Below are 54,966 nucleotides of genomic sequence, written 5' to 3' on the forward strand. Positions count from 1 at the left end.
GTCCCGTCCCAGGCCCGCGTCGAGCTGATCGAGGCAGCCCGGGCCGAAGGGGCCTGGCTCGACCTGCTCGTCGGTATGGGCCCCCTGACAGTCTTCGCCGAGATCGCCCAGAGCGCTGACCGCGTCCTGCGGCGCGATCCCCTCTACCAGTCCGAGCTGACGGCGTGGTCGCACACCGACGGGGGCCCCGACGGCGTACCCGTGACGGCGGGGGCACCCGCCGCTGAGCCGCACGATCTGCTCCCGCAGCGCGACTTCGGCGAGCACCGCCGTGCGCCGGGGCGCGACTTCGAGCCGGAGCCGCTGGTCGGGGTCCTCGGCACCATGGGCGACCTGCCGGTGGACCAGGTCGTCGCGGGACAGGCCCTGCAGCGGGTCCTGCTGACGGTTGTCGACCAGGGGCTGGCGTGTTCGATGATCTCGCAACCCATCGAGGTGCCGGCGGCCCGCGACCAGCTGCGCCGTTCCCTGCGTCGCTCAGGCTCGCCGCAGATGACTCTGCGGATCGGCTACGGCCACCCGGGCCGCCCCAGCCCCCGCCGTGACCTCGCGGACATCCTGGCCACCGACGATCCGACCGGCCGGTGACGTCATGCGACTCGGACTCCGGGACCTCGTCGCCGCGCTGCTGGTCGCCGGAATCATCGCCCCGTACGCCGGGCTGCTGCTGCTCGGGCGGGCGCCCTACGTCGAGAACGTGCGGACGATGGCCGCGGTCGCCCTGGTGATGGCGGTCGCCGCGTTCACGATCGCCGACCGGGTCTCACTTGCCACGGCGCTCGGCCGGGTCGAGATCTGCCTCGCTGTGCTCAGCCTCGCGCTGGGGATCACGACCATGGCGCTGGGCGCGAGCGCCGTCGGGCAGCCGCTGCTCGGCGCCTTCGTGACCGGCATCGTGGTCACCTGGGGCGTGCAGCTGCTGGATCACGCCGGCTATGCCCCGCGGTCCTCCCGCACTTTCCCGCGCCGGAACAGCTGAGCCCGGCGATCGGCGCCGCGCCACCCGGCGGGCGAACTCGTCGGCTCCCCAGACCACGACCGGGAACGGGGCGATGAGCGCGAGCTGGGACCAGCCGAGCGCGGCCGTGCCGAACACGTCCTGCAGCCACGGGACGTAGACGACCGCGGCGGTGAACGCGAGCTCGAAGGCGATGCCCCACAACAGGAGCGGGTTGCTGCGCAGCCCGATCGTCCGGAGCGCGGCCCGGTCGGTTCGCGCGGCGACAGCGGTGCCGATCTGGCAGGCGACGATCCCGGCGAAGGTCACCGTGGTGGCCTGCCGGTAGATGTGGTGCAGGGCGGTGCCGGGCCCGGTGGGGTCACCGGGATGCCAGCCCGCGGCCCCCAGCGTGGCGAAGTAGGCACCCATCACCAGGACCGCGGAGACGCCGCCCAGCAGCAGCCAGGCGCGCAGCAGCAGGCGGCGGTCGATGACGCCGGCGGTCCTCGGCCGGGGCCGGCGACTCATCAGCCCGGGCTCGGCGGGCTCACGCCCGAGCGCCAGCGCCGGCAGAGTCTCCGTGCCGAGGTCGATGGCCAGGATCTGCAACACGGTCAGCGGCAGCGGTACCGCACCGCCGGAGAGCGCGAAGATCAGGAACGGCACGACCTCGGGCACGGCGTGCGCGAAGATGTACAGCACGAACTTGCGGACGTTGTCGAACACCCGCCGGCCGGCGTGGACGGCGGTGACGATGGTGGCGAAGTGGTCGTCGGTCAGCACCATCGTGGCGGCCTCGCGGGCCACGTCGGTGCCGGAGCGGCCCATGGCGACACCGATGTCGGCGTGGCGCAGCGCGGGCGCGTCGTTGACGCCGTCCCCGGTCATCGCCACCACGTGGCCGTCGGCCCGCAACGCCTCGCAGATCCGTAGTTTGGCCTCGGGCGAGGACCGGGCGAAGATGATCTCTTCCGGTCCGGCCAGCAGCTTGTCCAGGGCGGCGTCGTCGAGCCGGTCGAGCTCGTCGCCGCCGACGATCCGGCCACCGGCGGCACCGATGCCGACCCGACCGGCGATGGCCGCGGCGGTGGGCCCGTAGTCGCCGGTGATCACGTGGACGCGGATGCCGGCCCGGTGGGCGTCGCGGACCGCCTCCGCGACGCCCGGACGCGGCGGGTCGACCATGGCTGTCAGGCCGAGCAGGATCAGGTTCGACTCGGCGTCTTCGCGCGTGGCCGGCGGGACGGACCCGGCCACCAGGGGCCGGTGCGCGACGGCGAGGACGCGCAGACCGTCGGCGGCATAGCGGTCCAGGATCCGCCGGATCGCGGCTCGCCACGTCGCATCGAGGTCATCGATGCCGCCGTCGGCCCGGCGGATACGGTCGCAGCAGGCCAGGACCGTCTCCGGAGCGCCCTTGGTGTGCACCGTCAGCGCGCCCGCCGCCTCGTCGACGGTGGACATGCGCTTGAGGTGGCCGTCGAAATGGAATACGGCCCGCTGACCGGCGTCGCGGGCCTGCGGGGTGACAGCCGTCCCCAGCTCCGCCGCGAGGCCCAGCAGGGACAGTTCGGTGGGATCCCCGCCGCCCCCGGGATCCGCGGTCGTGCAGGCCGCCGCGGCCACCACGAGCGTCCGGCCACGCGGGTCGACCGCCAGGGTCTCGGCGGCCACATCATCGCCGCCGAGCCACAGCCGGGTCACGCGCATCCGGTTCCCGGTCAGTGTGCCGGTCTTGTCGGTACAGATGACAGTGGTCGATCCGAGGGTCTCCACCGCCGACAGACGTTTGACGACAGCACCCTTGCGGGCGAGCTCGCGGACGCCGACCGCCAGCGCCAGCGTGATGATGGGCAGCAGACCCTCAGGGACGTTGGCGACGATCAGGCCGATGGAGAAGCTGATCGCCGAGCTCCAGCTGAGCCCCGCCCCGATCCCGACGGGCAGGAACGCCACTCCTGCGGCGACCGCGACGGCCGCGATGAGCCAGGTGGCCCGGCGCACCTGGATCTCGAGCGGGCTGCGCCGGGGCCGGGTCCGCTGCGACAGGGCGGCGATACGGCCGAGCTCGGTGTGCATGCCGGTCCGGATCACCACGGCCTGGGCGGTGCCGCTGACGCAGGTGGTGCCGCTGAAGACGAGCTCGGCGGCGTCGAGCAGGGATCCGGTCCCCGGGTCCGGCTCGGCGCAACGAATCACGGCCACCGACTCGCCGGTCAGCGCCGACATGTCCACCGTGACGACACCGTCGATCAGCCGGGCGTCGGCGCAGATCCGGTCGCCCTCGGCGACGTTCACGACATCGCCGGGCACCAGCTCGCCGACGGGGATCTCGGTCCGGGTCCCGTCACGTACGGTCCTCGCGGTCTCGGGAAGGAACGCGGCCAGTGCCTCCACCGCCCGTTCTGCCTGCATCTCCTGCACGAAGGCGAAGCCGGCGTTCAGCAGGATCACCGCCATGACCGCCACCGCCAGCGCCGGGGTGCCGCCCACCCACGCCAGGACGGCGGCGACGGCCAGCAGCACGGCCAGCGGCTGGGTGAACTGGGACAGCAGTTCGCCGGGCCAGCGGCGTCCGGTGCGCCGCGACAACTGGTTCGGGCCGTACACGATCAGGCGATGTGCGGCCTCGCGGGAGCTCAGACCGGCCGGGGAGGTGCGGAGGTCCCGGAACAACGCGGCCAGCGGTTCCCGGGCGTCCGGCTCACTGCGGACGTCGTCAGGACGCTCCCGCAACGATGCCGGGCGACTCATGATTCCTCATCGTCCGCCGGCAGCAGGACCTCGGTGAGCGAACGCCGCGGGGTGGCCGCCGCCGGGCGGCCGTAGCCCACCCGCAGGACCATCTGGGCCCGCGAGCCGGTACGGGAGTCGGTCAGCATCCGGCGGATCGCCGGCATCTCGACCGGCTGGCTGATCGGCGTGGTGGCCAGGTTCAGCCAGGTCGCGGTGAGCAGCACCCGCTGCAGGGCCTGACCGGCGTTGACCCAGTGCGGACGCGTGTCGCCGTCGGTGGCCAGCACCATGATGGTCGGGTACGGCTCGAACTGGGCGACCGCCCGGCCCCGGTGCGGTTGCAGCAGCCCGAAGTCGCGGATCGGCACGATCTCCATGGCGTCCCACGGCCCGATGGCCGTCGACGGCACGCCGTCGCGGCGGCCCCGGTGCGGGCTGGTCCAACGGGCGAGCTCGGCACGGTAGCGGCCCTTGGCCCGCAGGGCGCGGTCGGCCTCCTGGGACAGACTCAGGATCGCGTTGCGGCTGACCGCGCCGGCCACGGTGAGCGTCGCACCCTCGCGCCGGGCGGCGTCCACCAGGCGTTCGACCACGTCGGCCGGCACGACGGACCGGGCGAACGGCCACCGGTTGGTGTGCCGGTGCGGGATGGCGGCGACCAGCGCCTCGGCGGCCGGCGTCGGTGCCATCGCCCGGCGCACGGTGACCCGGGCGACGAGATCCGGATCCGTCGGGTCCGGCAGGAGCGTCGTGTGGCTGAGGTATCCGGCCCCCCGGATGGCCAGACGCAGAGTGAACAGGGCGGCACCGACGCTGATCAGCAGCTCACGACCGGCCGGGTCGAGGACGTCGAGCTGACGCCGGGGATCGGCGTGGACATCGACGCCACGTGGCCCGATCCGGAAGCGCCACGGCTGGCTGTTGTGCAACGAGGGTGCCGCGGTCGCCGCACGTACACACGCGGTCAGGTCCGGGCCGGTCGAGTTCCGCCGTGCTCGCCGCGGCGTCGCGTGTGTGCCGATGTCGTTCATTGCCGGCCTCCTCAGGTGTCGTCTCCGCCCATCACAGCCCGGCCGGTGCCCGTACGGACAGGGCCGATGGTCCCGGGGCGGGCTGCCCCCATCCGCAGGCAGGCCAGGTCGAGGGACCAACGGCCCTGCCTTGCGCGCTGCTCCCGGGTGACGCTCGCCATGCGCCGACCGACGCCGAAGCCAACCGTCCCCGCGGCCAGGGCGCCGTCAGGCGGCTGCCCCGGTAGGGAGAGCCGCCTCGCCCACGACGACGACGGGGCAATGGGCCCGGCGGGACAGGGCGTCGACCACGGCGGCCGCGGCCGGGTCGGCGGGTCGCTGAACGACCAGCAGGCCACAGCCGTGCGAGGAGGCGGCGATGACCACCGCCGGATCCAGGCCGCGGCGGATCGTGGTGGTGACGGGGACCTCGGGGTACTTCTCGGCCCACAGCCGTACCAGCTCGGACTGGTCCACGCTGTCCGGCCACGGCGTCGCGCCGGTCAGCACCACGGTCAGCGGCACGCCACGACGGTCGGCCTCGGCGAAGGCGCAGCGCAGGGCCTCGTCGGCCGTCACTATGCCGTGGATACCGATCAGGACGGGGCCGGCCGGTCCGGCCGGCCCCGGCTCGTCTCGTGACACGGCTCCTCCTCTCCGCTCACGAACCCGCTGTCTCCGGGACCTGCGCCGTCTCCTCGACGGTCACGGCGCTCACCCCCGGCACGGTGCGGGCGAGGACGGTCACAACGGCACGCTGGGTGTCGTTGGCGAACTCACCGGCGACGGTGGCGATGCCGCCGTCGACCGTGGCCGTCCAGACGTGGGCGCCGTCGGCGTACTCGTCGAGGCGGTGCTGCACGTCCTGGGTGAGGACGTCGTCGCTGCGGATCATCGTCCGCAGGATGTCCCGGCGGCTGATGATGCCGACGATCTCGCGGCCCTTGACGACCGGCATGCTGCGCACGTCGCGGCGCAGCATCACCTCGGCCACCTCCGCCACGTCGAGGTCCGGCGTGGCCGTGAACGGATTCCTGGCCATCACCTCCACGACCGTGCCGGGCCGGCGCTGCGGCGCCATGTCCAGGTCGCGGCGAAGGTGCGCGTTCGGATCGACGGGTACCCGGTGCCACAGCAGATCGCCCTCGCTGACCATGCCGACGAGGAATCCCTGCGCGTCGACCACGGGCAGGGCGGTGACGGCCTTGGCGGTCATCAGCTCCGCGGCACTCTCGATCGGCGCGTTCTGCCAGACCACATGGACCGGGCTGGTCATGATGTCCTTCGCGCGCACGGTGCTCACCTCCGCTCGGCCAGCAGCTTGGTCAGGTCGACCAGCCGGTTGGTGTAGCCCCACTCGTTGTCGTACCAGCCGAAGACCTTGATCAGCCGGCCCGCCGCCTGGGTGAGCGAGGCGTCGAAGACGCAGGAGGCGGGGTCGCCGACGATGTCCGTGGAGACGATCGGCGCCTCGGTGTAGCGGATGATGCCGTGCATCGGCGCGCCGGCCGCCGCGGACCGTTCGACAGCCTCGTTGACCTGCTCGACCGTCACGTCGGTGCCGAGTTCGAGGGTCAGGTCGCTGATCGAGCCGTCGACCACCGGGACGCGCAGGGCGACGCCGTCGAGGCGGCCGGCCAGCTGCGGCAGAACCAGGCCCACCGCCTTCGCGGCCCCGGTGCTGGTCGGGATGATGTTCACGCCCGCGGCCCGGGCCCGGCGGGGATCCTTGTGCGGCGCGTCCAGGATGTTCTGGTCATTGGTGTACGCGTGCACGGTCGTCAGGAAACCCCGTTCGAGCCCGAACGCCTCGTGCAGGACCTTCACCAGCGGCGCGACACAGTTGGTCGTGCAGGAGGCCCCGGAGACGATCTGGTGCCGGACCGGGTCATAGGTGTCGGCGTTGACGCCCGGAACCAGGGTCGCGTCGACGCCCTTGCCCGGCGACGAGATCAGCACCCGCGATGCTCCGGCCTTGAGGTGCAGCGCGGCGTCGTCCCGGGTGCGCAGCTTGCCGGTCGACTCGATGACCAGGTCGACCCCGAGGTCGGCCCACGGCAGCTGATCGGGTGAACGCTGCGAGAAGACCGGAATGGTGTGCCAGCCGACGTTCAGGGCGTCGTCGGTGTAGCTCACGCCGTCACCGAGGCGGCCGAACGTCGAGTCGTACTCGAGCAGGTGGGCCAGGGTGCCGGTGTCGTACAGATCGTTGATCGCGACCACCTGGAAGCCCGCGTTCGACAGGTCCTTGTCCAGCAGGGCACGCAGATAGTTGCGGCCGATCCGGCCGAATCCGTTGATGGCGATGCGGTAGCTCATGGTTGCCTCCAGGCTTGTCGTCTGTTTCAGCCTCCCGGCGGGGGGACGCGCAGGGCAGGGTCCAAAGGCCCCAGAGGTGGGGTGTTGCGGCCCGGGCGCACGCGATGGTGGCAGAGCACCCTCGGAGGAGCAGAGAACTTCGAACGAGGAGGAACCATGACGACCCTGGGCCGCAGCAGTGCGGCACACCTGGAGCAGGTCGAGGCACCCGGCTCCATGCTCACCAGGACCGCGGCCCGCGCGCTGGCCGTGCTCCGTATCTCCACGGGCTTCGTGTTCCTGTGGGCGTTCCTGGACAAGACCTTCGGCTGGAACTACGCGACCCCGTCCGCGCGTGCGTGGATCAACGGCGGCTCCCCCACCAAGGGATTCCTGTCGTCCGTCGACGTCGGCCCGTTCCAGGGGACCTTCCACTCCATCGCCGGCGACCCGTGGGCGGACTGGCTGTTCATGCTCGGTCTGCTGGGCATCGGCGTCGCCCTGATCGCCGGAGTCGGCATGCGCATCGCCGCCGGCGCCGCCACGCTCATGCTCGCGATGATGTGGTTCGCCGAGTACCCGCTCGCCCAGCACACCAGCACCGGCGAGCCGAGCGGCTCCAACAACCCGATCACCGACTACCACTTCCTGTACGCAGTCGGCACGATCGTGCTCGCCCTCACCTACGCCGGCCACACCTGGGGCCTGGGACGCAGGTGGGCGAAGCTGCCCTTCGTCCAGCGGCACCGCTGGCTGATCTGACCCCGGGCCGGCCCGCAGGAATGCCGGGACCGGCCCGCACAGCAGCCGCCCGGCCGGGGCCTCCGGCGGTCAACCCGGCCGGGCGGCTTTCCACGCCGAGCCCGGCAACAGAACAGGGAGGCATCATGAACACCGAGGAACTTGTGGTCGTCGGCACGGACGGGTCGGAACACGCACAGGCCGCCGTGCGATGGGCGACCGGGGAAGCCCGACGACGCGGCGCCACCCTCGAAGTGGTGCACGCCTTCCAGCCGGTCTGGGGCACCGAACGGGAGTCGCCGGGCGGGAACCTGCTCGAGGTGTCCCACAGCCGGGCCGCCGAAATCCTGTCCGACGCGGAGCTGGCAGCCCACGACATGGTCGGCGAGCTCCCGGTACGGACCGTGGCCGGCGTGGGACATCCGCTGGACACCATGCTCAAGGCCGCGGCGCACGCCACCGTCGTGGTGGTCGGCAGCCGGGGACTCGGCGGCTTCACGAGCTTGCTGCTCGGTTCCGTCGGCCAGGGCGTCGCCATGCACGCGCCGTGTCCGGTGGTCGTGGTCCGCGGACGCGCGAAGGCTGATCGCGGCCCCGTCGTGGTCGGCGCCGCACAATCGCCGGAGGCTCCGGCCGCCATCGCGCTGGCTTTCGCGGAAGCCGCCACCCGCGGGTGTGCGCTGCTGGCCGTCAGGACGTACCGGACGCCCGTGCCGCCGTGGAGTCCTGACCTGCTGCCGTTGGTGCAGCCGTCCGAGCAGCAGGAGGCGGCCGAGCGTGCGGAGCTACGAGATCTCCTCGTCCCGTGGCGCGAGAAGTATCCCGAGGTGCCGGTCGAAACCCTGGTGGCCCGGGACGACGCGGCTCAGCTGCTGATCGACCTGTCACACACCGCCCAGCTGGTGGTTGTGGGCAACCGCGGCCGGGGAAGCCTCGCCGGCACCCTGCTCGGGTCGGTCGGTCTGCGACTGCTGCACCACGCCGGCTGCCCCGTCATGATCATGCGAAGCTGAGCCGACGAACGAGGGTGACGTCATGGACCCGTCGGAGCGGACGACGGTGCTGGAGACGCACACTGCTGTGCTCTTCTTCATCGCGGACCGGGTCTACAAGCTGAAGAAGCCGGTGAACCTCGGCTTCCTGGACTTCCGCAGCCGCGCCGACCGGGAGGCGGTCTGCCACCGCGAGGTGGAGCTGAACCGCCGCCTGGCCCCGGACGTCTACCTCGGCGTCGCCGACGTCCACGGCCCGGACGGCCATCCGTGCGACCACCTCGTGATCATGCGACGGCTGCCGGATCAGCGCCGGCTGTCCACGCTGATCCGGTCGGGGGCAGCGGTCTCCGACGACCTCCGCCACCTGGCCCGCATGCTGGCGGCGTTCCACGCCACCGCCGGGCGCGGCCCGCTGATCTCCGCGGAGGGCACTCGGGAGGCCCTGCTCGGGCGGTGGGACGCCACGTTCGCCCAGCTGCGGCCGTTCCAGGGCCTGGTGCTGGACCCCGACGGGGCGGCCGAGGTGGAAGACCGCACCCACGAGTTCCTCGCCGGACGTGATCCACTGTTCGCCGACCGCATCGCGCACGGCCACATCGTCGACGGCCACGCCGATCTCATCGCCGACGACATCTTCTGCCTCGACGACGGCCCCCGGGTGATCGACTGCCTGGAGTTCGACGACCGGCTGCGCTATGTGGACGTGCTCGACGACGCCGCATTCCTGGCCATGGACGTCGAACATCTCGGGGCCACCGCACTGTCGCGAGCCTTTCTCGACTGGTACGCCGAATTCAGCGGCGACAGCGCACCGGCCGCCCTACGGCACCACTACATCGCCTACCGTGCCTTCGTCCGGGCGAAGGTGGGCTGCCTGCGGCATGCCCAGGGCGACCCGAGCGCCGCCGATGACGTCCGCGCCTACACCGACCTCACCCTGCGGCACCTGCGCGCCGGCACGGTACGGCTCATCGTCGTCGGCGGCCCACCGGCCACGGGCAAGACCACCCTGGCCGGCCGGATCGCCGACCGGCTCGGCGCCGTGGTGCTCAACAGCGACCACGTCCGCAAGGAGCTCGCCGGACTGGATCCGGTCACGAGCGCGGCCACCACCTATCGGCAGGGCATCTACTCGCCGTCGTGGACGGAGCGCACCTACGCGGAACTGCACCGACGGGCGCGCCGGTTGCTCGAGCGCGGCGAGACGGTCGTGCTCGACGCGTCGTGGACCGACGCCGGCCACCGCCGGGCGGCGCGTGATCTGGCCGGCGAAACGCACAGTGCCGTGGTTGAGCTGCGGTGTGCCGCGGGAGCCGCCACGGTCGTCGACCGGCTCGCCCGGCGTACGGGCGACGCCTCCGACGCGGACGCGTCCATCGCCGCGGCGATGTCGGCCGACGCGGATCCGTGGCCGCAGGCCCGGCAGATCATCACCGACCAGGTTCCGGACCGTTCCGCGGAGCGGGCCCTGGCCGTCATCACCGAGGAACCGGTAGAGCAGATCGACGCAGGAGGAAGGCAATGAACAGGAAGTCGTGGAGCGAACTGTCACCGTGGCAGCAGGTGGCGACGGCGGTGCTGGCACCCGTCGAGGTGGCGCTGACCACCGCGGCGGCGATCGACCTGATCCGCCGTCCGGCCGGGCAGATCCACGGGCCGAAGGCCGCGTGGTGGCCGTTGCTCCTGGTCCAGCCGATAGGCCCGGTGGCCTACCTGAGCTGGGCGCGGCACCGCCGGCCGTGACGCGCGGGCGCTCGTCTCAGGCGTACCGCCGGGCGAGTGCGGCACCGATCGAGGCCAGATGGTCCCGCACGCCCGGCGGACCGGTCACCTCGATCCACTCGATCAGCCCGGCCAGCTCGCAGGCGAGCGCGTACTCGTTGTGGCCGCGGATGACGACCTCGACGCGGCCGTCGGTCGTGGACCCGCCCACCTCGAGCCGGCCGCCGAGCATCGCCCGGAGCAGGCCTGTTCCGTCGGGCGCGCATACCGCGTGCAGCTCGGCGGGCGTCAGCCGGCGGTCGACCTCGTCGGCGATCTCGCGCCAGCTCCCGGCCAGGTCGAAGTCCTCGGGCCGGTGCACGGGATCGCCGGTCGGCTCGGCGGACGACACCCGGTCGATCCGAAAGGTCCGCCGACCGGCCTCGGTGGTGGCGACGAGATACCACGACGGACCTTTGGCGACGATGCCCAGCGGGTGGACGGTCCGCACGGTCCGGGCACCCTGGCCGTCGACGTAGCCGAGCCGCACCTGGACCCCGCGGATCACCGCGTCCTGGAGGTCGTCGAGGAAGCGGGAGGGCCGGGGCTCGACCGGGCTCGACCCCCATCGTTGCGGGTCCATGACCAACGACGACGCGGCCGCCTCGGCCTGCTCCCGGAAGGGCTCCGGCAGAGCCCGGACGAGCTTGCGCAGGGCCGCTTTCGCGGCCGGCGTCGCCGCCGCGGCCGGGCCGGCCACCAGGAAAAGAGCCCGTGCCTCACCCGCGGTCAGCCCGGACAGGTCGGTGCGGGCACCGCCGACGAGACGCCAGCCGCCGCCTCGGCCCTGCACGGAGTACACGGGCACCCCGGCGATGGCCAGGGCATCGAGGTCGCGGCGGGCGGTGCGCTCGGAGACCTCCAGCTCTCGGGCGACCTCGGCTGCTGTCACCTGCTCGCGCTGTTGCAGCAGGAAGAGGATGGCCATCAGCCGGTCAGCTCGCATCCGGCAACACTGTCACCAAAACCGGTCAGGAGATGACCGGTTACGGTCGGCAGGATGGCGCCATGACCTCACCGACGAGTCCTCTTGACTTTCCCGAGCCCACCCTCATTCCGGTCAACGGCGTGGAGCTCGAAGTGTTCGAAGCCGGCCGGCAGAACGCGGGACGGCCCATCGTTCTCTGTCACGGCTGGCCGGAGCATGCCTTCTCCTGGCGCCACCAGATGCCCGCCCTGGCCGCGGCGGGTTACCACGTCATCGTCCCGAATCAGCGGGGGTACGGGAACTCGTCCCGTCCGGCCGAAGTGACCGACTACGACATCGCCCACCTGACCGGTGATCTCGTCGCCCTTCTGGATCACTACGGGTACGAGGACGCCACCTTCGTCGGTCACGACTGGGGGGCGATGGTCGTCTGGGGACTGGCCCTGTTGCATCCGCACCGGGTCAACTCGGTGATCAACCTGAGCCTGCCCTACCAGGAGCGCGGAGAACGGCCCTGGATCGAGGTCATGGAGGAATTCCTCGGCGGCGACTTCTACTTCGTGCACTTCAATCGCCGGCCGGGCGTCGCGGACGCCGTGCTGGAGAAGAACACGGTGCGGTTCCTGCGCAACCTGTACCGGAAGAACCTGCCGGTCACCCCGCCGGAGCCGGGAATGGTGATGATGGATCTCGCTCTGGCGGAAACGCCGCTGGGTGAGCCTGTCATGAGCGATCGCGACCTTGCCGTTTTCGTCTCCGCGTTCGAGACCTCCGGGTTCACGAGCAGCATCAACTGGTACCGGAACCTCGACCGCGACTGGCGCCTGCTGGCGGACGTGGACCCCGTCGTCCACCAGCCGGCGCTCATGATCTACGGCGACCGGGATGCCATCCGGAAGTCGGAGAGGCTGACGACGTTCGTCCCCGGCGTGGACGTGGTGAGTCTGGACTGCGGTCATTGGATCCAGCAGGAGAAGCCGCAGGAGACGAACGAGGCGATCGTGGGCTGGCTCACGAGGCCCTGACCCGGCGGGCCCTCCGGCCCTACTGCCCGGGACGTGGCGGGCGGTACCAACAGAAAGAGAGGACGAACGCACGAGCGGATGAGGGTGAGCCGGATGGCCAGGTACGTCTACGACTTCGCGGAGGGCAACAAGGACCTCAAGGATCTGCTCGGCGGCAAGGGTGCCAACCTCGCCGAGATGACCCGGATGGGGATGCCGGTGCCACCCGGTTTCACCATCACCACCGAGGCCTGCCGCGCCTATCTCCGGACCGGGGCGGTCCCGGACGGGCTCTTCGCCGAGGTGCAGGAGCATCTACGGCTGGTCGAGGCGCGGATGGGGAAGGACCTGGGTGACCCGCGGAATCCACTGCTGCTGTCGGTCCGCTCGGGCGGCAAGTTCTCGATGCCCGGCATGATGGAGACGATCCTGGACATCGGTCTGACCGATTCCAGTGTGGTCGGCCTGGCCGCGCAGAGCGGCGACGAGCGGTTCGCCTGGGACTCGTACCGGCGGCTCATCCAGATGTTCGGCCGGACCGTGTTCGGCGTGCCCGGTGAGGACTTCGAATCCGAGCTGGCCTCAGCCCGGGCCGGGGCGGGCGCCGTGTCCGACGCCGAGCTCCCGGTCGCGCAGTTGCAGGACCTCGTGCAGGCGTACAAGAAGGTCTTCCAGGCCCACACCGGCCGGGACTTCCCGCAGGCGCCGCACGAGCAGCTGTTCCTGGCCATCACGTCGGTCTTCCAGTCCTGGAACGCCGAACGCGCCGTGCTGTACCGCCGGCAGGAGCGCATCCCGCAGGATCTCGGCACCGCGGTCAACGTGATGGCCATGGTGTTCGGCAACCGGGGGCCGGACTCCGGCACCGGCGTCGCCTTCACCCGGGACCCGGCCACCGGCCGGCGCGGCGCCTACGGCGACTACCTGTCCAACGCCCAGGGTGAGGACGTGGTCGCCGGGATCCGCAACACCGTGGGACTGCACGAGCTCGCCGAGCTCGACCCGCCGAGCTACCGCAAGCTGTTGTCGGTCATGGAACGGCTGGAGCAGCGCTACCGCGACCTGTGCGACATCGAGTTCACCATCGAGCGCGGCCGGCTGTGGATGCTGCAGACCCGGGTGGGCAAGCGGACGGCGGCCGCCGCGTTCGTGATCGCGGCGCAGCTGGTCGACGAGGGCACCATCACGCTCGATGAGGCCCTGCAGCGGGTGTCCGGGGAGCAGCTGGCGCAGCTGATGTTCCCCAGCTTCGACACCTCCGCCGCCCCGGCCCCGCTGACCACCGGTGTTCCGGCCTCGCCCGGCGCGGCTGTCGGCGCGATCGTCTTCGACTCCGCGCACGCGGCCGCCGCGGATCACCCGGTGATCCTGGTGCGCCCGGAGACCAACCCCGACGACCTGCCCGGCATGATCGCCGCTCAGGGCATCCTGACCAGCCGGGGCGGCAAGACCTCGCACGCCGCCGTGGTGGCCCGCGGCATGGGCAAGACCTGCGTCTGCGGCGCCGACGAGCTGCGCATCGACCTGGCGGCGGAGACCGTCACCGTGAACGGCACGGTGCTGCACGCCGGCGATGTGCTGTCGCTGGACGGTACGTCCGGCCGGGTGTACCCGGGTGCCGTGCCGGTGCACCCCTCCCCCGTGGTCCGGTACTTCGAGGGTGAGCTGTCGCCGGCCGACGACCCGCTGCTGGCGGCGGTGCAACGGCTGATGACGCACGCCGACCACGTCCGGCGCCTCGGCGTGCACGCCAACGCCGACACCGGGACGGACGCCGCCCGGGCCCGCAGGTTCGGGGCCACCGGCGTCGGACTGTGCCGCACCGAGCACATGTTCCTCGGCGAGCGGCGTGAGCTGGTGGAACGGCTCATCCTGGCCGGCGACGACATCGAGCGGGACGCGGCCCTGTCCGCCCTGCTGCCGCTGCAACGGGCCGACTTCGTCGAGCTGTTCGAGGCGATGGACGGACTGCCGGTCACCGTACGGCTCATCGACCCGCCGCTGCACGAGTTCCTGCCGGCGCTGGAGGATCTGACCGCCCGTGTCGCCCGCGCCGAGGCGCTGGGCGAGGACCCGGGCCACGACGGTGTGCTGCTGGCCGCCGTGCGCCGGATGCACGAGTCCAACCCGATGCTCGGCCTGCGCGGCGTGCGGCTGGGCCTGGTCATCCCCGGCCTGTTCGCGATGCAGGTACGGGCGATCGCCGAGGCGGCGGCGCTGCGCGTGGCCGCCGGTGGCGACCCACGGCCCGAGATCATGGTGCCGCTGGTCGGCGCCGTGCAGGAGCTCGAGACGGTACGGGCGGAAGCCGAGTCCGTGCTGCACAGCATCGACGGCATCCCGAGGATCCGGATCGGCACGATGATCGAGGTGCCCCGGGCCGCCCTGACCGCCGGCGAGATCGCGCACGCCGCGGAGTTCTTCTCCTTCGGCACCAACGATCTCACCCAGATGACCTGGGGCTTCTCGCGCGACGACGTCGAAGGCGCGTTCTTCGGCCGCTACCTGGCGCTCGGCATCTTCGCCGCGTCCCCGTTCGAGACGATCGACAGCGGCGGAGTCGGCGAGCTGGTCCGCATCGCCGTCGAACGCGGCCGCGCGGCCCGGCCGGACCTGACGGTCGGCGTCTGTGGCGAACACGGCGGCGATCCCGCTTCCGTGCGGTTCTTCCACCGGGCCGGCCTCGACTACGTGTCCTGCTCGCCGTTCCGCGTTCCGGTGGCGCGGCTGGAAGCGGGTCGCGCGGCGTGCACGGCGACAACCTCGGACAGCAGATAAGGAGCATCTGTCATGACCACCACCCTCGACGGCCGGGCCGCTGCCGCACCACCGACCCCGGTGACCGTGCTGCCCGTGGCCGACGGCGAACGACCGGTCGGCGCCTGGATCGTCGGTCCCGACGGTGCCACCTTCCGGCCGGTCGTCGACGTGACGCGGCTGGCCGGCGCGGCCCTCGCGGCCGCCGGCGCCGCGACCATGGCCGTCGCCGTGGTCATCGCGGCCGGCCGCCGGCGGCCGGACATCGGCGCGGTCACCATGGGCCCGGGCGGCTGGGTCAGCATCAAGCGCACCGCGCTGCCGCCGCTGCGCTCCGGCACCCCTCGGCCCTGGTGGGCCCGCCTGCTCAGGGCACGTCGCCTCGTGCCGCAACGCTGACGCAAGCCCCGCCGGGGCAGGGTCCAACGGCCCTGCCACCGACCGGCCGCGCGCGGGCAGACTCAAACCAAGATCAAATGGAAGGGAAAGACGTCATGCGCGCAGCGGTTGTCACCGGCTTCGACCAGCCCCTCGAAGTCAAGGAAGTGCTCACGCCGGAGCCGGCGGCCGGGCAGGTGCTGGTCCGGATCGAGGCCAGCGGGCTCTGCCACACCGACATCCACGCCGCCCGCGGCGACTGGCCGGTCAAGCCCACCCCGCCGTTCATCCCGGGCCACGAGGGCGTCGGCATCGTCGAGCGGCTCGGGGCGGACGTCACCGCGCACGCCGTCGGTGACCGGGTCGCGATCCCGTGGCTGGGCCACGCGTGCGGCACCTGCGAGTACTGCGTCACCGGCTGGGAGACGCTGTGCGAGTCGCAGCTCAACACCGGCTACGCCGTCGACGGCGGGCACGCCGAGTTCGCCGTCGCCGACGCCCGCTACGTCGTGGCGGTGCCGGCTGGTATCGACCCGGCCGAGGCTGCGCCGCTGACCTGTGCCGGCGTGACCACGTACAAGGCGGTCAAGGTCGGAGGGGTGACCCCCGGCGACCGGGTGGCGATCTTCGGCATCGGCGGGCTCGGGCACCTGGCCCAGCAGTACGCGCAGATCTTCGGCGGCGAGACCATCGCCGTGGACGTGACCGAGGAGAAGCTCGCGCTGGCCAAGAGCCTGGGCGCGGCGCACGTGGTCAACGCTGCCAGCACCGACCCGGTCGCGGCCATCGAGGCGCTGGGCGGGGCGGACGTGGCCGTGGTACTAGCCGCCGACCCGCGGGTCATCGAGCAGGCCCACGCGTCGCTGCGCCGCGGCGGCCGGCTGGTGCTGGTGTCGCTGCCCAAGGACAACGCGATGTCGCTGCCGATCTTCCAGACCGTGCTGAAGGGGATCCGGGTGATCGGCTCGATCGTCGGCACCCGGGCCGACCTGGCCGAGGTGTTCCGGCTGCACGCCGCCGGGCGCACCCAGGTCCTGTACGAAGCCCGCCGGCTCGACGACATCAACGCCTCCATCGAGGACGTGCTGGCCAGCCGGGTCCCCGCCCGCCTGGTGCTGCTGCCGTAGCCGGCTCCCCCGCCGGAGGTCCCGGGCGGCCCCACCTCCCGGGACCTCCGGCCCTGCCCGGGCCCGCCGTCACCGGCGAGGCTGAGAGAAGAAGACGAGGAGGAGTCATGGTGCAGGAACGCAGAGATGCCTGGCGTGGATTCACGGGTACGGGCTGGCAGGAGACGATCGATGTCGGCGGTTTCATCCACGACAACGTCACGCCCTACACCGGCGACGCGGAATTCCTGACCGGGCCGACGCCCCGCACCGAACGGCTCTGGCGGGAACTGCAGCGGATGTTCGTCGAGGAACGCAAGCGCGGCATCTACGACGTCGACACGCACACTCCGTCGACCATCACCGCGCACGAGCCCGGCTACATCGACCGCTCCCACGAGCTGATCGTCGGGCTGCAGACCAGCGCGCCGCTGCGGCGGGCCATCATGCCGGCGGGCGGCCTGCGGATGGTCGAGGCCGGGCTCAAGGCCTACGGGTACGCGCTCGACCCGGCGGTGCACGCGATCTACTCCCGCTACCGCAAGACCCACAACGACGGGGTCTTCGACGCGTACCCGGCGGACGTGCTGGCCGCCCGGCGATCGCACATCATCACCGGGTTGCCCGACGCATACGGCCGGGGCCGGATCATCGGTGACTACCGCCGCGTCGCCCTGTACGGCGTCGACCGCCTCATCGCCGAACGCCAGGAGCGCAAAGCAACGCTGGACGGCCGGTTGTCGAGTGAGGACGTCATCCGCGACCGGGAGGAGCTGGCCGAGCAGATCCGCGCCCTGGGCGAGCTCAAGACCATGGCCGCCGCGTACGGCTCCGACATCTCCCGCCCCGCGACGACCGGCCGTGAGGCGATCCAGTGGCTGTACTTCGCCTACCTGGGCGCGACCAAGGAGCAGAACGGCGCGGCCATGTCCCTGGGCCGCACCTCGACGTTCCTGGACGTCTACCTGCAACGCGACCTCGACGAGGGCACGCTGACCGAGTCCGCCGCGCAGGAGCTGATCGACGACTTCGTGATCAAGCTGCGGATCATCCGCTTCCTGCGGACCCCGGACTACGACCAGCTGTTCTCCGGCGACCCGACCTGGGTCACCGAGGCGATCGGCGGAACCGGCGCCGACGGCCGGCCGCTGGTGACCCGCACCAGCTTCCGGTACCTGCAGACGCTGTACAACCTCGGGCCCGCGCCGGAGCCGAACCTGACCGTGCTGTGGTCGCCGGCCCTGCCCGAGGGCTTCAAGAGGTTCTGCGCCCAGGTCTCGATCGACACCAGCTCCATCCAGTACGAGAACGACGACCTGCTGCGCCCCGACTACAGTGACGACACCGCGATCGCGTGCTGCGTGTCGGCCATGCGGGTCGGCAAGGACATGCAGTTCTTCGGCGCCCGGGCCAACCTGGCCAAGACCCTGCTGTACGCGATCAACGGCGGCCGCGACGAGATCAGCGGCGACCAGGTGGCCCCGCCGAGTCCGCCCGTCACCGGCGACGTGCTCGACTACGACGAGGTGCTCGCCGCCTTCGACCGGACCCTCGACTGGCTGGCCGAGACGTACGTGGACGCCCTCGACGTCATCCACTACATGCACGACAAGTACGCATACGAGCGCCTCGAGATGGCCCTGCACGACTACCCGGTGCACCGTTTCCTGGCCACCGGCATCGCCGGGCTCTCGGTGGCCGCCGACAGCCTCTCCGCGATCAAGTACGCCCAGGTCAAGACCCTGCGGGACACGTCCGGCCTGGTCGTGGACTACGCCGTCGACGGCGATTTCCCGACGTTCGGCAACAACGACGACCGCGCCGATGCCATCGCCGTCGACCTGGTCGAGCGGTTCATGGCCAAGATCCGCCGCCAGCCGGCGTACCGCGGCGCCGAGCCCAGCCTGTCGGTCCTGACGATCACGTCGAACGTCGTCTACGGCAAGCACACCGGCAACACCCCGGACGGGCGGCGTACCGGCGAACCGTTCGCGCCGGGCGCCAACCCGATGAACGGCCGCGACCGGCACGGCCTGGTCGCCGCCGCGCTGTCGGTGGCCAAGCTGCCGTACCGGTGCGCCCGCGACGGCATCTCGCTGACCACCACCGTGACCCCCGACGGCCTGGGGCACAGCCGCGACGAGCGGATCGCCAACCTGGCCGGGGTGCTCGACGGTTACACCGACGCGGGTGGATTCCACCTCAACGTCAACGTGCTGGACCGGGCCACCCTGGAGGACGCCATGGCCCACCCGGAGAAGTACCCGCAGCTGACCATCCGGGTGTCCGGGTACGCGGTCAACTTCGTCCGGCTGACGCGCGAGCAACAGCACGACGTGATCTCCCGGACCTTCCACGGTTCGCTGTGACCACCATGGCCGCGCCGCTGACCGGCTCCGTCCACTCCTTCGACGTCTCGACGGGAGTGGACGGACCCGGCACGCGCTTCGTCGCGTTCCTGGCCGGCTGCCCGCTGCGCTGCCAGTACTGCCACAGCCCCGACACCTGGTTCCAGCGCAACGGCCGGCCGACCACCGTCGACGACCTCGTCACCGAGATCCGCCGCTACGAGCGCTTCATCAAGGTCGCCGGCGGCGGAGTCACGCTCAGCGGCGGCGAACCGTTGCAGCAGCCCGGTTTCGTCCGCTCGGTGCTGACCCGGTGCAAGGAGCTGGGCCTGCACACCGCCCTGGACACCAGCGGCTTCTACGGCGACCGGGCCGACGACGCCCTGCTGGACGCCGTCGACCTGGTGCTGCTCGACATCAAGTCGGGCGACGAGGACACCTACCACGCGGTGACCGGGACCGGCCGGCTCGAACCGACGGTCCGCTTCGCGCATCGACTCGCCGAGCGCGGCATCCCGATCTGGGTCCGCTTCGTGCTGGTGCCGGGGCTCACCGACGACCCGGCGAACGTGGAAGCGGTGGCCGACATCGTGGCCGGCCTGCCGACCGTCGAACGAGTCGAGGTGCTGCCGTTCCACCGCCTCGGCGCGGCCAAGTACGCGGCCCTGGGCATCAACTTCCCGCTGGCCGGCACCGAGCCGCCCGGCTCCGAGCTGATCGACCGGGTCCGCGGCCGGTTCCGGGCCCGCGGACTGGCGGCGTACTGAGGATCAGGCGTGCGGGTGGTCGCCGAGCAGCTTCGTCGCCAGGACCGCGGCCTGCGTACGCCGCTCCAGGCCCAGCTTGGCCAGCAGACTGGAGACGTAGTTCTTGATGGTCTTCTCCGCCAGGAACATCCGGCCCGCGATCTCCCGGTTGGTCAGCCCCTCCGCCACGAACTCGAGGATCCGCCGCTCCTGATCGGTCAGCGCAGCCAGCTCCCGGGGTTGCTCGACCCCGTGCCGGATCCGTTCGAGGACCCGCTGGGTCACCACCGGATCGAGCAGCGACTGGCCGGCCGCGACCCGGCGGATGCCGTCGACCAGGTCCGTGCCACGGATCTGCTTGAGCACATAACCGGCGGCACCGGCCATGATCGCCGCGAACAGCGCCTCGTCGTCCTCGTACGAGGTCAGGATCAGCCCCTTGATCGACGAATCCACCGCCCGCACGTCACGGCACACGTCGATGCCACTGCCGTCGGGCAGCCGGCCGTCGAGGATCGCCACGTCCGGCCGCAGCGCCGGGATCCGCCGGGTCGCCTCCTGCGCGGAGCCCGACTCGCCCACCACCTCGATGTCACCGGTGGCCTGGAGCAGGTCGACGAGGCCACGCCGGACCACCTCGTGGTCGTCGAGCAGGAAGACACGAATCATGCCTCACTTCATACCCACCCGCGCGCCGGGTGCCAAGGCCAGGGTCACCTCTGCCGGCAGACCCGGTCAACCGGGTCCAACGGCCCTGCTGCCGTGGGACTGATCCGCGCAGCCTGGAGGTGCGAGGCCCGACCGAGGCGAAGGAGCCGATCGTGGACAGCAGCACGGCCACCGCGACCCGCGGCCTGACCAGCGCGGAAGCCGCCGCCCGGCTGGCCGGCGACGGCCCCAACACCGTTAGCGCGCCCGCTCCCCGCCCCCTGGTGGCCCGGGTCGGGCGTCAGCTGGCCGATCCGCTCATCGCGCTGCTCCTGGTGGCCGCGGTCGTCACCGCCCTGCTGGACGATCTGCCCGACACCGCGGTGATCCTGCTGGTCGTCACCGTGAACACCCTGATCGGGGTCGTCCAGGAGGTCCGGGCGGACCGGGCCATCGCCGCGCTCGATCAGCTCGCCGCGCCGACGGCCCGGGTGGTCCGCGACGGCGCCGACCAGATCCTTCCCGCGGCGCGGCTGGTGCGCGGCGACCTGGTCCGGTTGGAGGCGGGTGACATCGTGCCCGCTGATCTGGACCTCGCCGACGGGCAACGCGCAAGTTTCGACGAGTCGGCGCTGACCGGCGAGTCGGTCCCGGTGCATCGGCGGGCGGGTGACGAGGCCGGCGCCGGGACAGTGCTGACCTCCGGCCGGGCGACCGGTCTGGTCGTGCGCACCGGGGCGGCGAGTTCGCTGGGCCGGATCTCGGCGCTCGTGGCCCGGACGAGACCCGGTCCGACCCCGCTTCAGCAACGGCTCGCCGCTCTCGGCCGGGTACTGGGTGGCACCGCCGTCGCCGTCTCCGCAGTCGTCTTCGCTCTCGGCGTGCTGGCCGGCGAACCCGTCGCCCGGATGGCCATCACGGCCGTGAGCCTGGTGGTCGCCGCCGTGCCCGAGTCGCTGCCGGCCGTCGTCACGCTGGCCCTGGCCCTGGGCGCCCGGCGGATGGCCCGTACCCGGGCCATCCCGCGCCGGCTGCACGCCGTCGAGACCCTCGGGTCGGTGACGGTGATCGCCTCGGACAAGACCGGCACCTTGACCCAGAACCGGATGTCGGTGCAGCAGGCCGTCACCGCGGACGGCACCCGGTACACCGTCTCGGGCACCGGTTACTCCCCCGACGGCGAGGTCCGGCGCGACGGCGAACCCGTGCCGGCCACCGACGATCTGCGCGACCTCGCGCGAGCGGGCCTGCTCTGCAACGACGCCGAGCTGATCGCGCCGGCCGGCGACCGGACGGACTGGACGGCCGCCGGTGACCCGATGGAAGCCGCTCTCGTCACGCTCGCCGCCCGGTGCCGACTCGACCCCGCATCGGAGCGGACACGCGTCCCGCGCCTCGCGGAGCACCCGTTCGACCAGGCCACCAGGCGGATGACGACCGTGCACGCCCTGAGCGACGGCGCCTTCCTGGTGGTGTCCAAGGGGGCGCCGGAGAGCCTGCTCGACGCCGGCCCGGATTCGATGCTGCTCGACGCGGCAGCGGAACTCGCGACGGACGGCCTGCGGGTGCTCGCGATCAGCGCCGCCACCGTGCCGACGCTGCCCGATCCGGCTGATCCCCCGGCCCTGCGCGTCATGGGACTGGTGGGTATCGGCGACCCTCTGCGGGACACCGCGCGCGACACCGCCGCGGCGTTCGAGGCGGCCGGCGTTCGCCTGGTCCTCATCACCGGTGATCATCCGGCGACCGCTGCCGCGATCGGCGCCCAGCTCGGGATCCTCGCCCCCGGCGATCCGGTCGCCCGCGGCGACCTGGGACCGCTCACCGCGGACGACATCGACCGGGCCCGGGTGTACGCCCGCATCCAGCCGGAACAGAAGCTGGACATCATCGCCGAGTTGCAGCGGCGCGGTGACGTGGTCGCGATGACCGGTGACGGGGTCAACGACGCGCCCGCGCTGCGACGGGCCGACATCGGCGTGGCGATGGGTGGCGGCACCGAGGTGGCCCGGCAGGCGGCCGAACTCGTGCTGGTCGACGACAACCTGGGCACCGTCGCGACCGCGATCGGCGAGGGCCGGCGGATCTACGACAACATCCGCCGGTTCCTGCGCTACGCGCTGTCGGGTGGCATCGCCGAGCTGCTCGTGATGCTGGCCGGGCCGTTCCTCGGCATGCCCCTGCCGCTGTTGCCCGGCCAGTTGCTCTGGGTCAATCTGCTGACGCACGGCATCCCGGGCGTCGCGATGGGGGCCGAGCCCGCCGAGGCCGGGGTACTGCGCCGCCGTCCGCGGTCACCACAGGAGTCCGTCCTCGGCGACGGATTGCTGCGCAGCGTCCTGCTCGGCGGACTGTGCGTCGCGGCGGTCGTGCTGGCCGCCGGCGTGACGGCCCACCAGCTCGACCGGCCGTGGCAGTCCGTCATGTTCGTCGTGCTCGGCCTGGCTCAGCTGGGCGTCGCGCTGGCCGTCCGGGCCACTCCGGGACCCGGCACCAAACGCAACTGGTCACTGCTGGGCGCTGTGGCGGCCTCGGCGGTCCTGCAGATCGCCGGCGTGCTCCTCGCGCCGTTGCAGAGTCTGCTGGGCACCGAGTCGCTGACCCTGGCGGAGCTGTCGGCCTGCGCGGCCGTCTCGCTGGTGCCGGGTGCGGCGTTGCGCCTCACCACCCTCTGGAGCGTCCGGCGGCCCGCCGACACGTGACTTACGGCCCTGACGGGCAGGCATCGACGGAGCCGACGATGAGGGCAGGAACTTTGCAGAGGAGTACCGCCATGACCGCCAACAGAATCATCGTCGGCTACGACCGGTCAGCCGATTCCCGGGCCGCCGCGAGCTGGGCGCTCGACGAGGCCGCCCGTACCGGTGCCCTGGTCGAATTCTTCTACGCCTACGAGTGGCCGGAATGGGCGCCGGCGGCATCGACCATTCCCGCCCCCGCGGTCTGGCCGGACGGCGAGACCGACCGGGCCATCAAGGGTCGTCTGCACGAGGCCGTCACCGCGGCGAAGCAGACCCATCCCGGCGTCCGCACCGAGATCTCCATCGTCCGGGCCAGCACCGCGCTGACGCTGATCGAGCGCTCCGCCGACGCCCGTCTGATCGTCGTGGGCAGCCGCGGAAACAGTGCCGTGGCCGGTCTGCTCGGCTCGGTCAGTGTCGCCGTCAGCGCGCACGCCCACTGCCCGGTGATCGTGGTCCGTGGCGACGCCGCGCCGACCCGGCCGGTGGTGGTCGGCGTGGACGACTCGCCCTCGGCACACCTCGCGCTCGACTTCGCGGTCGAGCAGGCCGCGGCGCGCGGCGTACCGCTGCGGGTGATCCGCACCTGGCGGCCGATCACCGGCATCTGGGAGGACAGCCCGTTGGTCGCCCGCACCGTCACGGCCGAGGAGCGACGTCCTCTGGATGAGCTCGTCGCCGGCTGGCACGACAAGTATCCCCAGCTGGAGATCAGTGCCGAGGCCGTGGTGGACCACCCGGCCAACGCCCTGGCCCTGGCCAGCACGACCGCCCAGCTGCTCGTCGTGGGCACCCGTGGACGCGGCGCCGTCCGCGGCATGCTGCTCGGTTCGGTGAGTCAGCACCTGCTGCACCACTCCGCCTGCACCGTCGCCGTCGTCCGCGAACTGCCCGGCGCCTGATCACGCCGATGGCCGTTAGCATCAGCTCATGGCCGCCGACCACCTCACGGACGGACGTCACGATCCACCGTCGCTCGGGCTGGGCCCGCTCTCGCGGGTCCGGCTCGACGAGCTGCTGCAGGAGTTGCTCGATCGCGTCGGCGACGTCGTGACCAGCCGGGAGCGGCTGCGGGCCCTGCTCGACGCCGTGGTCGGCATCAGCACCGACCTCGACCTGCGCAGCACGCTGCAACGGATCGTGGAGTCGGCGTGCGCCCTCGTCGGCGCGCGGTACGGCGCCCTCGGCGTGCTCGGCGACGACCAGCTGCTGTCCGACTTCATCACCTTCGGCATCGACCCGCGCACCCATGCCGAGATCGGCGACCTTCCCCGCGGCCGCGGTGTGCTCGGCCTGCTGATCACCGACCCACGACCGGTGCGGATGCCTGACATCACCCGGCATCCGCGCTCGTTCGGCTTCCCGCCGCACCACCCGCCCATGCACAGCTTCCTCGGCGTACCGGTGCGCACCCGCGACCAGATCTTCGGCAACCTGTATCTCGCCGAGAAGCAGGGCGCCGCCGAGTTCAGCGACGACGACGAGGAGATCGTCGGCGCGCTGGCCGCCGCGGCCGGGGTCGCCATCGACAACGCCCGGCTGTTCGCGCTCGCCCGGCGCCGGGAACGGTGGCTCGCCGCCACCGCGGAGATCACGTCCGTGCTGCTGGGCACGGTGCGGCGCACCGAAGCGCTGCGACTGATCGCCCGCCGGGCCCGGGAGGTGTCCGAGGCCGACCTGGTGCTCGTGCTGCTGTACGACGTGGACGCCCACCGGTACGCCATCGAGGTGGCCGAGAGCAGCGACGCGGCCGCGGCGGAGCTGGTCGGCCGGACGCTGCCGGTGGACGACGAAACGGTGCGGGTCTTCGGCCAGGAGACCTTCCGGTTGGTCGAGAATCTGCGGGCCGCCGCCGAGTGGCCCGGCGCGGTGCCGGACGGTCCGGCCCTGGCGGCGCCGTTGACGGCCGGCGACACCCTGCACGGCGTCCTCATCGTCGCGCACCGGGCCGGGCGCGCCACGCACCCGGCGGACGACGCCACCATGCTGTCCAGTTTCGCCGGTCAGGCCGCCCTCGCGCTGGAACGGGCCCGCGCCCAGGACGAACGGGAACTGCTCGTCGTGCTCGAGGACCGCGAGCGGATCGCCCGGGACCTGCACGACGTGGTCATCCAGCGACTGTTCGCCACCGGGATGCAACTGCAGGCGATCGCCGCGCCGACCGTCCGTCCCGACACCGCCAAGCGGATCAACGCCGCCGTCGACGACCTCGACGCCACGATCCGTGACATCCGACGCTCGATCTTCGAACTTCGCGCTCCGGCCGGCACCACCCTGCGCACCGAGCTGCGCGACGCCGTCGAGGCCGCGGCGGGCACACTCGGCTTCCGCCCGGTGCTCGACGTCTCCGGCCCGGTCGACAGCGCCGTGCCCGACGATGTCGCGCCGGAGATCCTGGCCGTGGTGCGCGAGGCCCTCGCCAACGTCGCCCGGCACGCGGACGCGACCACGGCCCGGGTGTCGGTACGCGCCACCGAGAGCTCCGTCGTGCTGATCGTCGAGGACGACGGCGTCGGCATCGACCCCGGTCGCGCCCGCGGCGGTGTCGTCAACATGGGGGAACGGGCCCACGACCTCGGCGGGACCTTCGAGGTCGGGCCGGGCGTCGCCGGCGGCACGACGGTGCGGTGGCAGGTTCCGATCACCGGCTGACCACGCGCCGGATCTGCGCACTGTCATCTGTGCGGCCCGGGGCGACAACAGGGCGTTCGGCCCCCACGACCGGGCCGGGCCGCCCTGCCAGGAGGCGTCCATCGGGTCGACGCTGAAAGAAAGTGGCAGAGAGGACCCACGATGGGCAACGACGAGATCCTGGTGGGCACCGACGGCTCGGCGGCCGGTCACGCCGCGGTTCGGTGGGCGGCCCAGGAGGCGCAGCGCCGCGAGCTGCCGCTGCGCATCGCTCACGTCTTCGGCTGGCAGTGGTACGCCGCCCGGTTCGGACCCGGCGACGTCCACCTGGCGGAGGCCGAGAACGCCGCCCGGGCCGTCGTCACCGAGGCCGAGAAACAGGCTCGCGCAGTCGCCCCCACCGTGCCGACGCGGCCGTACACCCTCATGGGCAAACCCGCCGCACGCCTGCTCGAGCTGGCCCAGGACGCCCAGCTCACCGTGGTGGGCAACCGAGGCCACGGCGGTTTCGCGGCCCTCCTGCTCGGATCGGTCGGCCAGCGGCTGGTCACCCATGCGCCCGGCCCGGTGGTGGTGGTGCGCGGGCGCAGCGACACCCGACAAGGCCCGGTGGTGGCCGGCGTGGACGACTCTCCGGCAGCAGGCCTCGTCCTGGCGACCGCCTTCGAGGCTGCCGTACTTCGCGACTCCGCCCTCGTCGTCATCCGGACTTTCCTGCCCGCCGTACCCCTGTGGATCGACGGCGTGCCGGCCACCGAGGTCCGCACCCCTGAGGAGGACGCCGCCGAGCATGACCGCCTGAATGGTCTGCTTCAGCCCTGGCGAGAGAAGTATCCGCAGATCACGGTGGAGGCGCTGGTGTCGCACGACAGTGCCGCGGCGGTGCTGACCGGCGTCTCCCACGGCGCTCAGCTGGTCGTGGTCGGCAGCCGCGGTCACGGCACCATCGCGGGTGTGCTGCTCGGCTCGACCGGGATGCAGCTGTCGCACCACGCGGACTGTCCGGTGCTGATCGCCCGGCCGGATCCCGACGGCGGCGACCTGCGATGACCACAGCCGGCACCAGCGACCGGCGGCCGGTCCCAGCCGGCGACGAGGCTGACGTTCTCACCGCCGACGGCGCGGTCGTCACGATCCGCCCGACCCGCGACAGCGACCGCGCCGGGATCACCGCCCTGTTCGGCGAGGCGTCGCCGGAAAGCCTGCGGATGCGGTTCTTCATCGTTCCCGGATCGTCCACCCTCCGCGCTGAGATCGACCGGTTGCTGCGGCCCGGCAGCGAGAGCAACGTCGCCGTCGTCGCGGTACTGGCCGGCACACCCGTCGGTGTCGCCTCGTACGAACGCGTCGACGGCCGGCGGGCGGAGTTCGCGGTCTTCGTCGCGGAGCGCCACCGCGGGCGCGGCATCGGCACCCTGCTGCTGGAGCACCTCGGCGCCCAGGCGCACCGCCACGGCATCACCGAACTGACGGGCGAGGTCCTGCCGGGCAACGTCCGGATGCTCGAGGTCGCCCGGGACCTGACCCCTCACGGGCGGACCCGGTTGGTCGGCGGCGTCGTCGACGTCGGCATCACCACGGACACCGACGAATCGGCGGAGCTCGCCATCGACGTCCGCGATCGTGTCGCGGAACGCGCATCTCTGCGGGCCATCTTCTCCCCCACCGCCGTGGCCGTCGTGGGAGCCGGGCACCGCAGCGGTGGTGTCGGCCGCGAGACACTGCTGGCCCTCCGGGCCTACGGCTTCACCGGCCGCCTGTACGCGGTCAACCGAGCGGGCACACCCGTGGACGACATCCCCGCCCACCGCAGTGTCCGCGAGTTGCCGGCACCGATTGATCTGCTCGTCGTCGCCGTGCCCGCGGACCAGGTCCCGGCCGTCCTGGCCGATGCCGGATCGATCGGTGTACGCGGAGTCGTGGTGCTGAGCGCGGGGTTCGGCGAGGACGGGCCGCAGGGCCGGCAACGTCAGCACGACCTCGTGGTGTCGGCACGCTCCCAGGGCATCCGCGTGGTCGGCCCGAACTGCCTCGGGCTGATCAACACCGATCCGGCGGTACGGCTCAACGCCAGCTTCGCGCCCGTCGCGCCGCGGCCCGGCGGCCTGGCGGTCGCCGCCCAGTCGGGTGCCGTCGCGATCGCGTTGCTCGACAGCGCCACCCGGTACGGGCACGGTGTCTCGACGCTGGTGTCGCTGGGGAACAAGGCCGATGTCAGCGGCAACGACCTCATCGCGTACTGGCACGACGACCCGGCCACCCAGGCGGTGGCGCTGTACCTGGAGTCCTTCGGCAACCCGCGCAAATTCGCCCGTACCGTCCGGGCCCTGGCCCGCCGCAAGCCGGTCCTGGCGCTCAAGAGCGGCCGTTCGCCGGCCGGCCGGCGCGCCGGCGCCTCCCACACGGCCGCGGCGGCGGCTCCCGCGGCCACAGTCGACGCACTGTTCGATCAAGCCGGCGTGGTGCGCACCGACAGCCTCGGTGAGATGCTCGACGCGGCCCGGATGCTGACCGGCCAGCCGTTGCCGGCCGGCGGTCGTCTCGCCGTCGTGGGGAACGCCGGAGGCCTCAATGTGCTGGCGGCGGACGCCGCGGAGGGCAACGGTCTGCGGGTCCCGCGCCTGAGTCCGCCCACCACGGACCTGCTGGCCCGGCTGGCCCCCGAGGCGGCCGCCACGGCCAACCCGGTGGACCTGGGTGCGGGTGCCTCGCCGGCTGCCTTCGCCGCCGCTGCCGCCGCCGTGGCGGACAGTGGCGAGGCCGACGCGCTGTTGCTCGTGGTGATCGGCACCCGCGCCAACGCCCCCGGCGAAATCCTCGCGGCGCTCGGCCCGGTGGCCGACCGGCATCCGCGCCTGCCCGTGGCCGCCGTCCTGGTCGGCGGCGACGGTGCCGCCGTCACGCTCGGGGAACGTCGAGCGCCGATCTTCGACCTGCCGGAACGGGCCGCTGCCGCCCTGGCGCGGGCCAGTTCGTACGCCGCGTGGCGGCGCCGGCCGCTGGGTCGCCGGCCACAACTGAGCGACGTGGACGCGCAACGGGCCTCCGCCCTGGTCCGCGAGGCACTGGCCGAGGGCGGCCACTGGCTGTCCTACGACCGTACGGAGGCGATCCTGGCCGCGTACGGCATCGTGATCCTGCCGGCGACCACCGCTCACACAGCACGCGAAGCGGTCGTGGCCGCCGACCGGGCGGGGTATCCGGTGGTGCTGAAGTCCGCGGATCCGGAGCTGGTCCACAAGAGCGACACGGGAGGAGTCCGGTTGAGCCTGGCCGACGCGGCCGCGGTGGCGCGGGAGTTCGGCGCCGTGGCGGCCGCCGGGCAGCCCGGTCGTGGTGTCCTGGTGCAGCGGCAGGTCTCCGCACCGGTCGAGCTGCTCGCCGGTCTGGTGCACGACCGGCTGTTCGGGTCGGTGGTCCTGCTGGGTCTGGGCGGCGTGCGCACCGAGCTGTTCGACGACCGTGTCCTGCGGCTCGTCCCCCTGACCGATCTCGACGCCGCCCGGATGTGGCGGAGTCTGCACTGCGCGCCGCTCCTGACCGGCTACCGGGGCACGCCATCGGTGGACACCACCGCCCTCGAGGACCTGTTGCTGCGGCTGGGCCGCCTGGCCGAAGATCTGCCCGAGGTCGCCGAACTGGACCTCAACCCGGTGCTCGCCGGCCCGGACGGAGTCGTCGCGGTGGACGCGAAGCTGCGGCTCGCACCGGTCGACGCCGAACCGGATCCCACCATGCGCCGGCTACGGCCCGCGGCCCCGCGGTAACCGCGCCTCCGGGTGCGTTGCGGGTGGTCGGACCAGCCGGTCGGGGGTCGAGACACATCCCGACCGTCACCGTCGTGACCGGGACGCAGCGTGCCGAAGCCGGTCCCGGGGCGGATGGCGTTGGTCGCCGGTTCCGTGGCCACCGGGAGCACTCTGCCCGGGCCACGCTCGGCCAGGCCCGGTGACGGTCCTCGGGTGCGCCTCCGCGGCGAAGGCCGGGGTGACCGGGTCGAAGCTGTCCCGGTCGTACTGGCAGATGGCGGTGAAGCGGCCATCGGCGCACAGACCGGCGGCCGCCGCCTCGATCGCGCGCAGCTCCCGCACCGGGGCGGGCGGGTCGCCCAGCACATGTCAGCGGTCATCCGCAGACCGGTGTAGCCCTGCGGCATGGTCGAGCCCGCCCGCGAGGGCCTCGAGCACGCGCTTTTCAGCCGACCAGGAACACCGGGCAGTCGCCCCGCTGGAGCAGGGCGCGGCTCACCGACCCCATCAGCGCGTCGGTGACGGGACGCTTGCCGTGCCTGCCCACGATGACGGCCGCGGCCCTGCCGGACGCGCCCAGCAGCGCGGTGATCGGATCACCCACGACCGTTCTGTGGTGGACGACGACACCGTCGCGCTCGTCCGCCCGGTCAGCCGGGGCGGGACCATCGGCTGTCGCGTGCATCTCGATCAGCTCACAGCCGCGCAGCTGGGCTTCACGCATCGCGAAAACGATCGTGCGCGACGATGTCGGTGAGGCGTCCACGCCCACCACGATCGGCCGGGTGGCGAAGTGCGGGCCGGGCGGCCAACCGGGCACTCGTACCACCAGGACCGGACCGGGGTGACGGGTCGCCACCCGGTCTCCGACCGTCATGCCGAGGGTGGCGCCGGCGATACCGTGCTGATGCCCGACCACGACCAGGTCCGCGGACCCGGCCTCCGCCAGCAGCATCGTGGCCGGCGCGCCGATCACGAGGTGGCTGGTCACGGCGACGCTCGGGGAGTATCCGTGCACCCGGTCGGTCATCCGCTCGAGCAGCCGCGCACCGAGATCGCGGGCCGGGTACCGGGCGGTGCCGCCGTGCTGCACGTGGACCAGCCGCAGCTCCCAGCCGCGCAGCTCGGCCTCGATCGCGGCGTGGTCCACGGCGGTGTAGCTGATCGGGCTGTCGTCCACCCCGACCAGCACGAGGCCTGCCTCGGTCCGGTCCGGCCGGGACGGTGCCGGCGTCGGCGTGGTGTCGCGGGTCTCGCGGTAGCCGTAGGCGCCGAGATAGCGGTTGACCGCCTCGCTGTAGGGAGTCGCACGACGAATGTCGCCGGCAGCCCGCCGGCCTTCTCGTTGCGTTCTCTGGGTGTCGATGTCACTCATCGCCAGCCTCCTGGTGCCGATCCTTCATATCCAGCACAGCTGATCGACTGTGCTCAGGACAGGGCCGGAGGTCCTGCCCCCGCTGGCCCGGCCGCGGCAGCAGACATCTGCTCTCGCGGTCCGCCGACAGCTCCACCAGTTGCCGGGTGGAGGCCCCCAACCGGCGGGTCAGAACGGCGACGAACCGCGTCGTCAGCTCGAGGCCCAGCGCAGGATCCGCACCGATCAGGTCGCGCACGCCGGCGGCCCGGAACTCCACCGCCCGGATCTTGTCGGCCACCACCGCTCCGACCGTGCACCGGTACGGCGGCACGAGCCAGGTGCAGCCGACCACGCCGTCGACACCGACGAGCTCGATCACGACATCGCCGCGGCCGGGCAGGTAGGTGTCGAGGGCGACGGCACCGGATCGCAGCAGCCAGAAGTTGTCGGCCGGCCCGTTCTGCGAGCACAACCGGTACCCGGCGGGCCGCACGACGCGGCGGCCGTGCACCGCGAGCCGCTGCAACCAGCCCATGGGCAGGTCCCCGAGAAGCGGATGCAGGACCAGCTCGTCGAATACCGTCAGTGGCGACATCTGTGTCTCCTGCCTGGGCGCTAGACCCGGATCGCGGACATGTGTCACTCGCGGTGACTGGACCCGGGGTCAGGAGGTGAGCTGGGTCGGCCGGTGGGTGAGGCGCTCGATGTCGCCGGCGGTCGCATCAAGCAGCTGGTGGGCCAGATCCGCCAGGGCGCGGGCGACCGCGAGCTCGTCACCGATCTCGGGGACCTCGGGATCGGCGGGGCGGCGCCGGGCGAGCCCCTCCGCTCGCAGTGGCTCCGTCGTACCGCTGTACAGCCGCGCGACGGCTCGGGTACGCCGCTCGTCGTCGTGTTCGTTGATGTCGATCTCGATCCGCCAGGTCCGCGTGTGGACCATGACAGCACCTTCTTCGCGGTCGTAGTGACAAGACCTTCTCAGTTCAGCCCCGCGCAGGCCGGTCCGGCAGAGGCTTAGGTCACGTTGTGGCCCGGCATCGCCGGGGAGCCGGCCGTCTCATCGACGGGCCGGGAACGCCAAGCGGGCGGGATCAACAGCACCGGACAAACCGCGGCGCGCATGGCGGCGATGCCGAGTGAGCCGTAGACGAGCTCGGCGAAACGGCCGGTCCGGCCCATCCCGGCGATCAGGAGGCGACTCCGCCCGGCGGCCCGCTGCAGGGTGTAGCCGATATCGGTGTCCTGCACGATCAGGCGCTCGACGACCACATCCGGGTACGTCCAGGCCCAGCCGGCCAGTGCCTCGGCGAGCTGCCGGTCGGCCTGGGCCCGGTCGGCGCCGCGACCGCCCTCGCCCGCGGAGACCTCCGGACCGGTCGAGGAGGCCACCACGTGCAGAGCCACCAGATGCGCCCCGTACCGGACCGCCTCATCGTAAGCGCAGGCCACGGTCGATGTGGACCGCTGCTGACCCGAGGCGGCCAGCACCACCGGCCCGCGCCGCGGTGCGGTCCCGCGGCGCACGAGCAGGGGGCAGGCACTCTGGTGGGCGAGATACGTCGCCGTCGACCCCCAGCTGGGCTGGGTCAGCGCTTCGTCGCGATGACCCAGCACCAGCAGCCGTGCCGAGGCTGATCGTTCGGTCAGCACGGTGGACGCCCTGCCGTTGAGCAGTTCGGTGCTGACTTCCAGCCGGGGCGCCTGATGGCGGGCCCGCCGCGCCGCGAGGTCGAGCAGGTGCCGGCCGTCCGCCTCGGTCGGCAGCGGGCTGCGGACCCGCGTTTCGGTGCTGTGCCGACTCGGCCAGACGTGCACGATGACCAGGGACGCATGCCGTCGCGCCGCCTCCTCGACCCCGAGATCGACGATGGCCAGGTGTTCCCGGGCCTGGTCGATCGCGACCACGACGGGAAGCTGCTGCGGGTCCGACACGACGGTGTGCATACCTTGAACGTAGGCGCGGGGGCGATCCGGCAGAACGGCCGACGGACCGGGATGCCCGGGACTTTGGTCCGTCACTTGCCGTAGTACGCGGCCCGCATGATGTCCTGCATGTCGTCGAGCATCGGCATCCGCGGGTTGGCCGGCGCACACTGATCCTGGTAGGCGTTCAGGGACTGCTGCGGCACCGCGTCCAGGAAAGCCTGCTCGTCGACGCCGATCTGCTGGAACGACTCCTGGATCCCGACGTCACGGCGCAGCTGCTCCACCGCCTGAGCCAACGACTCCACACCCTCCTGGGGCGTGGCGGCGGGCAGCCCGAGCACCCGGGCGATGTCCTGGAAGCGTTCGGGGGCCCGGTAGCTCTCGTACTTGGGCCAGCCGGTCAGTTTCGCCGGCACCGAGCCGTTGTAGCGGATGACGTGCGGCAGCAGCACGGCATTGGTCCGGCCGTGGGCGATGTGGAAAGTCGCGCCCAGGGTGTGTGACAGGGCGTGGACGATGCCCAGGAAGGCGCTGCCGAACGCCATGCCGGCGATGGTGCCGGCGTTGTGCATCTTCTCCCGGGCCTCCGGGTCGTTCGTGCCGTCGGCGACGGAGCGGCCGAGGTAACCGAAGATCATCTTGATCGCCTGCAGCGCGAGCCCGTCGGTGAAGTCGTTGGCGTAGACGGACACGTACGACTCGATCGCGTGGGTCAGCGCGTCGAAACCGCTGTCCGCCGTGATCGCCGGCGGCAGATCGGCGGCCAGCACCGGGTCGACGATCGCGACGCTGGGCGTCAGCGCGTAGTCGGCCAGGGGGTACTTCTTGCCGGTCGTGCTGTCGGTGATGACGGCGAACGGGGTGACCTCCGCCCCGGTGCCCGAGGTGGTCGGGATGCACACCAGCCGGGCCCGCTCGCCCAGGGTGGGGAAGGTGAAGGCCCGCTTGCGCACGTCGAAGAACTTCTCCCGCATGTCGGAGAAGACCACCTCCGGGTGCTCGTAGCGCAGCCACATCACCTTCGCCGCGTCCATGGCCGATCCGCCGCCGAGCGCGATGATGGTGTCCGGCCGGAAGGAACGCATCAGCTCCGCACCGCGGTCCACGGTGGCCAGACTGGGCTCGGGCTCGACGTCGTCGATGATCTGCAGGGCCACCCGCTCCGGCCGGTGCTGCAGCACGGTGATGATCCGGTCCACGTAGCCCAGCCGGGTCATGGTGTGGTCGGTGACGACCGTGACCCGTCGCACGCCGGGCATGTCGGCCAGGTACCGGATCGAGTTGGGCTCGAAGTAGATCTTCGGCGGTACCTTGAACCACTGCAGGTTGTTGCTGCGCCGGCCGATCCGCTTGATGTTGATCAGATCCACCGCCGTGACGTTGTGGGACACCGAGTTGCGCCCGTAACTGCCGCAGCCCAGCGTGAGCGAGGGTAGGAAGGCGTTGTACATGTCGCCGATACCGCCCTGGGAGGCCGGTGCGTTCCAGATGATGCGGACCGCTTTGACCTGCCGGCCGTACGCCTCGGCGACGGCCTCGTTCTCGGTGTGGATGACCGCGCTGTGTCCCAGGCCGTGGAACTCCACCATCTGCGCGGCCAGGTCGAAGCCCTGCTGCGTGGACCCGGCCCGCAGCACCGCCAGCACCGGACACAGCTTCTCGCGGGTCAGTGGCTCGTGCGGTCCCACGCCGTCCACCTCGACCAGGATGATCGAGGTGTCGGGCGGCACGGTGAAGCCGGCCCGCTCGGCGATCCAGTGGGCGCTGCGGCCCACGACCTCCGCGTTGAGCCGGCCCTCGGCGCAGTCGGCGCTGCCCGCCGCCGCCCCGAAGATGAACTGCTCGAGCTTGGCCTTGTCCTGCGCGGTGGCCCGGTAGGCGTGCAGCCTGCTGAACTCGGCCAGCGCGGCGGGATAGATCTCCGCGTCGATGATCGCGGCCTGTTCGGAGGCGCAGATCATCCCGTTGTCGAACGACTTGGAGAGCACGACATCGTGCACGGCGCGGGGGAGCTTCGCGTCACGGTGCACGTACGCGGGCACGTTGCCCGCACCGACGCCCAGAGCCGGCTTCCCGGCCGAATAGGCCGCCCGCACCATGGCATTGCCGCCGGTGGCGAGAATGACCGACACCCCGGGATGGCGCATGAGGGCACCCGTTGCCGCGACGGACGGACTCTCGATCCACTGGACGCAGTGTTCCGGTGCGCCGGCCTCGATCGCCGCGTCGCGGACGATGCGCGCCGCCTCGGCGCTGCACCGTTGAGCGGCCGGGTGGAAGGCGAAGATGACCGGATTGCGGGTCTTGAGGGAGAGCAACGCCTTGAAGATCGTCGTGGAGGTCGGGTTGGTCACGGGAGTGACCGCGCAGACCACGCCGACCGGCTCGGCGATCTCGACGATGCCGTTGATCTCGTCCCGGGAGACGACCCCGACCGTCTTGAGTCCGGCCATGTGATGAGGCACGTGCTCACAGGCGAAGATGTTCTTGACGGCCTTGTCCTCGAACACTCCCCGGCCCGTTTCCTCGACGGCCAGCCGGGCCAGCTCGGTGTGCCGGCTCAGCGCGGCCACCGACGCCTTGGCGACGATGGTGTCGATCTGCTCCTGGGTGAACGCGTCGTACGCGGCCAGCGCCGAGAGACCGTGCTCGACCAGCGCGGTGACCATGCTGTCGATCTCGTCCGGTGCCTCGACGGGCACTGCGGCGACGGTGGCTGTGTCGGCCATGGCGGCATCCTCCTGGTCGGGAGCCGGCGCGTACCGCCCGCTCACCGTCCACTGTTGCCAGCCGGACGTCATCGCACCCGACCGCAACGACCCGACCTGACGGGCCGTTGGTCCCGCACCGGACACATCCGGCGGCCGGGGGTCACCGCTAGGCTTCTGAGCCACCGCGAGCGGCGATCCGCCGCGATACCGACAGGAGCAGCTCCATGAGCCAGGTGCCGGACGGATCCCCGCTTCCGTTCCCCGTGACCGCCTCACCTCCCCAAGTGTGGCGGCACGACCACGCCACCGGGTCGGTCATCGCCGCCGCCCCGGCCCACACCGACCTCTACATCAATCCCGGCGGGGCGGACGCCGCGGACGCCGAGACGATGCTGAACGCCGCGACTCTGCTCGGCCTGCCACCCGCCGGCGACTTCCAGTTCAGTGCTCGGGTCAGCGTCGACTTCCGGGCCCAGTACGACGCCGGGGTCCTGCTGCTGTGGGCCGACGAGCGGCACTGGGGAAAGTTCTGCTTCGAATTCTCCCCGGCCTCGGCGCCCATGGTCGTCTCCGTGGTCACCCGGGGCGTCTCCGACGACGCCAACGCGTTCACCGTCGAAGACCACGTCGTCTGGCTGCGCGTCTCCCGTATCGACCGGAGCTACGCCTACCACGCCTCGGTCGACGGCGCGACCTGGCAACTGGTCCGCGTGTTTCATCTCGGGGACGACATCGCCGGCCACCGGATCGGCTTCGAGGCCCAGTCACCCACCGGCGACGGCTGCACCGTGACCTTCGACCGCGTCAGCTTCGAGCCCCGGCGCCTCGCGGATCTCCGCGACGGCTCATGACGACGGTGCCCGGCCGGTCGTGGCCGGGCCTCGCGCTCACGGCGGAAGGCTCGCCCCGCGGGCCTCGAGAAAGGGGGCAGGTCATCTCGGGCCGCTGCGGCGACGAGCCCTCCTCCCTCGATCATCCCCACGGTGCCCCGGCTCTGTCAGAGTCATCCGACCTGCTCCACGGGACGCCCGGTCCGTGGGGCGGACCCGGCCTTCCGGGTCCGGCCCCTGCGATCAGCGCGTCAGCACGACCTTCAGCGCGCCCGTCTGCGCCGGGCGGGAGAACGCGTCGTACGCCGGCACGATCTCGTCCAGGGCGAAGCGGTGGGTGACCATGTGGCCGGTGTCGAGCTGCCCGGCGACGAGCATGTCGAGCAGCTTGGGCGTCGAGTACGTGTCCACCAGGCCGGTCGTGATGGTGACATTGCGGATCCACAGGTCTTCCAGGTGCAACGTGGCCGGCTTGCCGTGCACGCCGATGTTCGCCACCCGCCCGCCCGGACGGACCAGCGTGGTGCAGAGTTCGAAGGTCTCCGGGGTGCCGACCGCCTCCATGACCACGTCGGCGCCGAGCCCGCCGGTCAGCGACCGGACGACGGCGAGCGGATCGTCGCCGGCCAGGATCGTGGTGTCAGCGCCGAACAGTTTTGCCGCCTGCAGGCGGCTCTCGGCCTTGTCCACCGCGATGACGTGGGCCGGGGAGAAGAGCCGGGCACCGAGGACGGCAGCCAGACCGATGGGTCCGGAGCCGACCACCACGACCGTGTCCCCGGGGCTGACCCGGCCGTTGAGCACGCCCACCTCGTAGGAGGTCGGCAGGATGTCGGCGAGCAGCACGGCGGCCTCGTCGGTCACCGAGGACGGCAGCTTGTAGGTCGACAGGTCGGCGAACGGGATGCGGGCGTACTCGGCCTGCACTCCGTCGACGGTGTGGCCGAGGATCCAGCCACCGCCGCCGAGGCACTGACCGTAGCTGCCTTCCCGGCAGAACCGGCACACGCCGCAGGCCGAGATGCAGGACGCCAGCACGCGGTCGCCGACGGCGAGCGCGCTCACCCCCGCACCGGCCTCGACGACGGTGCCGACCGCCTCGTGCCCCAGGATCCGGCCCGGGGTCACCTCGGGCACGTCGCCGCCGAGGATGTGCAGGTCCGTGCCGCAGATGGTGACCGCGTCGACGCGGATGACCACGTCCTTCGGATCCTGGATGTGTGGATCGGGAACCTCGGTCCAGGAACGCTGTCCCGGCCCGCCGTAGACGAGTGCCTTCATGACGCCTCCTTCGAGTGTTGCGGTGCCCCTGTCGACGGTGCCCCGGCCGACCCGGCCGGCGGCAGGGCCGTCCGGCCTGTCCCCGTGCTCAGATCGAGCCGGACATGCTGTGGGTGGGCCGGCGGCGGATGCGGCGCAGCCGCGAGCGCAGCCGCTCCTGCATGAGGTCCGTGGCCTCCTGCAGGGTCTCCCCCACCGCGTGCACGTGCACGTGGACGCCGCCGATGTTCACGTGGGCGTCGACCCGGTCGCCGGGCGCCGCCGCGTCCAGGGTGATCCAGGAGGCGACCACGGGATCCGGGGCGTGCTGCAGAGCCGCGTCGAGCTTGGCCACCGCGTAGTCCGTCGCCTCCGGCGGAACAGCGCCGTGAGTTCGGACGTGTACGGGAAGAGCGGAACCGATGTACGTCATGGCGTGACCTCCGAGACGGTGAGGATCTGCCTCCACGATCACCATTGCGGAGCCGCGGAACCAGGGACCTTGGACCCGAGTCGGCTGCGGGTCCGGCCGGTGGATCCGCGCCGCGGTCAGGCGTGCGGCGGATCGACGGGGTGCGCCTGCTGGTCCTGGACGGCAAGCGCGGCCATCTCCGCACGGTAGCGTTCGCGGCTGATGGTCCCCGCGGTCAATCGTCGGTACAGGTCGGACTCCACGCACGGCGCCGGCTCCGGTGGCAGCGCCAGCACTTCACCCAGACAGGCATCGACCCGGGCCTGGGGCGCGGCGTCGACCGGCGGACGCGTACGTGCCGGTCCGCGCCGAGGTGGCGGCAGCAGCAGGATCAGCCGGACGGCGATGAGGAACCACACGACGATGGTCAGCGTGTCCACGGCACCTCCCGGAACCGGCCGGAGCGCGAAGGCGAGCACATTCCTTCTTCAGCGTCGTCTCCGGGTGCGGATGACGACAGAGCCGAACGTCCCGCCGGACCCGGCACGGGCCGATCAGCGGCGGCAGCGGGCCGGGAGACCCTGTCGGCCCGCACCGAGCGGCGGTTCGCTGAAGACAGGACTGCCGGCGCGGTGCCGGCCGGCGAGTGGAGGCGAGCCATGTCGGTGGTACGGCTGGAACACTTGACCAAGGTCTTTCCCGGCGGCACCACAGCGGTCGAGGACTTCACCCTGACCGTGGCCGACGGAGAGTTCCTCGTGCTGGTCGGTCCGTCCGGCTGCGGCAAGTCGACGGTGCTGCGAATGATCGCCGGCCTCGAGGACGCCAGTGGCGGCGACATCCTGATCGATGGCGAACCCGTCACCGACTGGGCTCCCAAGGAACGCGACATCGCGATGGTGTTCCAGAACTACGCGCTCTACCCGCACATGACGGTGCGGCAGAACATGGGCTTCGCGTTGCGGCTGCGACGCGTACCCGCGGCCGAGGTGGACCGTCAGGTCCGCGAGATCGCCCGCCTGCTGGGTTTGTCCGAACTGCTGGACCGTAAGCCGGCCGCGCTCTCCGGCGGCCAGCGCCAGCGCGTGGCCATGGGCCGGGCGATGGTACGGCAGCCACGGGTGTTCCTCATGGACGAGCCGCTGTCCAACCTCGACGCGAAACTGCGGGTGTCGATGCGCGCCGAATTGTCCCGGCTGCACCAGCGCTACCGGATCACCACCGTCTACGTGACTCATGATCAGGTGGAGGCGATGACCCTCGGCGACCGGATCGCGGTCATCGACCGGGGGCGGCTGCAGCAGGTCGGCACGCCGGAGGAGCTGTACCAGGCGCCGGCCAACCGGTTTGTCGCCGGCTTCATGGGTTCGCCGAGCATGAACTTCGCGACCGTCACCCTCAGTGGCGAGGATCCGGTCAGCGTGACGCTGGGTGGCGTCACCTTCCCGCTGCCGGAGGTGCTGACCCGTCGGCCCGGGCTGGCGCCGTACCGCGGCCGGCAGATCGTCATCGGCCTCCGGCCCGCCGCCTTCGCCGTCGCCTCCGCGGCGTCCGAGGGACCGGCGCTGCACGTCGTGCCGCTGGGCGTCGAGGCTCTGGGCGACGAGAAGCACCTGCTGTTCGACGCGCCCCGCGTCGCTGACGCCGACGCCGCCGGCGCTGCCGACGAGGTGCCCATCACCGTGGACGAAGCGGCCGCGTCGCAGCTGTGGACCGCCAAGGTCGTCCAGCACGCCGACGTGGCCATCGGTCGCGCCGCGGTGCTGACCGTCGACCTCCGCGAGGCGTACTTCTTCGATCCGCAGACCGGCGAGGCGATCGCTTCGGTCGCTGCCGACCCGGCGCCGGCCACTGCGGGCGCGGCGGCACCATGAGTGTCACGACGACCGGCACACACCGGGATGCGTCGGCCATCGTCGTCGCCGGCCTCACCCGCCGGTACGGGTCCCTGCTGGCGCTGGACCGGATCAGCTTCACCGTGGAGGCGGGACAGACCGTCGCGTTGCTCGGGCCCAACGGAGCCGGCAAGACCACGGCGGTGGAGATCCTCGAGGGCTACCGGTCGCGGGACAGCGGGAAGGTGTCCGTCCTCGGGTTCGATCCGGCTGACGGCGGGCGCTCCTACCGGGAACGGATCGGCATCGTGCTGCAGACGGCCGGGTTCGAGGAGGAGTTCACGGTGGCCGAACTGCTGAAATTGCAGGTGTCGCTGTATCCGCGCCGGCGTGACCCGGACGAACTCGCCGAGCTGGTCGGTCTGGCCGACCGCCGCCGTACCCGGGTGAAGGCGTTGTCCGGTGGGCAACGGCGCCGCCTGGATCTCGCTCTGGGCCTCGCCGGGGCGCCCGACCTGCTGTTCCTCGACGAACCGACCACGGGATTCGACCCCGCGGCCCGCCACCACGCCTGGGAGCTCATCGCCCGGCTGCGTGCTGTCGGTACGACGATCCTGCTCACCACCCACTACATCGAGGAGGCCGAACGGCTCGCCGACCGGGTGGCCGTGCTGCGGGCCGGGCGACTGGTCGCCTGGGGACGGCCGAGCGACCTGCAGGCTCGATGCGGCCTGCCGAGCCGCTTGTCGTTCCGGCTGCCGGCCGGCTTCACCGTGGACCGGCTGCCGCCGATGTCCGGCAGCCTGCGGGCCAAGGACGCGGACATCGTCGTCCTCACGCACCGGGCTCTGGCCGACACCCGCCGGCTGACCGAGTGGGCCGCGGCGAACTGCCTCGATCTGCCGGAGCTGACCCTGACGCCTCCCGTGCTCGAGGATGCCTACCTCAGTCTCACCGGGGAGCCGGCGGATGACGACCGATGAACGCCCGGCCACACCCCCGGCGCAGCCCACCCGCTCGCTGCCGCACCCGGTGCGGGCCCTGACCGCTCACGCTCTGCGCGGTTTCACCCGCTCACCCGGGTCGGCGTTCTTCACGCTGATCTTCCCGCTGGCCTTCCTGAGCATCGTGTCCGCCGTCGTCGGGAACGAGATGACCGGTGCGGGAGTGCCGGTGGCGCAGTTCCTGGTGGCGCCGTTCGCGGTCTTCGGAGTGGCCGAGGCGACATTCGTCGTGCTGGCCACCGACACCGCCGGGCTGCGGGAACGGGGTGTCCTGATGCGGTTGCGCGGCACGCCGGGGCCGGTGTGGACGGTGCTCGCCGCGCGGGTGGCGGCCATGGCCGTGGTGTCCGCCGCGGCTACGGCGTTGCTGACCGGGGTCGGTGCCGGTTTCTACGGCGTGCACCTCGTCTGGCGGAAGACCCCGGCACTGCTGCTGACGCTGGCGGTGGGCATCGGGTGTTTCTCGGCTCTCGGCCTGGCCCTGGTGGCGCTGACCCGCACGGCGCTCATCGCGCAGACGCTGACCCAGGGACTGCTGATCCCGCTGGCCTTCATCTCCGACGTCTTCATCGTCGGGGCCGATCTGCCGGCGTGGCTGGACCGGATCGGCTCGGCGCTGCCGCTGCGGCACTTCGCGCGCGCGATGGCGCAGACCTTCGACCCGGCCGGCGGGTACGGCTTCCGGCCCGCCGATCTGCTGATGATGGCGGCGTGGGGCCTGCTGGGTGCGGTCGTCGCGCTGCGGCGCTTCGGCTGGATGCCGCGCGGGTCGAGGTCGGCCGACGTGGCCACGGCGCCGGTGCGGACCGGGCCGGCACCGGCCGCCCCCGAGCTGCGCCCGGTGCGGACCGGTCGCCGGACCGCTCCGGCACTGCTCCTCGGGCAGATCCGGTACGCCCTGACCAGCCAGTGGCGCGACCCACTGGCCGTCTTCTTCGCGGTGATCTTCCCGGTCCTGCTGCTCGGGCTGTTTCCCACGGTGTTCGGCGCCGGTCCGGTGCACGGGCTGACCGCGGCGCAGTACCTGCTCCCGGGCCTGACGGCGTACGCGATCGCGGTCGCCGGCTACGTGAACATGCCGGAGGACGTCGCCCAGGCCCGCGGCAGCGGCGTCCTCAAACGGCTGCTCGGCACCCCCCTGGCGTTGCGGTGGTACGTCGCCGGGCGCATCTTCGCGGTACTCGTGGTGTCAGTGCTGTCCACGGTGCTGCTCTGCGCGGTCGCCGTGCTGTTCCTCGACGTCCGCATCGACGTCGCGCGGTGGCCGGCGCTGGCGGTCGGTCTCGTGCTGGGGGTCTCGTGCTTCGCCTGCCTCGGGCTGGCCGCCGTCGCCCTGCTGCGCTCGGCCACCTCGCTGGTCGCGGTCACTCTGGGCACGCTCCTGCCGCTGAGTTTCGTGTCCGACGTCTTCATGGTCGGCGACGTGCCGCCGCCCGGCTGGCTGGCCGCCGTCGGAAACCTGTTCCCCCTCAAGCACCTCGCGGCGGCACTGCTGGCCGCCACCTCCCCGGCCGGGCCGGGCACCGGCATCGCCACCGGCCACCTCGCGGTCGTCGCCGCCTGGACTGTCGCCGGCCTGCTCGTCGTCCGTCTCAGAGGTCTGCACCGGGACTGACCACACGGGCCGTCACCGGGCGCTCCACGCCTGCACGATGCGGGACTGCCGCTGGGATGACGTGAGGAGCTGGAAGTACACATTGCGCATGTCCGGGGCGCTCAGGCCCGCAGGCAGCGGCCGCAGGAGCGCGACGGTCTCCCGCAGAGCCACCGCGACCACGTGCAACGCGGTCGCTCGGCCCGACCTGCCGCGCGCCCGTAGCCGCTGGTAGTCGTGTTGCGCCGCGGGGTCGGAGAACAGGCCGGGGCGCAGCTGCGTACCCGGGTCGTCCACGGCGTAGCGTTCGAGCAACAGACGGACAGCGACCAGCTCGCGGGTCTGCGCCGCGACGAGCTCGGCCGGGAACGGCGCGTACTCGTCGGCGAAGGCGACGAGCAGGTCGTGCACCATCTTGATCTGGACCGCCACGGCGCGCAGGTGAGCACGCTGCACCGGATTGATCGATCCGGCCGGCTGGTCGAGGACCTCGACGCCGCAGAATCCGGCTCGATCCCGCCAGGCGGGTTCCAGCACGGACGTGTTTCCCCGATCCGTCATGGCGTCTTCTCCTCAGGACAGCATCCGCATGGGCCGATGGGTGACGTGCTCGATGTCGTCCGCGGCGGCGTCGAGCACCTTGTACGCGAGGTCGGCCAGCGCCCGGGCGGTGGCCAGCTCGTCGCCGATCTCGGGAACTTCCTGGTCCGCCGGCCGCCGGCGGGCGTCGCCGGCTCCGTGCGGCAGCGGGCGGGCGCTGCGCACGACCGCGTCCGCGTGGGTACGGCGCTCGTCGGCGTGCTCAGTGATGGTGATCTCCACCGTCCAGGTACGCGCACGGACCATGACGGCACCTCCTTCGGGCCACAGGACGACCGTGACACCGGGACCCTCGGCGGGCCCGGCCGGAGCCTTCCTTGCCTCTATCCCAGACCCGGAGAGGTGCCGTATGCAGGGCCATTGGTCCCGAGTCGGTACGCCCGGCGGCTCAGGGCTCCGGCGGCACGGTCATCGGATGACGTTCGGCGTCGCGTTCGGCCAGCCGTTGCATGGCCCGGCGGTACTGCGGTCCGCTCAGCTCGGCGTCCAGCAGTTGCCGGACGAGGACGCCTTCCAGCGTCTCCGGCTTCGCCACCTCCCGCGCCTGCCCGGCGCCGCGCCCCGATGCGGCCTCGTCCTCAGCCGTTCCCTCTCTGATCGCCGACCAGGCGGTCACGACGAGGAACACCACCATTGCGACCGTCATGAACGCTACGAGGATCATCCTCATCACCCCCTCGTGCGCCATCATCGATGTCGTCACGGCCGGTGCGGCAGGGCCTGATGTCCCGTCCGCCAGGGCATGTCGGGGCACCCTCCGGCGGGGTGACCCCCGGTCACCAGGAGAGGCAGGTCGCTGACAGACGCCGATGCGGTACGACGATCAACGGGCACCAGGTCCGCCCCAGCAGCATCCGGGTCGTCTCCCCCAGGAGAGCGACCGCGGTGGGCCGATGGCTGGACGCGCCGACCAGGAGCATCGAGGCGCCCTGGCTGAGCGCGATCAGCGCCTCGGCCGGGTCGGCGTCGTGCAGGACGTCCCGCTCCACCCGCAGCGCCGCTTCGACGGAAAGGTTCCCGTCGATGAGGGTGGTGAGAAGCCGGCTCGCCCCGTCCAGGTCACGGTGGCAACACCGATGATGGTCACAGTCGGGCGGACGGCAGTCGGACCAGACGTAGGTGGCGCGCAGCGGCACCCCCAGGGCGACGGCGATCGACCAGCCGTGCCGTAGCAGGGCGCCGGGATTGCCGTCATCGTCGAGCGCGACGAGGACGGGTCCGGTGCGGTCACCGAGCGCCCGACCGGCGACGGTGACTGGGCGGTCGGCGACTCTGAAGGGGGCTTCGGGTGGCGCCGACATGACCGTCGACATCTTCCTGCCTCCTGCCCCGGCCCGGCGCGCTGCCGTCCGGCGTTGTCACCGGGCCCGAGTCCAGGATCCTCCGCCGGCACGCCGGCCGGTCGGGCCGTCGGACACGCGGTGCCGGGACCGAAGTCATGACCAGCGGGGTACCGGCGCCGGCTGCTCAGCCCTTGCCCCGCACGACGACCACCGGGCAGTGCGCATGCTGCGCGCAGTGCTGGCTGACCGAACCCAGCAGGGTGCCGGTGAATGCCCCGTGGCCGCGCGAGCCCACCACGAGCAGCGCCGCGTGCGCCGAAAGGTCGATCAGCACCTGGGCCGGGTGCCCGGCCACCACGGTCTCCAGCACGGGGACGTCGAGCTCGCCGGCTCCGAGAGCCTCCTGGACCGCCTCGCTCAGGATCTTGCCGGCCGTGGCCGCGAAGTCCTCGTACGGGAACACCGCACCCATGCCGTAGTAGGCCGGGAACTCCCACGACGTCACCGCCTGCACCCGGCCGCCGGTGCGCCGGGCCTGGCCGAGAGCCCAGCGCAGGGCAGCCTTCGACGACGGCGAGCCGTCCACGCCCACGACGATGTCGGTGTCGCGGACCTCAGCGGCGTTCTCGTTCTCTCGCAGCATCATGACGTGCCTCCCATCGATCAGGGTGGTCTCGGGCGCCCGGCCCGGTCCCTCCTCGACCGTGGGCCGCCGCGCCGTCCCGGGCCAGAGCCGAAATGCCCGGCCGCGGGCAGAACAGGTCTTCCGGCCCCTGTCCCGGGGCCGGGCCCGGCGGGACCATGAGCGCAGAACCCTGGAAGGGACCGAGGCCATGATGTACGGACACGGCATGGGTGCCGGCTGGACCCTGATGATCTTCGCTGTCGTCCTGCCCGCGCTGCTGCTCATCGCCGGGCTGATTCTCGCCCAGTTGTGGCGGAGACCGGTCGGGTCGCCGCCGGACGCCGACCCGTTGCGTGAGGCCGAGCAGGTCCTCGCCGACCGCTTCGCCCGTGGCGAGATCCAGACCGAGGAGTACGAACAGCGCCTGCACACCTTGCGCGCCGGCCGTCGCTGACGACCCAGGGACTCCTACGGAAGTGGTGAGCCATGGACGGCACTTACCAGACAAGACGCCGACGCCTCGTCGGCGTCCTCATCCGTACTCTGGCGGCGGTGATGCTCGCCGCACCGGTGGTGCTGACGAGTGCGGCGGCGTCCGCTGACCCCGGCAGCCAACCCGGAACCTCGGCGGGATACGGCTTCGACGCCTGCACGGCTCCTCCGAGCGCCACGATGACCGCCTGGCTGGCCTCGCCGTACCGGGCGGTCGGCATCTACTTCGGCGGCAACAACCGCGGCTGCGCTCAGCCCAACCTCACGGCGGAATGGGTCGCCGAGCAACAGGCGGCCGGCTGGCACCTGATCCCGCTCTATGTGGGACCGCAGGCGTCCTGCACCACGTCGAACAAGAAGAACCTCATCGACAACGCACAGGCCACCGCCCAGGGCCGGGCCGCGGCTCAGGACGCGGTCGCGCAGGCCACCGCGCTGGGTCTGGCACCGGAGAGCGTGCTGATCTACGACATGGAGGCCTACCGCACGGGCGACACCGCCTGTACGGCGGGCGTGCTGTCGTTCCTCAGTGCCTGGACGGTACGGCTGCACGACCTCGGCTACCTCTCCGGCTTCTACGGCAGCATGGGATCGGGCGTGGCCGACCAGGTGGCCGCCTTCACCACCACCGGGTACGCGCACCCCGACTACCTCGACTTCGCCCGCTGGGACGGCATCGCCACCGTGACCGACGCCGCCGTCCCGGCCGGCTACTGGCAGCCGCACCGCCGGATGAAGCAGTACCGCGGCGGCCACGACGAGACGTGGGGCGGCGTCACGATCAACATCGACAACGACTACCTCGACATCGCGCCGCTGCCGCCCGCCGGCCTCGCCGACTTCGACGGCAACGGCTGGTCCGACGTGCTCGCCCGGACGACCAGCTCGGGCGACGTGTTCTCGTATCACGGCAACGGCAGCTTCGTCGACACGACAACCCCGGACCGGATCGGCCACCTGTGGCAGAGCATGAACGCGATCGTGCGGATCGGGGACCTCGACCAGGACGGTCACGAGGACGTCATCGCCCGGCAGAGCTCGAACGGGGACCTCTGGTTCTACCCCGGTACCGGCTCCGGCCTCGGCACGCGCACACGGATCGGCACGGGCTGGAGCGGCCTGCGCGAGATCACCGGCATCGGCGACCTCGACCGCGACGGCAAGCCCGACGTGCTGGTGGCCCAGAGCAGCGACGGCAAGCTCTTCCTGTATCCCGGGCGGACGAGTCCGCGGCTCGGCCCGCGGGTCCAGGTGGGCAGCGGCTGGAACTCGATGAGTGAACTCGCCGGCGTCGGGGACTTCGACGGCGACGGCCATCCGGATCTGGTGGCCCGCAACACCTCCACCGGCGTGCTGTACCTCTACCCCGGGCGCACCGGCGGCTTCGGCGCCCGACAGCAGATCGGCACCGGCTGGGGCGGTATGCGCGACATCGTCGGGGTCGGCGACTTCGACCGTGACGGACACACCGATCTGGTGGCCGTGCAGAAGTCCACCGGCCGGCTGCTCCTCTACCGCGGCACCGGCACCGCACTTCGCTCCGGCGTGCAGATCGCGACCGGCTTCGGGGGGCTCGCCCCCGTCGCCTGAGCAGCGTTGCCACCACCGGCCCGGGCTCGTCGGCCCGGGCCGGACCTTCGCCGCCGGCAGACGGGACGTCGGACTCTGCCGCACCGTGCAGCCTGCGCGCTCTGCTGAGGGGGAACCTTGGAGGAGGTGTCATGAACCGCTATCCGCTGCGGGTCGAGGCACGCCGCGACGAGACCTTGAGCCGGTGGCTGTGGCTCGTCAAGTGGGCGTTGCTCATCCCGCACTACCTCGTCCTGGCCGTCCTCTGGTTGGGCTTCATCGTGCTCACCCTGGGCGCCTATCTGGCGGTCCTGTTCACCGGCAGGTACCCGTCCGCCATCCGCTCGTACAACCTCGCGGTGCTGCGCTGGTCCTGGCGGGTGAACTATTACGGCTACCAGGCGCTGGGCACCGATCGGTATCCGCCGTTCACGCTGGCCGACGTCCCGGATTATCCGGCCCGGCTGGAGCTGACGGACACGCCTCCGCCGCCGCGCTGGTTGCCTCTGGTCGCGTGGCTCCTGGCCCTGCCGCACATCCTGTTGCTCGGTGCACTCAGTGGCGCGGCGAGCTGGACCGTCGGCAACGATGCCACCACGACCTCCGTGCCGTTGAGCGTCGTGGGCCTCGGCATCCTCATCGCCGGTCTGAGCCTGCTGTTCACGGCCCGCTACCCGCGCGGCCTCTACGACCTGCTGGTCGGCGTGGCCCGGTGGAACCTGCGGGTCATCGCGTACGTGGCCCTGCTGACGCCCGGCTATCCGCCCTTCCGTCTGGATCAGGGCGACGCGGAACCCGACGACGACCCGGACGGGCCGGCCCGGGCCGCGCTACCGGGTGCCCGGGCCGAGGAGGCGGCCGCGGCGCAACCGGCCCGGCCCGCATCGGGCTCGGTGGCCGGTCCGGTCACCGCCCTGGTGGCCGGCGCGGTCCTGCTGATCCCGGCCGTCGGGCTCGGGGCCGCCGGTACCGCGCTGCTCGTCTTCGACGGGATGCGCGACAGCTCCGGGTACGTCACCAGCCCCGTCGTACGGGCGAGCAGTTCCACGGCCGCCGTCACGGCTGACGGCATCACGATCGAGGGCGGCGACTTCTGGGCTCGCCACCTCTCCGATGTCGGTGGCGTGCGCATCACGGTGGCGAGTACGAGCGGCAAGCCCGTGTTCGTCGGCATCGGCCGCCAGGCGCAGGTGGAGTCCTGGCTGTCCGGGACGGCCCGCGACAGCATCGTCGACGTCTCGGACAACCAGGCGACCTACGACCGGACGGCCGGGGCCGTCCGGGCTGTTCCCGCGCCTACCGAGCAGGACTTCTGGCTGGCGTCCGCCACGGGTACGCAGAACGCGACCCTGAAGTGGCAGGCCACCGACGGTGACTACACGGTGGTGCTGGCCAACGCCGACGGCTCCGTGGACGTGGTGACCCAGGTCCGGGCTTCGGCGCAGATCCCCCGATCTGTCCGCCCTCGGCGGGGGCGTGCTGGGTACGGGCATCCTGCTGGCGATTCTCGGTATCGGCCTGATCGTGCTGGGCGGCGTGAGCCTGGGCCGCCGGCACAGCGGGCCCCCGTCGTCGGCCGAACCACCGGTGGAGCCGCCCCGTACGGGACCGCCACCCCCGCAGTACCTGCCACCGCCCCCCGCGGTCGTCGCATCGCCGTAGCCGACCGTTGAGCAACCCGGAGAGACCCTGGAAAGGTCTCTCCGGCAACGGCGCACTCAACCGATCAGGAACACCGGACACGCGGCTTCCCGGACGAGGGCGCGACCGACCGGGCCGACGAGCGACGTCGTGGCGCCGGCATCGTGCCGGTCGATCACCACGACCGCCGCCCGTTGCGACGCTTCCACCAGGGCGTGGGCCGGCTCGCCGGCGACGTCGCCCGGTGCGTGCAGGACGACCAGCTCGCACCCGCGGAGCATCGCCTCGGTGCGGGCGAAGCCGACGGCCGGCGTGCGGCTCCGCCCGTCGGCGAGGACGACGACGGGCCGGTCGAAGAATCCGGTTCCAGGAGGTCCGGCGGACTCCGGGACGACCAGCGCGGGGCCACGGTGAAGGGCGGCGACCCGCTCTTCGATACGGAGCCCGAACGCGGTGCGGGCCGGACCGCCGTGATGTCCCACGACGACCATGTCCGTGTCGGAGAGCTCCTCGAGCAGCACGGTGGCCGCCGCGCCGACAGCGAGGTGACCGGAGACCGCGACGGCCGGCGCGCACTCGTTCACCCGGCCGGCCATCCGTTCGAGCAGTCGTGCCCCCCGGTCCCCCGCGTACCGGGCCGCACCGGCGGGCTGGACGTGCAGCAGATGCAGATTCCACCGACGCAACTCCGCTTCGACCACGGCATATTCGGCCGCGAGTCGTCCGGCCGGGGAGTCGTCCACGCCGACGACGACCGCGCCGTTCGCCGGCCGTTCGTCGCGCTGGTCCCTGTGCCTCTCGAGCACCCTCATCGCATCCTCCCGATGCTGCCGGATACTCGTCCAGCACAGCGCGTCGACCGGCCGGCGGGCAGGGCCACAGGTCCCGTCCGCCGCAGGCTCAGGTCACCGTCCCGCTCCACCGGGGCCGGGAGCACCGGCGGGGTGGTCCGGGTACGCGTACAGCTCGATCAACCGGTGCCGCGCCGCCTGCAGCCGGCCACCCATGACCGTCAGGAAACGTTCGGTGAGTTCCCGCCCGAGGCCCGGGTCCGCGTTGATGAGCAGGCGCACCTGGGCGGCGTCGAACTCGATCGCGTGGCAGTCCTCCGCGACAGCCGCGCCGAGGGTCCACCGATACGGCGGCAGCAACCAGGACCAGCCGACGACCCCGCCGGCACCGACGCGTTCGATGACGACGTCACCGCGGCCCGGCACGTGGAAGTCGAGAGCGACGACACCCGAGCGCACCAGCCAGAAGTGCCCGGCCGGGCCGTCCTCGCGGAACAGTCGGTAAGCCGTGTGCCGCAGCACCGGGCGGCCGTGGACCGCCAGCCGGCGCAGCCACGCCACCGGGAAGTCGCTGAGGAACGGATGCCGGACGAGCAGATCGAAGACGGACAAGGCTGCCATGACGCTCCTCCTGACGGGACCGACGGCTGAGGTAGTCAAACGACGCCGAACGGGGTTCCGACCCTGGAACCGCTGATCAGGCTGTCGTCGACGTCGAAGCCGAGACCGTCCGCCACGTCGACGACACCGGGGACCTGCCGGATCACCTGCGCGATCAGTTCGGCGGTCGACCGGAACCGCACCCGTCCGGCCAGGATGACGACGCCGCCGACGCATTCCACCCGGACAGTGGCGCCCTTGACCGCCATGACGTGGTGCAGCGCCTGCTCCACGACGTCGTGGCGGATCTCGGCGTCCGTGCGCCGGTGCACCTTGAGCAGGTCGCTCCGGGTGACGATGCCGACCAGGCGCCCGGAGGAGTCGACGACCGGAAGCCTTCTGACGTGCTCACGGTGCATGCGGCGGGCAGCTGCGGCCAGGGTCAGCGACGGTTCGGCGGTCACGACCGGCCAGGTCATCACCTCGACCGCGATGTGTCCGCGGGCCTTCACGCGATCAGTGTGACGGCGCCAGGTATCGAACATCCGGGGCGCCTGCCGGCCCGCGGCCCCGACCTTGTGCAGAAGGTCCGCCTCGGACACCAGACCGGCCAGCCGGCCCCGATCGTCGACGACCGGAAGCGCGCTCACCCGCCGGCTGAGCAACAGACCGACGATGTCACGGTAAGGGGTGCCTTCCCGCACCGTGACGACGTCCTTGGTCATGACGTCGTCCACATGCCACGTCTTCATGGCCGGACCCTCTCTGCTGCGGTGTGTACGGCCGCCGTCACCGGCGTCCGAGGTGTTTCATCTCCCGCTGGATGCGGCTCTCGGCCGGCTCCGCCGGCGCGTAGACGTCCCAGATGTGGAAGGCGACGCCGATGCCCCAGCCGAAGAGCGGGAACATCGGCCAGTAGAAGCCACCGACGTTCGTCAGCAGCCAGATGGCGTTCAGGAACGCGTTCACCAGCAGATACGCGATGAGATGGGCCTGCAGATCGCGCTTCTTGCGCAGTTGCTCGACAGCCAGTTGCCGCAGGTCGGCTTCGTCGTCCTCCGGGGTCACCCCGGCGGGATGGTAGGTGGACATGACTGTGCCTTTCCGTCGTCCGCGCGTTCGGGCGCGGTCTTCATCTCCGGTGGGCGTGGCGAGTCGCCGGATCGGCGTCGGGTGGCCAGATCCGGTCGATCAGGTCCTCCAGTACGGGACCGGCGACGATCAACAGCGCCAGCACCGCGAGGATCACGAGGATGAGCCATGACATGGCGGCACCTCCCAGCCTTCCGTGCCTGAGGGGATCGTCGCGCTGCCGGCCGCGCGCCGGCAGAGTCGTCGGCACCCCCTTCGGGAGCCCTTCGACCCGATGCTGCGGTGAGTCACGTGCCGGCCGGCCCCCGTAGTCGGGACCTGCCGCACTTCCGATGGACCGGGGCCGGGCCGACGATCGGGGAAACTGCCGAAAGGGGACCCGGCCATGAGAACCAAGGAGATCCTGGTGGGCACCGACGGCACAGCGGCTAGCCAGGCCGCGGTGCAGTGGGCGGCCCTGGAGGCGCAACGTCGTCGTCTGCTCCTGCGCATCGTGCACGTCTTCGACTGGGAGTGGCGCGCGGCCAGGTACGACAGCGGCACGGAATACATCGACGTGTCACGTCAGCTCGCTGAGGCCGTCGTCGCCAACGCCTCGGCCCAGGCGCGGGCGGTCGCGCCCGGCGTACCCCTCGAGCTGGACACCCTCATCGGTAACCCGGCTCCTCGGCTGCTGGCCGCGGCCGACGACACCGATCTGGTCGTGCTGGGCAGCCGTGGCCGGGGTGGATTCGCCAGCCTGCTGCTCGGCTCGGTGAGCCAGCGGGTGGCCACCCACGCGCCGTGCCCGGTGGTCGTCGTCCGCGGTCGCGGCAATGTCCTCGACGGGCCCGTCGCCGTCGGGGTGGACGACTCGCCGGCGGCCGACCACGTCCTCGCCACGGCGTTCGAGGCCGCCGCCGGGCGTGACGCCGCGCTCACGGTGATCCGCACGTACCTGCCGCCGCCACCGCTGTGGATGGCGGGGGTGCCGGTGACCGAGTTCTCGACGCCCGAGGAGGACGCCGCCGAACACCGGCGGGTGGAGGATCTGCTGACGCCGTGGCGCCAGAAGTACCCCGGGGTGAAGGTCGACATCACGGTGTCGCACGAAAGTCCCGCCGCGGTGCTGACCGGTGTTTCCTACAGTGCCCAGCTTGTCGTCGTGGGCAGCCACGGTCACGGCAGCATCGCCGGCGCCCTGCTCGGCTCGACCGGGATCCAGCTGCTGCACCACGCGGACTGCCCGGTGCTGATCGCGCGCCCGGCGGGGAGCGAGACCCGCCGTTCCTGACACCGGGAGTCACCCGGTGCCCGGGTCCCGGCGAAGAGGGGCCGAAGGTCCCGGTCCGAACGGTACGCCGCCTCTCCACCAGCCGCCCGCCACGGAGCTGAATGAGCAGTGTCGAACGAGGATCGAGAAAGGACGTGGAAGCCATGACCGCCGCAACCGACCCCAAGCCCGCCACCAGCCACCGGAGCACCCCGGAGACCCCCGCGGCACGTAGCGTCACAAGCACCACGACCGAGACCGCTTCGCAGAAGGCCACCCGCTACGTGCTCGCCGGGCTCCGGCTGGCCCTCGGCTGGGTGTTCCTCTGGGCCTTCCTGGACAAACTGTTCGGGCTCGGCCACGAAACCCCCTCGGCCAACGCCTGGATCGACGGCGGCAGTCCCACCAAGGGATTCCTCGGCAAGGCCGTCAGCGGGCCCTTCGAGGGCTTCTACCACAGCTTCGCCGGCGCGGCCTGGGCCGACGCCCTGTTCATGATCGGTCTCGCCGGCATCGGCATCGCTCTGCTGGCCGGCGTCGGGATGCGCATCGCCGCGGTCGCCGGCTCGCTGATGCTGGTGCTCATGTGGACCGCCGTCCTGCCGCCGGAGAACAACCCGTTCATGGACGATCACCTCATCTACGCGGGTGTCCTGGTGGTGCTCGCGCTCACCGCGGCCGGGAACACCCTCGGCCTCGGCGGGTACTGGAGCCGCCTGCCGATCGTGCGGCGACTCCCCTGGCTCAAGTGAACCCGGCAGCGAGCGTGGGGCGACATCCGGCAGCGGATGTCGCCCCACGCGTCTTCACCCGTACGGAGGAGGGATCATGAGCAGCAGTTATCTGATCGTCGTCGGAGTCGACGGGTCGCCGGGCGGGCGGCGCGCCCTGCAGTGGGCCGCCCGGGAGGCTGCCGGCCGCGGCGGTGCCGTGCAGGCGGTCATCGCCTGGTCCTGGGACGGCCTGGAGTACGGGCCGGTCGCCGCCACCCAGCCGCAGGAGGAGGCCGAACGCGCCGGCCGGCTGCTGGACCGCGAGATCAAGGAACTCGTCGCCCGCAACGGCTCCAGCCTCCCGGTGGCGGGCGAGGTCATCGAGGGACGCCCGGCCGAGGTGCTGAGCGCCGCCGGACGGGCGGCCGACCTGCTGGTGCTGGGCAGTCACGGCCACAGCCGGGTCCGGCACACCGTGCTGGGGTCGGTCAGCGAGGACTGCATCCGCAGAGCCACCTGCCCGGTCGTCGTCATCCCGGTGCCGGTCGAACATCCGGACGCAGCCGCCGAGCCGGTGCTGCGCACCTGACCGCAGCGCGGCGATGCCGGGTCGTCTCCCGTCGGAGACGACCCGGCATCGTGCCGTGATCTCAGAAGGACAGCATCCCGCTGACCAGCGCCTGCCAGGTCATCGGGCCGACGACCCCGTCGACCGCCATCGACGGCACATCGGCGTGGATCGCCGTCTGGAAGGCCCGCACGGCGGCGTCGGTCCGCGGCCCGAAGTCACCGTCGACCTGCAGCCCCCGGCCGGGGTCGCCGGAGAGGTCCCGGAACCGGAACTCCTCCTGGACTCCCCGCACGGCATTGCCCTGGTCACCCTTGCGGACCTCGATGATCAGCGAGCGCCAGGTGTTCGGACCGGCGATCCCGTCGGCCCCGAGGCCCTTCTGCCGCTGCCATTCGCGGACGGCGGCCTCGGTGAGGGGGCCGAAGATGCCGTCCACCGTGACGGTCCTGCCCCGGGCGCGCAGCAGATACTGCAGCGTGACGACCGGGTGTTCCTTGTCGCCCTGGCGCACCATCGGCCAGGGAAGCAACGTGCCTGCCATGTCGACCTGCCTTTCTCGTGCTGGGGATGTGCCTTGACCCGGACGTTAGTGACGCCGGGACCGGGCCGGCAGAGTCGTTGAGCCCATCTCCCCGCCGGTCCGCCCCAGGGCCGGTGATCCCGGCCGGGGCGGGTCCTCGGACCCTGTACCGCCCGCGCCGCCGCGACGAACGTGGACGGTGAAGGGAAAGGAGACTGCCATGACAGCACGGCTGAGGCTCTCGAGCTGCGGGCTCAGCGCGGGCAAGAAGGCCCGGTTGCACCGCATCCTCTACAAGCACGGTCTCGGCAACGGCACCGCACTGTTCCTGCCGTACGACCAGGGTCTGGAGCACGGACCGCGCGACTTCTTCGCCGACCCGATCGCCGCCGACCCGAAGTACATCGTCAAGCTGGCCCTCGAGGGCGGCTTCAACGGCATCGCGATCCAGATCGGGCTGGCCGAGAAGTTCTACTGGGACTACGCCGGTGAGGTCCCGCTCATCCTCAAGCTGAACGGCAAGACCGACATCCCGGCCGACACCCGCGCCCTGTCACCGCTGCACGCCGGTGTCGAGGACGCGGTCAGGCTCGGCGCCGATGCGGTCGGCTACACCCTGTACGTCGGCTCACCGGCCCAGGATGCCGACTTCGCCCAGTACCGCGTCGTCCGCCAGGACGCGCAGCGGCTCGGGATGCCGCTGATCGTGTGGGCGTACCCGCGCGGTGAGGCCATCGAGCACAAGGGCGGCAAGGACTCGTTCTACGCCGT

53 protein-coding genes (2 of these 53 running past the window's edge) are annotated in these 54,966 nt (G+C 71.9%); 27 read left to right on the top strand and 26 right to left on the bottom strand.

Going from position 1 to position 54,966, the window contains the following annotated elements; all coding sequences use genetic code 11:
- Positions 1–588, top strand: the 3' portion of a protein-coding gene (locus AB0C12_RS26600) for a nitroreductase (RefSeq protein ID WP_360552413.1). Its footprint begins 393 nt before the window's first position; only the last 588 of its 981 coding nucleotides appear in the window; the start codon falls outside the window, past its left edge; its stop codon occupies positions 586–588.
- 175 nt (positions 589–763) lie between these two features.
- Here AB0C12_RS26600 and AB0C12_RS26605 read toward each other — a convergent pair whose 3' ends face one another.
- The 5 genes from AB0C12_RS26605 to gap all read right to left on the bottom strand — a co-directional run bounded on the left by AB0C12_RS26605 (position 764) and on the right by gap (position 7,005).
- Complete coding sequence (locus AB0C12_RS26605; protein WP_360552415.1) at positions 764–3,694, bottom strand: cation-transporting P-type ATPase; 2,931 nt, start codon at positions 3,692–3,694, stop codon at positions 764–766.
- Complete coding sequence (locus tag AB0C12_RS26610) at positions 3,691–4,707, bottom strand: nitroreductase family protein (protein WP_360552417.1); 1,017 nt, start codon at positions 4,705–4,707, stop codon at positions 3,691–3,693. Before AB0C12_RS26610 ends, AB0C12_RS26605 begins: the two co-directional genes overlap by 4 nt.
- A 207-nt stretch (positions 4,708–4,914) precedes the next feature.
- Positions 4,915–5,331, bottom strand: coding sequence for a universal stress protein (locus AB0C12_RS26615; protein WP_360552419.1), 417 nt, complete (start codon positions 5,329–5,331; stop codon positions 4,915–4,917).
- 16 nt (positions 5,332–5,347) lie between these two features.
- On the bottom strand, positions 5,348–5,980 hold the full coding sequence (locus AB0C12_RS26620; protein ID WP_360552421.1) for a CBS domain-containing protein: 633 nt from the start codon (positions 5,978–5,980) through the stop codon (positions 5,348–5,350).
- A gap of 5 nt (positions 5,981–5,985) precedes the next feature.
- The gene (gap, locus tag AB0C12_RS26625; RefSeq protein WP_360552423.1) at positions 5,986–7,005 is read right to left on the bottom strand and encodes a type I glyceraldehyde-3-phosphate dehydrogenase; all 1,020 of its coding nucleotides are present in this window, start codon (positions 7,003–7,005) and stop codon (positions 5,986–5,988) included.
- 156 nt (positions 7,006–7,161) lie between these two features.
- Here gap and AB0C12_RS26630 point away from each other — a divergent pair, with 156 nt between their 5' ends.
- The 4 genes from AB0C12_RS26630 to AB0C12_RS26645 all read left to right on the top strand — a co-directional run bounded on the left by AB0C12_RS26630 (position 7,162) and on the right by AB0C12_RS26645 (position 10,463).
- Entirely contained in the window at positions 7,162–7,746 is a 585-nt protein-coding gene (locus AB0C12_RS26630) for a DoxX family protein (protein WP_360552425.1), read from the top strand.
- A gap of 125 nt (positions 7,747–7,871) precedes the next feature.
- Entirely contained in the window at positions 7,872–8,738 is an 867-nt protein-coding gene (locus AB0C12_RS26635; protein ID WP_360552427.1) for a universal stress protein, read from the top strand.
- Between the two features lie 22 nt (positions 8,739–8,760).
- Positions 8,761–10,245 (top strand): AAA family ATPase, encoded by a 1,485-nt coding sequence (locus tag AB0C12_RS26640; RefSeq protein ID WP_360552429.1) that lies wholly within the window; start codon positions 8,761–8,763, stop codon positions 10,243–10,245.
- Positions 10,242–10,463 (top strand): PLDc N-terminal domain-containing protein, encoded by a 222-nt coding sequence (locus AB0C12_RS26645; protein WP_360552430.1) that lies wholly within the window; start codon positions 10,242–10,244, stop codon positions 10,461–10,463. The genes AB0C12_RS26640 and AB0C12_RS26645 overlap by 4 nt, the downstream gene beginning before the upstream one ends.
- A 16-nt stretch (positions 10,464–10,479) precedes the next feature.
- Here AB0C12_RS26645 and AB0C12_RS26650 read toward each other — a convergent pair whose 3' ends face one another.
- Positions 10,480–11,427 (bottom strand): WYL domain-containing protein, encoded by a 948-nt coding sequence (locus AB0C12_RS26650; protein WP_360552432.1) that lies wholly within the window; start codon positions 11,425–11,427, stop codon positions 10,480–10,482.
- Positions 11,428–11,489: 62 nt separating this feature from the next.
- Here AB0C12_RS26650 and AB0C12_RS26655 point away from each other — a divergent pair, with 62 nt between their 5' ends.
- The 6 genes from AB0C12_RS26655 (at position 11,490) to pflA (ending at position 19,769) form a co-directional block, all read left to right on the top strand.
- Positions 11,490–12,434 (top strand): alpha/beta hydrolase, encoded by a 945-nt coding sequence (locus tag AB0C12_RS26655; protein WP_360552434.1) that lies wholly within the window; start codon positions 11,490–11,492, stop codon positions 12,432–12,434.
- A 93-nt stretch (positions 12,435–12,527) separates the two neighbouring features.
- Complete coding sequence (gene ppdK, locus AB0C12_RS26660; protein ID WP_360552436.1) at positions 12,528–15,191, top strand: pyruvate, phosphate dikinase; 2,664 nt, start codon at positions 12,528–12,530, stop codon at positions 15,189–15,191.
- A 12-nt stretch (positions 15,192–15,203) separates the two neighbouring features.
- The gene (locus AB0C12_RS26665; protein WP_360552438.1) at positions 15,204–15,569 is read left to right on the top strand and encodes a hypothetical protein; all 366 of its coding nucleotides are present in this window, start codon (positions 15,204–15,206) and stop codon (positions 15,567–15,569) included.
- Positions 15,570–15,664: 95 nt separating this feature from the next.
- Positions 15,665–16,675, top strand: coding sequence for a zinc-dependent alcohol dehydrogenase (locus AB0C12_RS26670; protein WP_360552440.1), 1,011 nt, complete (start codon positions 15,665–15,667; stop codon positions 16,673–16,675).
- A 107-nt stretch (positions 16,676–16,782) separates the two neighbouring features.
- Entirely contained in the window at positions 16,783–19,023 is a 2,241-nt protein-coding gene (gene pflB, locus AB0C12_RS26675; protein WP_360552442.1) for a formate C-acetyltransferase, read from the top strand.
- A 5-nt stretch (positions 19,024–19,028) separates the two neighbouring features.
- On the top strand, positions 19,029–19,769 hold the full coding sequence (pflA, locus tag AB0C12_RS26680) for a pyruvate formate-lyase-activating protein (protein ID WP_360552853.1): 741 nt from the start codon (positions 19,029–19,031) through the stop codon (positions 19,767–19,769).
- A 3-nt stretch (positions 19,770–19,772) separates the two neighbouring features.
- Here pflA and AB0C12_RS26685 read toward each other — a convergent pair whose 3' ends face one another.
- The gene (locus tag AB0C12_RS26685) at positions 19,773–20,417 is read right to left on the bottom strand and encodes a response regulator transcription factor (RefSeq protein WP_360552444.1); all 645 of its coding nucleotides are present in this window, start codon (positions 20,415–20,417) and stop codon (positions 19,773–19,775) included.
- 152 nt (positions 20,418–20,569) lie between these two features.
- On the opposite strand from AB0C12_RS26685, the gene AB0C12_RS26690 reads away from it, so the two are divergent.
- The 5 genes from AB0C12_RS26690 (at position 20,570) to AB0C12_RS26710 (ending at position 29,535) form a co-directional block, all read left to right on the top strand.
- Entirely contained in the window at positions 20,570–23,098 is a 2,529-nt protein-coding gene (locus AB0C12_RS26690) for a cation-transporting P-type ATPase (protein ID WP_360552446.1), read from the top strand.
- Positions 23,099–23,169: 71 nt separating this feature from the next.
- Entirely contained in the window at positions 23,170–24,039 is an 870-nt protein-coding gene (locus tag AB0C12_RS26695) for a universal stress protein (RefSeq protein ID WP_360552448.1), read from the top strand.
- Between the two features lie 28 nt (positions 24,040–24,067).
- On the top strand, positions 24,068–25,789 hold the full coding sequence (locus AB0C12_RS26700; RefSeq protein WP_360552450.1) for a GAF domain-containing sensor histidine kinase: 1,722 nt from the start codon (positions 24,068–24,070) through the stop codon (positions 25,787–25,789).
- Positions 25,790–25,930: 141 nt separating this feature from the next.
- Positions 25,931–26,818: a universal stress protein gene (locus AB0C12_RS26705; protein ID WP_360552452.1), complete on the top strand. Its 888-nt coding sequence runs from the start codon at positions 25,931–25,933 to the stop codon at positions 26,816–26,818.
- Complete coding sequence (locus tag AB0C12_RS26710) at positions 26,815–29,535, top strand: GNAT family N-acetyltransferase (RefSeq protein WP_360552454.1); 2,721 nt, start codon at positions 26,815–26,817, stop codon at positions 29,533–29,535. Before AB0C12_RS26705 ends, AB0C12_RS26710 begins: the two co-directional genes overlap by 4 nt.
- A gap of 427 nt (positions 29,536–29,962) precedes the next feature.
- On the opposite strand, the gene AB0C12_RS26715 is transcribed toward AB0C12_RS26710, so the two are convergent.
- From AB0C12_RS26715 to adhE, 5 genes are all read right to left on the bottom strand, one after another.
- Positions 29,963–30,892 (bottom strand): universal stress protein, encoded by a 930-nt coding sequence (locus tag AB0C12_RS26715; RefSeq protein ID WP_360552456.1) that lies wholly within the window; start codon positions 30,890–30,892, stop codon positions 29,963–29,965.
- Positions 30,885–31,469: a cyclic nucleotide-binding domain-containing protein gene (locus AB0C12_RS26720; RefSeq protein WP_360552458.1), complete on the bottom strand. Its 585-nt coding sequence runs from the start codon at positions 31,467–31,469 to the stop codon at positions 30,885–30,887. The genes AB0C12_RS26715 and AB0C12_RS26720 overlap by 8 nt, the downstream gene beginning before the upstream one ends.
- A gap of 69 nt (positions 31,470–31,538) precedes the next feature.
- A complete protein-coding gene (locus AB0C12_RS26725) occupies positions 31,539–31,814 on the bottom strand; it encodes a DUF1876 domain-containing protein (protein ID WP_360552460.1) in 276 nt (91 codons plus the stop codon).
- 74 nt (positions 31,815–31,888) lie between these two features.
- On the bottom strand, positions 31,889–32,818 hold the full coding sequence (locus AB0C12_RS26730) for a universal stress protein (RefSeq protein ID WP_360552462.1): 930 nt from the start codon (positions 32,816–32,818) through the stop codon (positions 31,889–31,891).
- A gap of 71 nt (positions 32,819–32,889) precedes the next feature.
- Positions 32,890–35,529, bottom strand: coding sequence for a bifunctional acetaldehyde-CoA/alcohol dehydrogenase (adhE, locus tag AB0C12_RS26735; RefSeq protein WP_360552464.1), 2,640 nt, complete (start codon positions 35,527–35,529; stop codon positions 32,890–32,892).
- A 206-nt stretch (positions 35,530–35,735) separates the two neighbouring features.
- On the opposite strand from adhE, the gene AB0C12_RS26740 reads away from it, so the two are divergent.
- The gene (locus AB0C12_RS26740) at positions 35,736–36,362 is read left to right on the top strand and encodes a DUF1349 domain-containing protein (RefSeq protein ID WP_360552466.1); all 627 of its coding nucleotides are present in this window, start codon (positions 35,736–35,738) and stop codon (positions 36,360–36,362) included.
- A 222-nt stretch (positions 36,363–36,584) separates the two neighbouring features.
- Here the strand turns inward: AB0C12_RS26740 and AB0C12_RS26745 are convergent, their stop codons facing one another.
- The 3 genes from AB0C12_RS26745 to AB0C12_RS26755 all read right to left on the bottom strand — a co-directional run bounded on the left by AB0C12_RS26745 (position 36,585) and on the right by AB0C12_RS26755 (position 38,453).
- Complete coding sequence (locus AB0C12_RS26745) at positions 36,585–37,622, bottom strand: zinc-dependent alcohol dehydrogenase family protein (RefSeq protein WP_360552468.1); 1,038 nt, start codon at positions 37,620–37,622, stop codon at positions 36,585–36,587.
- A gap of 88 nt (positions 37,623–37,710) precedes the next feature.
- The gene (locus tag AB0C12_RS26750; RefSeq protein ID WP_360552470.1) at positions 37,711–38,034 is read right to left on the bottom strand and encodes an HPF/RaiA family ribosome-associated protein; all 324 of its coding nucleotides are present in this window, start codon (positions 38,032–38,034) and stop codon (positions 37,711–37,713) included.
- A gap of 116 nt (positions 38,035–38,150) precedes the next feature.
- Positions 38,151–38,453: a hypothetical protein gene (locus tag AB0C12_RS26755; protein ID WP_360552472.1), complete on the bottom strand. Its 303-nt coding sequence runs from the start codon at positions 38,451–38,453 to the stop codon at positions 38,151–38,153.
- A 219-nt stretch (positions 38,454–38,672) separates the two neighbouring features.
- Here AB0C12_RS26755 and AB0C12_RS26760 point away from each other — a divergent pair, with 219 nt between their 5' ends.
- Genes AB0C12_RS26760 through AB0C12_RS26770 form a run of 3 tightly spaced genes read left to right on the top strand, consistent with a single transcriptional unit; the run spans position 38,673 to position 42,467 of the window.
- Positions 38,673–39,887, top strand: a complete 1,215-nt coding sequence (locus tag AB0C12_RS26760; protein ID WP_360552474.1) for an ATP-binding cassette domain-containing protein — start codon at positions 38,673–38,675, stop codon at positions 39,885–39,887.
- A complete protein-coding gene (locus AB0C12_RS26765) occupies positions 39,884–40,831 on the top strand; it encodes an ABC transporter ATP-binding protein (protein ID WP_360552476.1) in 948 nt (315 codons plus the stop codon). Before AB0C12_RS26760 ends, AB0C12_RS26765 begins: the two co-directional genes overlap by 4 nt.
- Positions 40,818–42,467 carry an ABC transporter permease gene (locus AB0C12_RS26770; RefSeq protein WP_360552478.1) on the top strand — a complete coding sequence of 550 codons (1,650 nt, stop codon included), beginning with the start codon at positions 40,818–40,820 and terminating at the stop codon, positions 42,465–42,467. Before AB0C12_RS26765 ends, AB0C12_RS26770 begins: the two co-directional genes overlap by 14 nt.
- A gap of 12 nt (positions 42,468–42,479) precedes the next feature.
- Here the strand turns inward: AB0C12_RS26770 and AB0C12_RS26775 are convergent, their stop codons facing one another.
- The 5 genes from AB0C12_RS26775 to AB0C12_RS26795 form a co-directional block, all read right to left on the bottom strand.
- Positions 42,480–43,007 carry a DUF2202 domain-containing protein gene (locus AB0C12_RS26775; RefSeq protein ID WP_360552480.1) on the bottom strand — a complete coding sequence of 176 codons (528 nt, stop codon included), beginning with the start codon at positions 43,005–43,007 and terminating at the stop codon, positions 42,480–42,482.
- 12 nt (positions 43,008–43,019) lie between these two features.
- Positions 43,020–43,292: a DUF1876 domain-containing protein gene (locus AB0C12_RS26780; RefSeq protein ID WP_360552482.1), complete on the bottom strand. Its 273-nt coding sequence runs from the start codon at positions 43,290–43,292 to the stop codon at positions 43,020–43,022.
- Between the two features lie 142 nt (positions 43,293–43,434).
- Complete coding sequence (locus AB0C12_RS26785) at positions 43,435–43,710, bottom strand: hypothetical protein (protein WP_360552484.1); 276 nt, start codon at positions 43,708–43,710, stop codon at positions 43,435–43,437.
- A 112-nt stretch (positions 43,711–43,822) separates the two neighbouring features.
- The gene (locus AB0C12_RS26790; protein WP_360552486.1) at positions 43,823–44,359 is read right to left on the bottom strand and encodes a universal stress protein; all 537 of its coding nucleotides are present in this window, start codon (positions 44,357–44,359) and stop codon (positions 43,823–43,825) included.
- A 154-nt stretch (positions 44,360–44,513) separates the two neighbouring features.
- A complete protein-coding gene (locus tag AB0C12_RS26795; RefSeq protein WP_360552488.1) occupies positions 44,514–44,975 on the bottom strand; it encodes a universal stress protein in 462 nt (153 codons plus the stop codon).
- Between the two features lie 187 nt (positions 44,976–45,162).
- Between AB0C12_RS26795 and AB0C12_RS26800 the strand changes: the two genes are divergently transcribed.
- The 3 genes from AB0C12_RS26800 to AB0C12_RS26810 all read left to right on the top strand — a co-directional run bounded on the left by AB0C12_RS26800 (position 45,163) and on the right by AB0C12_RS26810 (position 48,688).
- The gene (locus tag AB0C12_RS26800; RefSeq protein ID WP_360552490.1) at positions 45,163–45,408 is read left to right on the top strand and encodes an SHOCT domain-containing protein; all 246 of its coding nucleotides are present in this window, start codon (positions 45,163–45,165) and stop codon (positions 45,406–45,408) included.
- 101 nt (positions 45,409–45,509) lie between these two features.
- Entirely contained in the window at positions 45,510–47,036 is a 1,527-nt protein-coding gene (locus AB0C12_RS26805) for a glycoside hydrolase domain-containing protein (protein WP_360552854.1), read from the top strand.
- 131 nt (positions 47,037–47,167) lie between these two features.
- Positions 47,168–48,688 (top strand): DUF4389 domain-containing protein, encoded by a 1,521-nt coding sequence (locus tag AB0C12_RS26810; protein ID WP_360552492.1) that lies wholly within the window; start codon positions 47,168–47,170, stop codon positions 48,686–48,688.
- Positions 48,689–48,733: 45 nt separating this feature from the next.
- Here the strand turns inward: AB0C12_RS26810 and AB0C12_RS26815 are convergent, their stop codons facing one another.
- The 5 genes from AB0C12_RS26815 to AB0C12_RS26835 all read right to left on the bottom strand — a co-directional run bounded on the left by AB0C12_RS26815 (position 48,734) and on the right by AB0C12_RS26835 (position 51,314).
- Positions 48,734–49,468, bottom strand: a complete 735-nt coding sequence (locus AB0C12_RS26815; protein WP_360552494.1) for a universal stress protein — start codon at positions 49,466–49,468, stop codon at positions 48,734–48,736.
- A 93-nt stretch (positions 49,469–49,561) separates the two neighbouring features.
- A complete protein-coding gene (locus AB0C12_RS26820; RefSeq protein WP_360552496.1) occupies positions 49,562–50,068 on the bottom strand; it encodes a Crp/Fnr family transcriptional regulator in 507 nt (168 codons plus the stop codon).
- 35 nt (positions 50,069–50,103) lie between these two features.
- Positions 50,104–50,799 (bottom strand): CBS domain-containing protein, encoded by a 696-nt coding sequence (locus tag AB0C12_RS26825; RefSeq protein WP_360552497.1) that lies wholly within the window; start codon positions 50,797–50,799, stop codon positions 50,104–50,106.
- 37 nt (positions 50,800–50,836) lie between these two features.
- Positions 50,837–51,139, bottom strand: a complete 303-nt coding sequence (locus AB0C12_RS26830; protein ID WP_360552499.1) for a 2TM domain-containing protein — start codon at positions 51,137–51,139, stop codon at positions 50,837–50,839.
- Between the two features lie 40 nt (positions 51,140–51,179).
- Complete coding sequence (locus AB0C12_RS26835; RefSeq protein ID WP_360552501.1) at positions 51,180–51,314, bottom strand: hypothetical protein; 135 nt, start codon at positions 51,312–51,314, stop codon at positions 51,180–51,182.
- 210 nt (positions 51,315–51,524) lie between these two features.
- On the opposite strand from AB0C12_RS26835, the gene AB0C12_RS26840 reads away from it, so the two are divergent.
- The 3 genes from AB0C12_RS26840 to AB0C12_RS26850 all read left to right on the top strand — a co-directional run bounded on the left by AB0C12_RS26840 (position 51,525) and on the right by AB0C12_RS26850 (position 53,693).
- On the top strand, positions 51,525–52,412 hold the full coding sequence (locus AB0C12_RS26840; protein WP_360552503.1) for a universal stress protein: 888 nt from the start codon (positions 51,525–51,527) through the stop codon (positions 52,410–52,412).
- A 143-nt stretch (positions 52,413–52,555) separates the two neighbouring features.
- The gene (locus AB0C12_RS26845) at positions 52,556–53,143 is read left to right on the top strand and encodes a DoxX family protein (protein ID WP_360552505.1); all 588 of its coding nucleotides are present in this window, start codon (positions 52,556–52,558) and stop codon (positions 53,141–53,143) included.
- Positions 53,144–53,219: 76 nt separating this feature from the next.
- Positions 53,220–53,693, top strand: a complete 474-nt coding sequence (locus AB0C12_RS26850) for a universal stress protein (RefSeq protein ID WP_360552507.1) — start codon at positions 53,220–53,222, stop codon at positions 53,691–53,693.
- A 61-nt stretch (positions 53,694–53,754) separates the two neighbouring features.
- On the opposite strand, the gene AB0C12_RS26855 is transcribed toward AB0C12_RS26850, so the two are convergent.
- A complete protein-coding gene (locus AB0C12_RS26855; RefSeq protein WP_360552509.1) occupies positions 53,755–54,216 on the bottom strand; it encodes a peptidoglycan-binding protein in 462 nt (153 codons plus the stop codon).
- 199 nt (positions 54,217–54,415) lie between these two features.
- Between AB0C12_RS26855 and AB0C12_RS26860 the strand changes: the two genes are divergently transcribed.
- Positions 54,416–54,966, top strand: the 5' portion of a protein-coding gene (locus tag AB0C12_RS26860; RefSeq protein WP_360552511.1) for a fructose-bisphosphate aldolase. It continues 343 nt past the right edge of the window; only the first 551 of its 894 coding nucleotides appear in the window; its start codon is at positions 54,416–54,418; its stop codon lies beyond the right edge, outside the window.

Origin of the sequence: Actinoplanes sp. NPDC048967 (assembly GCF_040649415.1) — a bacterium.
In the GTDB taxonomy this organism is placed as follows: Bacteria; Actinomycetota; Actinomycetes; order Mycobacteriales; family Micromonosporaceae; genus Actinoplanes.

What these genes read in the sequence shown, in the direction of transcription:
- AB0C12_RS26605 (WP_360552415.1), bottom strand. Translation starts at nt 3,694, where the DNA reads ATGAGTCGCCCGGCATCGTTGCGGGAGCGTCCTGACGACGTCCGCAGT.
- AB0C12_RS26610 (WP_360552417.1), bottom strand. Translation starts at nt 4,707, where the DNA reads ATGAACGACATCGGCACACACGCGACGCCGCGGCGAGCACGGCGGAAC.
- gap (WP_360552423.1), bottom strand. Translation starts at nt 7,005, where the DNA reads ATGAGCTACCGCATCGCCATCAACGGATTCGGCCGGATCGGCCGCAAC.
- AB0C12_RS26630 (WP_360552425.1), top strand. Translation starts at nt 7,162, where the DNA reads ATGACGACCCTGGGCCGCAGCAGTGCGGCACACCTGGAGCAGGTCGAG.
- AB0C12_RS26635 (WP_360552427.1), top strand. Translation starts at nt 7,872, where the DNA reads ATGAACACCGAGGAACTTGTGGTCGTCGGCACGGACGGGTCGGAACAC.
- AB0C12_RS26640 (WP_360552429.1), top strand. Translation starts at nt 8,761, where the DNA reads ATGGACCCGTCGGAGCGGACGACGGTGCTGGAGACGCACACTGCTGTG.
- AB0C12_RS26645 (WP_360552430.1), top strand. Translation starts at nt 10,242, where the DNA reads ATGAACAGGAAGTCGTGGAGCGAACTGTCACCGTGGCAGCAGGTGGCG.
- AB0C12_RS26650 (WP_360552432.1), bottom strand. Translation starts at nt 11,427, where the DNA reads ATGCGAGCTGACCGGCTGATGGCCATCCTCTTCCTGCTGCAACAGCGC.
- AB0C12_RS26655 (WP_360552434.1), top strand. Translation starts at nt 11,490, where the DNA reads ATGACCTCACCGACGAGTCCTCTTGACTTTCCCGAGCCCACCCTCATT.
- ppdK (WP_360552436.1), top strand. Translation starts at nt 12,528, where the DNA reads ATGGCCAGGTACGTCTACGACTTCGCGGAGGGCAACAAGGACCTCAAG.
- AB0C12_RS26665 (WP_360552438.1), top strand. Translation starts at nt 15,204, where the DNA reads ATGACCACCACCCTCGACGGCCGGGCCGCTGCCGCACCACCGACCCCG.
- AB0C12_RS26670 (WP_360552440.1), top strand. Translation starts at nt 15,665, where the DNA reads ATGCGCGCAGCGGTTGTCACCGGCTTCGACCAGCCCCTCGAAGTCAAG.
- pflB (WP_360552442.1), top strand. Translation starts at nt 16,783, where the DNA reads ATGGTGCAGGAACGCAGAGATGCCTGGCGTGGATTCACGGGTACGGGC.
- pflA (WP_360552853.1), top strand. Translation starts at nt 19,029, where the DNA reads ATGGCCGCGCCGCTGACCGGCTCCGTCCACTCCTTCGACGTCTCGACG.
- AB0C12_RS26685 (WP_360552444.1), bottom strand. Translation starts at nt 20,417, where the DNA reads ATGATTCGTGTCTTCCTGCTCGACGACCACGAGGTGGTCCGGCGTGGC.
- AB0C12_RS26695 (WP_360552448.1), top strand. Translation starts at nt 23,170, where the DNA reads ATGACCGCCAACAGAATCATCGTCGGCTACGACCGGTCAGCCGATTCC.
- AB0C12_RS26700 (WP_360552450.1), top strand. Translation starts at nt 24,068, where the DNA reads ATGGCCGCCGACCACCTCACGGACGGACGTCACGATCCACCGTCGCTC.
- AB0C12_RS26705 (WP_360552452.1), top strand. Translation starts at nt 25,931, where the DNA reads ATGGGCAACGACGAGATCCTGGTGGGCACCGACGGCTCGGCGGCCGGT.
- AB0C12_RS26710 (WP_360552454.1), top strand. Translation starts at nt 26,815, where the DNA reads ATGACCACAGCCGGCACCAGCGACCGGCGGCCGGTCCCAGCCGGCGAC.
- AB0C12_RS26715 (WP_360552456.1), bottom strand. Translation starts at nt 30,892, where the DNA reads ATGAGTGACATCGACACCCAGAGAACGCAACGAGAAGGCCGGCGGGCT.
- AB0C12_RS26720 (WP_360552458.1), bottom strand. Translation starts at nt 31,469, where the DNA reads ATGTCGCCACTGACGGTATTCGACGAGCTGGTCCTGCATCCGCTTCTC.
- AB0C12_RS26725 (WP_360552460.1), bottom strand. Translation starts at nt 31,814, where the DNA reads ATGGTCCACACGCGGACCTGGCGGATCGAGATCGACATCAACGAACAC.
- AB0C12_RS26730 (WP_360552462.1), bottom strand. Translation starts at nt 32,818, where the DNA reads ATGCACACCGTCGTGTCGGACCCGCAGCAGCTTCCCGTCGTGGTCGCG.
- adhE (WP_360552464.1), bottom strand. Translation starts at nt 35,529, where the DNA reads ATGGCCGACACAGCCACCGTCGCCGCAGTGCCCGTCGAGGCACCGGAC.
- AB0C12_RS26740 (WP_360552466.1), top strand. Translation starts at nt 35,736, where the DNA reads ATGAGCCAGGTGCCGGACGGATCCCCGCTTCCGTTCCCCGTGACCGCC.
- AB0C12_RS26745 (WP_360552468.1), bottom strand. Translation starts at nt 37,622, where the DNA reads ATGAAGGCACTCGTCTACGGCGGGCCGGGACAGCGTTCCTGGACCGAG.
- AB0C12_RS26750 (WP_360552470.1), bottom strand. Translation starts at nt 38,034, where the DNA reads ATGACGTACATCGGTTCCGCTCTTCCCGTACACGTCCGAACTCACGGC.
- AB0C12_RS26760 (WP_360552474.1), top strand. Translation starts at nt 38,673, where the DNA reads ATGTCGGTGGTACGGCTGGAACACTTGACCAAGGTCTTTCCCGGCGGC.
- AB0C12_RS26765 (WP_360552476.1), top strand. Translation starts at nt 39,884, where the DNA reads ATGAGTGTCACGACGACCGGCACACACCGGGATGCGTCGGCCATCGTC.
- AB0C12_RS26770 (WP_360552478.1), top strand. Translation starts at nt 40,818, where the DNA reads ATGACGACCGATGAACGCCCGGCCACACCCCCGGCGCAGCCCACCCGC.
- AB0C12_RS26775 (WP_360552480.1), bottom strand. Translation starts at nt 43,007, where the DNA reads ATGACGGATCGGGGAAACACGTCCGTGCTGGAACCCGCCTGGCGGGAT.
- AB0C12_RS26780 (WP_360552482.1), bottom strand. Translation starts at nt 43,292, where the DNA reads ATGGTCCGTGCGCGTACCTGGACGGTGGAGATCACCATCACTGAGCAC.
- AB0C12_RS26785 (WP_360552484.1), bottom strand. Translation starts at nt 43,710, where the DNA reads ATGATCCTCGTAGCGTTCATGACGGTCGCAATGGTGGTGTTCCTCGTC.
- AB0C12_RS26790 (WP_360552486.1), bottom strand. Translation starts at nt 44,359, where the DNA reads ATGTCGACGGTCATGTCGGCGCCACCCGAAGCCCCCTTCAGAGTCGCC.
- AB0C12_RS26795 (WP_360552488.1), bottom strand. Translation starts at nt 44,975, where the DNA reads ATGATGCTGCGAGAGAACGAGAACGCCGCTGAGGTCCGCGACACCGAC.
- AB0C12_RS26800 (WP_360552490.1), top strand. Translation starts at nt 45,163, where the DNA reads ATGATGTACGGACACGGCATGGGTGCCGGCTGGACCCTGATGATCTTC.
- AB0C12_RS26805 (WP_360552854.1), top strand. Translation starts at nt 45,510, where the DNA reads ATGCTCGCCGCACCGGTGGTGCTGACGAGTGCGGCGGCGTCCGCTGAC.
- AB0C12_RS26810 (WP_360552492.1), top strand. Translation starts at nt 47,168, where the DNA reads ATGAACCGCTATCCGCTGCGGGTCGAGGCACGCCGCGACGAGACCTTG.
- AB0C12_RS26815 (WP_360552494.1), bottom strand. Translation starts at nt 49,468, where the DNA reads ATGAGGGTGCTCGAGAGGCACAGGGACCAGCGCGACGAACGGCCGGCG.
- AB0C12_RS26820 (WP_360552496.1), bottom strand. Translation starts at nt 50,068, where the DNA reads ATGGCAGCCTTGTCCGTCTTCGATCTGCTCGTCCGGCATCCGTTCCTC.
- AB0C12_RS26825 (WP_360552497.1), bottom strand. Translation starts at nt 50,799, where the DNA reads ATGAAGACGTGGCATGTGGACGACGTCATGACCAAGGACGTCGTCACG.
- AB0C12_RS26830 (WP_360552499.1), bottom strand. Translation starts at nt 51,139, where the DNA reads ATGTCCACCTACCATCCCGCCGGGGTGACCCCGGAGGACGACGAAGCC.
- AB0C12_RS26835 (WP_360552501.1), bottom strand. Translation starts at nt 51,314, where the DNA reads ATGTCATGGCTCATCCTCGTGATCCTCGCGGTGCTGGCGCTGTTGATC.
- AB0C12_RS26840 (WP_360552503.1), top strand. Translation starts at nt 51,525, where the DNA reads ATGAGAACCAAGGAGATCCTGGTGGGCACCGACGGCACAGCGGCTAGC.
- AB0C12_RS26845 (WP_360552505.1), top strand. Translation starts at nt 52,556, where the DNA reads ATGACCGCCGCAACCGACCCCAAGCCCGCCACCAGCCACCGGAGCACC.
- AB0C12_RS26850 (WP_360552507.1), top strand. Translation starts at nt 53,220, where the DNA reads ATGAGCAGCAGTTATCTGATCGTCGTCGGAGTCGACGGGTCGCCGGGC.
- AB0C12_RS26855 (WP_360552509.1), bottom strand. Translation starts at nt 54,216, where the DNA reads ATGGCAGGCACGTTGCTTCCCTGGCCGATGGTGCGCCAGGGCGACAAG.